This is a genomic window from Herbidospora mongoliensis, assembly GCF_001570545.1.
GTDB lineage: Bacteria > Actinomycetota > Actinomycetes > Streptosporangiales > Streptosporangiaceae > Herbidospora > Herbidospora mongoliensis.
The window spans coordinates 1-57,671 of the sequence record NZ_BBXD01000009.1; the positions used below are offsets into that span (position 1 = coordinate 1).

Annotated in this window: 40 protein-coding genes and 1 pseudogene (1 of these 41 running past the window's edge); 21 read left to right on the forward strand and 20 right to left on the reverse strand. The window is 70.0% G+C overall.

Features of this window, described 5'->3' with window-relative positions; all coding sequences use genetic code 11:
- Positions 1–476 (forward strand): annotated as a pseudogene (locus AW272_RS43985) (hypothetical protein); the annotation flags it as partial.
- Positions 477–1,117: 641 nt separating this feature from the next.
- Here the strand turns inward: AW272_RS43985 and AW272_RS04520 are convergent.
- Both AW272_RS04520 and AW272_RS04525 read right to left on the reverse strand, forming a co-directional pair.
- Positions 1,118–1,315: an MbtH family protein gene (locus AW272_RS04520; RefSeq protein WP_066361245.1), complete on the reverse strand. Its 198-nt coding sequence runs from the start codon at positions 1,313–1,315 to the stop codon at positions 1,118–1,120.
- Positions 1,312–21,561 (reverse strand): non-ribosomal peptide synthetase, encoded by a 20,250-nt coding sequence (locus AW272_RS04525; RefSeq protein ID WP_066361246.1) that lies wholly within the window; start codon positions 21,559–21,561, stop codon positions 1,312–1,314. The genes AW272_RS04520 and AW272_RS04525 overlap by 4 nt, the downstream gene beginning before the upstream one ends.
- A 123-nt stretch (positions 21,562–21,684) precedes the next feature.
- Here AW272_RS04525 and AW272_RS04530 point away from each other — a divergent pair, with 123 nt between their 5' ends.
- From AW272_RS04530 to AW272_RS04550, 5 genes are all read left to right on the forward strand, one after another.
- A complete protein-coding gene (locus AW272_RS04530; RefSeq protein ID WP_245657191.1) occupies positions 21,685–22,734 on the forward strand; it encodes a FecCD family ABC transporter permease in 1,050 nt (349 codons plus the stop codon).
- A gap of 141 nt (positions 22,735–22,875) precedes the next feature.
- Positions 22,876–23,934 (forward strand): FecCD family ABC transporter permease, encoded by a 1,059-nt coding sequence (locus tag AW272_RS04535; protein WP_174551793.1) that lies wholly within the window; start codon positions 22,876–22,878, stop codon positions 23,932–23,934.
- Between the two features lie 6 nt (positions 23,935–23,940).
- Complete coding sequence (locus AW272_RS04540; RefSeq protein WP_174551794.1) at positions 23,941–24,747, forward strand: ABC transporter ATP-binding protein; 807 nt, start codon at positions 23,941–23,943, stop codon at positions 24,745–24,747.
- Positions 24,748–24,804: 57 nt separating this feature from the next.
- A complete protein-coding gene (locus AW272_RS04545) occupies positions 24,805–25,344 on the forward strand; it encodes a hypothetical protein (RefSeq protein WP_066361248.1) in 540 nt (179 codons plus the stop codon).
- A 188-nt stretch (positions 25,345–25,532) separates the two neighbouring features.
- The gene (locus AW272_RS04550) at positions 25,533–26,096 is read left to right on the forward strand and encodes a hypothetical protein (protein ID WP_066361249.1); all 564 of its coding nucleotides are present in this window, start codon (positions 25,533–25,535) and stop codon (positions 26,094–26,096) included.
- Between the two features lie 539 nt (positions 26,097–26,635).
- Here AW272_RS04550 and AW272_RS04555 read toward each other — a convergent pair.
- Positions 26,636–27,574 carry a methionyl-tRNA formyltransferase gene (locus tag AW272_RS04555; protein ID WP_066361250.1) on the reverse strand — a complete coding sequence of 313 codons (939 nt, stop codon included), beginning with the start codon at positions 27,572–27,574 and terminating at the stop codon, positions 26,636–26,638.
- A 92-nt stretch (positions 27,575–27,666) separates the two neighbouring features.
- Here AW272_RS04555 and AW272_RS04560 point away from each other — a divergent pair, with 92 nt between their 5' ends.
- Complete coding sequence (locus AW272_RS04560; protein WP_066362465.1) at positions 27,667–28,947, forward strand: lysine N(6)-hydroxylase/L-ornithine N(5)-oxygenase family protein; 1,281 nt, start codon at positions 27,667–27,669, stop codon at positions 28,945–28,947.
- Positions 28,948–29,210: 263 nt separating this feature from the next.
- Here AW272_RS04560 and AW272_RS04565 read toward each other — a convergent pair whose 3' ends face one another.
- The gene (locus tag AW272_RS04565) at positions 29,211–30,164 is read right to left on the reverse strand and encodes an AraC-like ligand-binding domain-containing protein (protein WP_066361251.1); all 954 of its coding nucleotides are present in this window, start codon (positions 30,162–30,164) and stop codon (positions 29,211–29,213) included.
- Between the two features lie 95 nt (positions 30,165–30,259).
- Between AW272_RS04565 and AW272_RS40325 the strand changes: the two genes are divergently transcribed.
- Positions 30,260–30,892, forward strand: coding sequence for an ATP-binding cassette domain-containing protein (locus AW272_RS40325; protein ID WP_083958009.1), 633 nt, complete (start codon positions 30,260–30,262; stop codon positions 30,890–30,892).
- Positions 30,893–31,331: 439 nt separating this feature from the next.
- Here AW272_RS40325 and AW272_RS04575 read toward each other — a convergent pair whose 3' ends face one another.
- Together AW272_RS04575 and AW272_RS04580 are read right to left on the reverse strand one after the other, a co-directional pair.
- Complete coding sequence (locus AW272_RS04575; protein ID WP_066361255.1) at positions 31,332–31,730, reverse strand: type II toxin-antitoxin system VapC family toxin; 399 nt, start codon at positions 31,728–31,730, stop codon at positions 31,332–31,334.
- 3 nt (positions 31,731–31,733) lie between these two features.
- Complete coding sequence (locus tag AW272_RS04580) at positions 31,734–31,979, reverse strand: type II toxin-antitoxin system Phd/YefM family antitoxin (protein ID WP_066361257.1); 246 nt, start codon at positions 31,977–31,979, stop codon at positions 31,734–31,736.
- 308 nt (positions 31,980–32,287) lie between these two features.
- On the opposite strand from AW272_RS04580, the gene AW272_RS04585 reads away from it, so the two are divergent.
- Genes AW272_RS04585 through AW272_RS04595 form a run of 3 tightly spaced genes read left to right on the forward strand, consistent with a single transcriptional unit; the run spans position 32,288 to position 35,036 of the window.
- Positions 32,288–33,700, forward strand: coding sequence for an amidase (locus tag AW272_RS04585; RefSeq protein WP_066361258.1), 1,413 nt, complete (start codon positions 32,288–32,290; stop codon positions 33,698–33,700).
- 44 nt (positions 33,701–33,744) lie between these two features.
- Complete coding sequence (locus AW272_RS04590; RefSeq protein WP_066361259.1) at positions 33,745–34,482, forward strand: DUF427 domain-containing protein; 738 nt, start codon at positions 33,745–33,747, stop codon at positions 34,480–34,482.
- Positions 34,479–35,036, forward strand: a complete 558-nt coding sequence (locus AW272_RS04595; protein WP_066361260.1) for a formylglycine-generating enzyme family protein — start codon at positions 34,479–34,481, stop codon at positions 35,034–35,036. The genes AW272_RS04590 and AW272_RS04595 overlap by 4 nt, the downstream gene beginning before the upstream one ends.
- On the opposite strand, the gene AW272_RS04600 is transcribed toward AW272_RS04595, so the two are convergent.
- The 13 genes from AW272_RS04600 to AW272_RS40330 form a co-directional block, all read right to left on the reverse strand.
- Positions 35,014–36,297: a hypothetical protein gene (locus AW272_RS04600; RefSeq protein WP_066361261.1), complete on the reverse strand. Its 1,284-nt coding sequence runs from the start codon at positions 36,295–36,297 to the stop codon at positions 35,014–35,016. The genes AW272_RS04595 and AW272_RS04600 overlap by 23 nt on opposite strands.
- Entirely contained in the window at positions 36,297–36,641 is a 345-nt protein-coding gene (locus AW272_RS04605; protein ID WP_066361263.1) for a YajG family lipoprotein, read from the reverse strand. The genes AW272_RS04600 and AW272_RS04605 overlap by 1 nt, the downstream gene beginning before the upstream one ends.
- Positions 36,642–36,652: 11 nt before the next feature.
- Positions 36,653–37,564 carry a copper resistance CopC family protein gene (locus tag AW272_RS04610; protein ID WP_066361265.1) on the reverse strand — a complete coding sequence of 304 codons (912 nt, stop codon included), beginning with the start codon at positions 37,562–37,564 and terminating at the stop codon, positions 36,653–36,655.
- Positions 37,561–38,712, reverse strand: coding sequence for a metabolite traffic protein EboE (eboE, locus tag AW272_RS04615; RefSeq protein ID WP_066361267.1), 1,152 nt, complete (start codon positions 38,710–38,712; stop codon positions 37,561–37,563). Before eboE ends, AW272_RS04610 begins: the two co-directional genes overlap by 4 nt.
- Position 38,713: 1 nt before the next feature.
- On the reverse strand, positions 38,714–39,571 hold the full coding sequence (locus AW272_RS04620) for a TatD family hydrolase (protein WP_066361268.1): 858 nt from the start codon (positions 39,569–39,571) through the stop codon (positions 38,714–38,716).
- A gap of 3 nt (positions 39,572–39,574) precedes the next feature.
- On the reverse strand, positions 39,575–40,177 hold the full coding sequence (locus AW272_RS04625; RefSeq protein ID WP_066362466.1) for an EboA domain-containing protein: 603 nt from the start codon (positions 40,175–40,177) through the stop codon (positions 39,575–39,577).
- On the reverse strand, positions 40,174–41,322 hold the full coding sequence (locus AW272_RS04630) for an inositol-3-phosphate synthase (RefSeq protein WP_066361270.1): 1,149 nt from the start codon (positions 41,320–41,322) through the stop codon (positions 40,174–40,176). Before AW272_RS04630 ends, AW272_RS04625 begins: the two co-directional genes overlap by 4 nt.
- Positions 41,323–41,535: 213 nt before the next feature.
- On the reverse strand, positions 41,536–42,411 hold the full coding sequence (locus tag AW272_RS04635; RefSeq protein WP_066361272.1) for a hypothetical protein: 876 nt from the start codon (positions 42,409–42,411) through the stop codon (positions 41,536–41,538).
- Positions 42,408–42,956: an RNA polymerase sigma factor gene (locus AW272_RS04640; RefSeq protein ID WP_066361273.1), complete on the reverse strand. Its 549-nt coding sequence runs from the start codon at positions 42,954–42,956 to the stop codon at positions 42,408–42,410. The genes AW272_RS04635 and AW272_RS04640 overlap by 4 nt, the downstream gene beginning before the upstream one ends.
- A 30-nt stretch (positions 42,957–42,986) precedes the next feature.
- A complete protein-coding gene (locus AW272_RS04645) occupies positions 42,987–43,169 on the reverse strand; it encodes an EF-hand domain-containing protein (RefSeq protein ID WP_245657192.1) in 183 nt (60 codons plus the stop codon).
- A 9-nt stretch (positions 43,170–43,178) separates the two neighbouring features.
- Positions 43,179–43,982, reverse strand: coding sequence for a GNAT family N-acetyltransferase (locus tag AW272_RS04650; protein WP_083958010.1), 804 nt, complete (start codon positions 43,980–43,982; stop codon positions 43,179–43,181).
- A gap of 19 nt (positions 43,983–44,001) precedes the next feature.
- Complete coding sequence (locus tag AW272_RS04655; RefSeq protein ID WP_066361275.1) at positions 44,002–44,805, reverse strand: hypothetical protein; 804 nt, start codon at positions 44,803–44,805, stop codon at positions 44,002–44,004.
- Between the two features lie 141 nt (positions 44,806–44,946).
- Positions 44,947–46,260 (reverse strand): glycosyl hydrolase, encoded by a 1,314-nt coding sequence (locus tag AW272_RS40330; RefSeq protein WP_083958011.1) that lies wholly within the window; start codon positions 46,258–46,260, stop codon positions 44,947–44,949.
- Positions 46,261–46,356: 96 nt separating this feature from the next.
- On the opposite strand from AW272_RS40330, the gene AW272_RS04665 reads away from it, so the two are divergent.
- The 9 genes from AW272_RS04665 to AW272_RS04705 all read left to right on the forward strand — a co-directional run bounded on the left by AW272_RS04665 (position 46,357) and on the right by AW272_RS04705 (position 55,175).
- Positions 46,357–46,896, forward strand: a complete 540-nt coding sequence (locus AW272_RS04665) for an RNA 2'-phosphotransferase (protein ID WP_066361276.1) — start codon at positions 46,357–46,359, stop codon at positions 46,894–46,896.
- Positions 46,897–46,989: 93 nt separating this feature from the next.
- Entirely contained in the window at positions 46,990–47,565 is a 576-nt protein-coding gene (locus tag AW272_RS04670) for an LGFP repeat-containing protein (RefSeq protein WP_066361279.1), read from the forward strand.
- Between the two features lie 147 nt (positions 47,566–47,712).
- Positions 47,713–48,564 carry an NAD-dependent epimerase/dehydratase family protein gene (locus AW272_RS04675; RefSeq protein WP_066361281.1) on the forward strand — a complete coding sequence of 284 codons (852 nt, stop codon included), beginning with the start codon at positions 47,713–47,715 and terminating at the stop codon, positions 48,562–48,564.
- 82 nt (positions 48,565–48,646) lie between these two features.
- Positions 48,647–49,900 (forward strand): enolase C-terminal domain-like protein, encoded by a 1,254-nt coding sequence (locus AW272_RS04680; protein ID WP_066361283.1) that lies wholly within the window; start codon positions 48,647–48,649, stop codon positions 49,898–49,900.
- Positions 49,901–49,944: 44 nt separating this feature from the next.
- A complete protein-coding gene (locus AW272_RS40335; protein WP_169807488.1) occupies positions 49,945–51,486 on the forward strand; it encodes a substrate-binding domain-containing protein in 1,542 nt (513 codons plus the stop codon).
- A gap of 86 nt (positions 51,487–51,572) precedes the next feature.
- The gene (locus AW272_RS04690) at positions 51,573–52,949 is read left to right on the forward strand and encodes an ABC transporter substrate-binding protein (RefSeq protein WP_169807489.1); all 1,377 of its coding nucleotides are present in this window, start codon (positions 51,573–51,575) and stop codon (positions 52,947–52,949) included.
- Positions 52,950–52,951: 2 nt separating this feature from the next.
- Entirely contained in the window at positions 52,952–53,872 is a 921-nt protein-coding gene (locus tag AW272_RS04695; protein ID WP_066361285.1) for a carbohydrate ABC transporter permease, read from the forward strand.
- Positions 53,869–54,693 (forward strand): carbohydrate ABC transporter permease, encoded by an 825-nt coding sequence (locus AW272_RS04700; protein ID WP_083958014.1) that lies wholly within the window; start codon positions 53,869–53,871, stop codon positions 54,691–54,693. The genes AW272_RS04695 and AW272_RS04700 overlap by 4 nt, the downstream gene beginning before the upstream one ends.
- A gap of 2 nt (positions 54,694–54,695) precedes the next feature.
- The gene (locus tag AW272_RS04705; protein ID WP_066361286.1) at positions 54,696–55,175 is read left to right on the forward strand and encodes a nucleoside deaminase; all 480 of its coding nucleotides are present in this window, start codon (positions 54,696–54,698) and stop codon (positions 55,173–55,175) included.
- Here AW272_RS04705 and AW272_RS04710 read toward each other — a convergent pair.
- Positions 55,172–56,869, reverse strand: coding sequence for a thiamine pyrophosphate-dependent enzyme (locus tag AW272_RS04710; protein WP_066361287.1), 1,698 nt, complete (start codon positions 56,867–56,869; stop codon positions 55,172–55,174). The two genes, AW272_RS04705 and AW272_RS04710, sit on opposite strands and share 4 nt — an antisense overlap.
- Before the next feature lie 181 nt (positions 56,870–57,050).
- Here AW272_RS04710 and AW272_RS04715 point away from each other — a divergent pair, with 181 nt between their 5' ends.
- On the forward strand, positions 57,051–57,671 hold the 5' portion of the coding sequence (locus AW272_RS04715; protein ID WP_066361288.1) for a class I SAM-dependent methyltransferase. It continues 435 nt past the right edge of the window; the window shows 621 of its 1,056 coding nt (coding positions 1–621); it begins with the start codon at positions 57,051–57,053; its stop codon lies beyond the right edge, outside the window.

The window sequence follows — 57,671 nt, forward strand, 5'->3', positions numbered from 1 at the left end:
CTGGTGCTGCCCCGGCGGACGATCTGCTGCAGCTTCTGCCCTTCGGCGTCCATCAGTCTTCGTACTCTGACCGGTTCTCCCACCGCGCCTCCTCGCGCCAGCCGGACGTGTACGACACATCCAACCGACGCCAGCGGCTACACGCGAGACCGGTGAAGGTTTCCGGTCACAGCACTAGCGGCGAGACCACCAACCCACACCGCACCCAAGTCGGCGAAGCCATGGGCACCGACGGATTCGCCGCGCCCGAGTTGTACACCGACGCTCACAACGCCGGCCCTCAGGCAGACATTTATGCCGTTGGCCAAATCATCGGTTGGGCGATCACCGGATTCCGGCCTCAGCCCAATATCCCTCTGCTGCCCCCAGCGGACCCTGGCATCACGTCGTCAAAGCAGCGACTCGTCAGGAGCCGATGCGGCGACCCGCAAATGTCGATGTGTTGCTCGAGCTCATCGAGACAGAAATCCAGCTGAGCGAGCCAGAGAGCGGCGACCTCGCCCTGCGACTACGTGACGCCGCGCTCAGCGGAGATGACAGAGCGGCAGCGAGGCTCTTCGAATTCGCATCTCGCTCTTCAGGAGATCTCGATCTGTACAGGAAAGTGCTGCCCAAGCTCGGCCGAGATGCCACCCGGGCGGCGGTGTCGGCAGACCCTTCGTGCGCCGGCGAGGTGGTGCGCATCGCATCCAGTCAACTCGGCCAGGGCGACTGGCTCGATTATTCAACCGCGGAAGGCATCATCGTCTGGTTGCACTGGATCCAGAGGTGGGCAGCGGAAGCCCTCGGCTGGGACCTGCTCCAGGAAGCCTCCGTGGCCGTGTTCAAGTGGGACGCCCACTGGGATCAGTGGTCGGCGCAGGGACAGATCCGGAGATGGATGGAATCGCTGACCGGCGAAGCCGCCGCGGTCGTCGCCCGCGAGCTCCGCGCCAACCCTGGCGCCGCCCATCCCTATCGGGAACTCGCCGATAAGCGAGGCGTCGACGTGCACATCCGAAGCGCCGTCCAGACGCCCGAGACCTCGGTTCCGACATGTAGGCACGACTTCGCCACCTGTCGAGGCATGGCTGCCCGTGGCCGGGCCCGCTCAGGAGCCCGGCCTCTGTTTGATTCGTCAGCGCAGGCTGGCGGGCCGCATGTCCGTCCACGTCGTCTCGATGTGGTCGAGGCAGGACTGGCGGGCCGCCGGGCCGAAGCTCACCGTCCAGCCCGCGGGTACGTCGGCGAACTCGGGCCACAGGCTGTGCTGGCCCTCCTCGTTCACCAGGACGATGTACACGCCGTCAGGGTTCTCGAACGGGTTGCTGCTCATGCGGGGTTTCCCTTCTCGGTGAGCGCGTCGCGCCACTTGTCGGCCAGGTCGGGCGCCTCGGGGGCGCGGGTCCAGGTCGCGGTGAACACGCCGTCCATGGTGACGGCGTCGATGGTGTACGGGTGGGTCAGGGGGGCGTCCGGGTGGTCGGCCACCTCTTCTGCGGAGGCTGCGACGGTCCAGTCTCCCTCCTCGGCCGACGACCGGCCGAGGTAGTTCAGGAGGACCTCCGGTTCACCCTCGCCGTGGACGGTGATGCGGGTGAACCAGCCGACCGTGCGGGACAGGTCCCTCTCGCCGTCGCGGCCGTGGCCTTCGACCTCGATCGTGACGTCACGGCCGAAGGCCGCCCGCAGGGTCTCGACCAGCAGGGCATCGGTGACCTCGAAGGCGGGGACGGTGGTGACGGACTGAACCGCCTCGCCCACGGTGCCGTGGACACCCGTGAGCGGGAGGTCCTCCCCTGCCGAGGCCCACTGGCGGAACTGGACCGGGACCGGAGCCAGTTCCTCTCCGCGCCACAATGTGGCCAGGTCGTCGAGGATGACGCCCCAGGAGACCGCGTCGACGGCCAGGTGGTGGATGGACAACCTGAAGGTGTCGCCGAACCAGTCGACCTTCACCATGCGGCCGGAGCGCGGGTCCAGCTCGCCGACGGTGAAGTCGCCGATGTGGAGACCGTCGTCGGCCAGGTAGGAGCGGAGCATCGGGTGGTGGGCGGCCACCGCTCGCAGGAGTTCCGTCAGCCGCTCAGGCGTCAGGCCCGCCGGGGTTCTGATCACGGCCGACTGGCAGAACGACTCCATGTACGGCCGATCGACCAGGCGGCGCATGATCGGGGTCAGCGGGATGGCCTCCCGCCTGGCGACCGCCGCCAGCGCCGAGACGGTGCGGGATTCGAAGATCTGCCGGGCGGTGACCGTCCACCCCGAGAAGCGGGCCTGGGCGATGACGCGCATGGCCACCAGGCTGTCGCCGCCGAACGCGAAGAAGTCGTCCTCGACGCCGATGCCGGGGACGTTCAGCACCTCCGCGAACACCCTTAGCAGCGCGTGTTCGGCGGCGCCGACGGGCGGGCGGCTCTCCGACGGGGTCAGCGAGGGGGCTGGGAGGGCGGCCCGGTCGAGCTTGCCGTTCGCCAGGACCGGCAACCGGTCGAGCTCGACGAAGGCGCTGGGGACCATGTAGTCGGGGAGCTCACGGGAAGCCAGCTCCCGCAGGCCCTCCGCGGCGTCGACGACGTAGGCGATCAGTCTGCCGTCCCGCACCTGCACGGTCACCTGGGTGGCCCAGCGGCTCAGGACCGCCTCGATCTCGCCGGGTTCCACGCGGTGGCCGCGGACCTTGACCTGGTCGTCGGCGCGGCCCTGGTAGTCGAGTCTGCCGTCGGCGGTCCAGCGGGCCAGGTCGCCGGTACGGTACATGCGCTCCCCCGCCGTGAAGGGGTCGGCCACGAATCGTTCGGCGGTCAGGGCGGGGCGGTTGAGGTAGCCGCGTGCCAGGCCCGCGCCCGACAGGTAGAGCTCGCCCGTGACGCCGGGGGCGACGGGGCGCAGGCCCGCGTCCAGGACATACGCGCGGGTGTTGGCCACGGGGCGGCCGACCAGCGGGGTGTCGCTGTCGCCGGTGTGGGCCACCAAGGCGTCTACCGTGGCCTCGGTCGGGCCGTAGAGGTTGACGCCGTTGAGGTTGACGCCGTCGCGCATCCTCGACCACAGGCCGTCGGCCACCGCTTCGCCGCCGACGCCGACCAGTGACAGCGGGCCGTCGTCGACCAGGTCCGGCATCTGGGCCAGGAACGACGGGGTTACCTCGATGAAGTCGATCTCGTGCGTCCGGACGAAGCGCTCCAGCAGGACCGGGTCCCGGCGGGTCTCGTCGTCGGCCACGTACAAGGCGTGGCCGTCGATCAGCCACAGTTGCGGCTGCCAGGACGCGTCGAAGGAGAACGACCAGGCGTGGGCGACCCTCAGGTGACGGCGGCCCGTCGCGGCCTTCGTCCGGTCGTAGAGGTCGGCGCGGTGGCTGTGGAACAGGTTGGCGAGGCTGGCGTGGGTGACCACGACGCCCTTCGGGCGGCCGGTCGAGCCGGAGGTGTAGATGACGTAGGCGGGGTTGCGGGGGTCGTAGACGTCCGGAAGCGGGCCATCTCCGCTCAAGCCGGTCAAGCTGTCCAGGACCAGGACCGGAGACGCGTCGGCGAGCATGTCGGCGACGCGGGCCTCCGGCAGGTCGGGGTCGATCGGGAGGTAGGCCGCGCCCGATCGCAGGACGGCCAGGATGGCGATGATGTGGTCGGCCGTGCGCGGGAACGACAGGGCGACGATCTTCTCCGGGCCCGCGCCCCGCGCGACCAGCGCGGCGGCCACCGAGTCGACGGCTTCGGCGAGTTCGGCGAAGGTCCACGACCGGTCGCCCGCGACCAGCGCGAGCTCGCCCGGCGTCGCCGAGGCCTGGGCCGCGAACAGCTCGGGGATCGTGCCGCCGGTCGGCAGCTCCAGGCCCGTTCCCCGGTCGAGCAGCCAGCCGCGCTCCCCGGGGGCCAGGCCGTCGAGGGTGCCCACGATCGGGTCGTCGGCGACCCGGCTGAGGATCTCGACCAGGGCGTCGGTGACGCGTTCGGCCTCGGCCCTGTCGCCGTGGAACTCGGCGGTCAGGACCAGGCCCGCGGAGCCGGGCTCGATGGCCCAGGTCAGCGGGTAGTGCGTGGCGTCGTGGTGGGCGATCGGGGTGAAGCGGTCGTGGCCGCCGGCGTCCGGGTAGGACTCGAAGACCATCAGAGTGTCGAACAGGTCGCCCGTGCCGGCCGCCTTCTGGATCCCGGCCAGGCCCAGGTGCTGGTGCTCGATGAGCCCGGCCTGCTGGTCCTGGAGTCTCGTCAGGTACGACGTCATCCGCTCGCCCTCGCGCGGGGTGGCCCGCACGGGGACGGTCGTGATGAACAGGCCGACCATCGACTCCGAGCCCGGCATGTCGCGGCCGGAGACCGTCGCGCCGAAGACGACGTCGTCGCGGCCGGTGAGGCGGGCCAGCAGCAGGCCCCACGCGCCCTGCGCGACCGTGTTGAGCGTGAGGCCGTTGGCCCGCGCGTAAGCGGCCAGCTTGTCCGTGTCGGCAGCCGGCAGGTGTACCTCGTGGAGCTGCGGAGGTGCCGGGCGGTGCACTCCTGCTTCGAGCAGGGTCGGTTCGACGCCGTCAAGAGCCTCCGCCCATGCCGTCTGAGCAGCGGGAACGGACTGGCGGGCCAGCCACTCCAGGTGGTCGCGGAACGGGCGGGCCGCCGGCAGCGGACGGCCCTCGTAGAGGGCGGTGAACTCCGCCATCAGCGCTGGAAGCGACCAGCCGTCCAGGAGGACGTGCTGGTGGGAGAGGACCAGGCGGTTTCCGGCCAGCATCAGGCGCAGGAGAGGCGGCTCGGAGACCGGGAAGCGGCTGCGCTCGGCGGCCAGTTCGGCGTCGAGGTCCTCCGGGGCGATCTCCCGCCACGGCAACTCCACCCTTTCGGGGATCACCGCGACCGGGCGGCCCGAGGCCAGATGGGAGAAGCCCGCGCGCAGGTTCTCGTGCCGGTCGAGCAGGGCCTGACCGGCCATGCGAAGACGCGTGGCGTCGACCTCTCCTGCGATCTCGTACACGACCTGGACGGTGTAGACATCTTCGTCGTCGTAGGAGGCGTGGAAGAGCAGGCCGGCCTGCAACGGGGTCACCGGGAGGATCGGGTCGCCGAACTCGGCGCGCTCCTCCGGGGTGAAGAAGGTGACGGTCCGGTCGTCGGACTCCACCGAGGCGGCGGTGGCGGCGAGACCGCGTACCGAACGGTGTCTGAAGACGTCGCGCGGGGTCAGCGCGAGCCCTGCCTGCCGCGCCCGGCTGACCAGGCGCATCGCCACGATGCTGTCGCCGCCGAGGGCGAAGAAGTCGTCTTCCGCGCCGACCCGGTCGAGGCCGAGGACGTCGGCGAACACTCCGGCCAGGGTCTCCTCGCGCGGGGTCGCCGGGAGGGCGTCGCCCGCCTCGAAGGAGGGTTCGGGCAGGGCGGCCCGGTCGAGTTTGCCGCTCGTGGTCAGCGGCAGCGCGTCGAGGAACACGACGGCGGCCGGGACCATGTATTCGGGCAGCACCCTCGCCAGGTCCAGTTCACGGGGCTCGCCGACGACGTAGGCGACCAGGCGGTCGTCGCGGGCCACCACGACGTTGGCGCCGCCGATGGCCGCCTCGATCTCGCCGAGCTCGATGCGGAAGCCGCGGATCTTGACCTGGTGGTCGGTGCGGCCCAGGTAGGAGAGCGTGCCGTCACGGTTCCAGCGGGCCAGGTCGCCGGTACGGTACATGCGCTCCCCCGCGACGAACGGGTCGGCGGTGAACCGCTCGGCGGTCAGGCCGGGCCGGTCGAGGTAGCCGCGCGCGAGCTGCACACCTGCCAGGTAGAGATCTCCGGCGACGCCGGGCGGCACCGGCTGGAGCCAACGGTCGAGCACGTAGGTGCGGGTGTTCCAGATCGGGCGGCCGATCGTGACGTCGTCGCCTCGACGCACCTCTACCGCCGTGACGTCGACCGACGCCTCGGTGGGGCCGTAGAGGTTGTGCAGTTCGGCGTCGATCCGCTCGTGGAATCTCAACGCCAGGTCTGAGGGCAGCGCCTCGCCCGAGCAGAGCACCCGCTTCAGGCCGCGCACCTCGACATCGGGGAAGACGTCGGGGAAGACATCGAGGAACGCGCGCAGCATCGACGGCACGAAGTGGACCGTCGTCACGCCTTCCCGTTCGATGAGCTCGGCCAGGTAGGCCGGGTCGCGGTGGCCGTCAGGCCGGGCCACCACGAGCGCGGCTCCCGTGATGAGCGGCCAGAAGAACTCCCAGACCGAGACGTCGAAGCTCGCCGGGGTCTTCTGCAGGACGCGGTCCTCCGGGGTCAGGCCGTATTCGGCCTGCATCCACTGGAGGCGGTTCGCGATCCCCTCGTGCGGGACGACGACGCCCTTCGGGCGGCCGGTCGAGCCGGAGGTGTAGATCACGTAGGCCGGGCTCTGCGGAAGGTAGTTCGTCGGCAGGTCGCCATGCGGACCTGAAGGGAGCGGGCCGTCGATGACGAACACGGGGTTCGCCTCGGCCAGCATGAACCGCTTCCGCTCCTCCGGCAGGCCGGGGTCGAGCGGGAGGTAGGCGGCTCCGGCGCGCTGGATGGCGTACAGGGCCGTGACCAGCTCGATCGAGCGCGGGAGCGCCACGGCGACCGTGGTCTCCGGGCCCGCGCCCAGACCGGCCAGGACCTTGGCCGTCTCCTCGACGCGGGCGTCGAACTCGGCGTAGGTGAGGCGGGTGTCCTCGAACACCAGGGCCAACGCATCAGGCGTTTTCCGAACCTGGGAACGGAACAGTTCGGGGAGGGTGGCGGCCGGGATCTCGACGGTCGTGAAGGCCGGGGGCTCTTCGAGGTGGACGTCGAGGTGACGTACAAGAACGGAAGGGTCTTCGGCCACCTGGCGCAGGAGCCGCACGAGGCGGGCGGCGAGCAGGTCGGCGGTGGCCTGGTCGAAGAGGTCAGCGCTGTATTCGATCCAGCCCTCGATCTCACCGTCGCGCTCGATGAAGTCGACGCTCAGGTCGAACTTCGCGGTGTCCTGGTCCACCTCGACCTCGGTGACGGTGAGGCCGTCGAACGCGGGCGTTCCTGTCTGACCGGTCAGGTAGACGACCATGACCTGGAACAACGGGTGCCGGGCGAGCGACCTCGGCGGGTCGAGCACCTCGACGAGCCGCTCGAACGGCACGTCCTGGTGCTCGTAGGCGGCCAGCGCCGTGTGCCGCACCCGGCCGAGCAGCTCGGCGAAGGTCGGGTCGCCGGACAGGTCGGTGCGGAGCACCAGGGAGTTCACGAAGAATCCGACGAGGTCTTCCAGGCTCTCGTCGGTACGGCCCGAGATCGGCGTGCCGAGCGGGATGTCCTCCCCCGCTCCCATCCGGTTGAGCAGGGCCGCCACAGAGGCCTGGGCCAGCATGAACATGCTGACACCCTGCGCTCTGGCGACTTCCCGGAGACCCCCGAAGAGGTTGGTATCGAGGGTGAAGCCCGCCAGACCGCCCCGGAAGGAGCTCTCCAGCGGACGCGGCCGGTCGGCCGGCAGGGCCAGCTCGTCGGGCAGGTCTCGCAGGTTCTCCGCCCAGTAGCCGGTCTCACCTTCCGGCGCCCAGAGGGTGTAGTCGGCGTACTGGACCTTCAGCGGAGCCCAGTCCGGAGCCTCGCCGATCAACCTCGCGTTGTACGCAGTCGCCAGGTCGCGCCTGAACGGCGCGTCGGACCACTCGTCGGTGGCGATGTGGTGGATGACCAGCGTCAACACATCGTCATCGAGGTGGGCGCGGATCGGGATCTCGTGGTCGAGGGCGAACCCGGTCGTCACCGGGCCGTCGACCAGCGGGACCGTCACGTTCTGAAGGATGCGCTGGTAGGGCTCTCCGTCCTGGGTCGGGAAGACGGTTCGCAGGGCCTCATGCCGGGCGACCACGTCGTTCAGAGCGAGCCGCAACGCGTCGACGTCGAGCGAACCTTCGAGGCGCCAGGCCATCGTGATCGCATAGGCATCGCCGGAGTTGATCTGGTCCAGTAGCCACATGCGCCGCTGCGCGTAGGACAGCTTCGTGAACTCCGGCCGCTCCACCGCCTCCGGGCCCTTGCGGACCTCGGAGCCGAGCAGCCCGGCCAGCCGCGCCGGGGTCGGGGCGTCGAAGACCGCCCGCAGCGACACTTCGGCGCCCAGGACCGCGCGGATGCGGCTGACCAGGCGCATGCCCAGCAGTGAGTGGCCGCCGAAGGCGAAGAAGTCGTCGTCGGGGCCGACCTCCGTGCCGAGCACGTCGGCGAACACCGCGCACAGGACCTCCTCGCGGGCGTCCCGGGGGCGGTGCGACTCGGAGACCTTCCGCTCGGGGGCCGGGAGCGCCCGGCGGTCGAGCTTGCCGGCGACCGACTTCGGCAGGTTGTCCATCGCGACGAAGGCCGCCGGGACCATGTGCTCCGGCACCTGGGCCGCGACGTGCCGCCGCAGTTCCGTTTCCGTCGCGGTCGAGACGGTGTAGGCGACCAGCGTCTCGTCCCGGACGATCACCGCGACCTGGGTGACGGCCGGGTGCACGCGCAGGACCGCCTCGATCTCGCCGAGCTCGATCCGGAAGCCGCGCAGCTTGACCTGGTCGTCGGCCCGGCCGAGGAACTCGAGCGTGCCGTCGGGGCGCCACCGGGACAGGTCGCCCGTACGGTACATGCGCTCCCCCACTGCGAAGGGGTCGGCGGTGAAGCGTTCGGCGGTCAGGCCCGGCCGGTTGAGGTAGCCGCGCGCGAGGCCCGGCCCGGCCAGGTAGAGCTCGCCCGGCACGTTGGCGGGCTGGGGGCGGAGGCGGGCGTCCAGCACGTACACCCGGATGTTGGCGACCGGGGCCGCCCAGCCGTCGTGCCAGCCGTAGGCGTCGACCGCGCATTCGGTCGGGCCGTAGAGGTCGTGCACGACGAGGTCGGGCTGGTCGAGCAGACGCCGCCAGAGCTCCGGCGAGGTCGCCTCGCCGCCGACCGACAGGACCTTCGGCACGTACCTGTCGAGGAACCCGTGGTGCAGGAGTTCCCGCAGGTAGGTGGGGGTGAGGTCGACGTAGTCGAGTTGCTCGCGCTCGATCAGGGCGAGCAGCGCGGCCGGGTCGGTCATCGTCTGCTCGTCGACGACGTGCAGCTCGTGCCCGGCCAGCAGCCAGAGCAGCGGCTCCCACGAACCGTCGAAGCTGAACGACGCGGCGTGCAGGGCCTTGACCGGTTCACCGGAGACGAGGTCCTCACCGGCTCCGGCGACGAGGTTGGCGATGCCCCGATGGGTGCCGACGACGCCCTTGGGGGTGCCGGTCGAGCCGGAGGTGTAGATCACATAGGCCGCGCTGTCGGGGTGGACGTCGGCGAAGTCGGCGTCGCCGGTGACGTCATCGAGCGAGGCCAGGACGCAGACGGGCCCGGTGTCCGCGATCATGTACGCCAGCCGGTCGGCCGGATAGCCGCGATCGATCGGCAGGTAGGCCGCGCCCGAGGCCAGCACACCCAGGATCGCCGGCACCATCTCCGCCCGGGAGACCGCCAGGCCGACGACCTTCTCGGGTCCCGCGCCCTTGGCGATGACGTGGGCCGCCACCGCCCGGGCCGTCGCGGCCAGCTCGGCGAAGGTGTAGGTCCGGTCGGCGGTGACCAGAGCGGTGTGGTCGGGCCTGATCACCGCCAGCTCGCGGAGGATCGCCGGGATCGACGTGAAGGGGAACGGCCGGGGCTCGGTTTTGGGAGCGCCGTCACCGTCGAGCAGAACCGGCAGCTCGCTGACCTTCGTGTCGAGCTTGATGCCGTCGAGGAGCTTCAGCGCACGGGCCGCGATGTCAGTGGCGGTCCGCTCGGTGAAGCGGCCCTCGGCGTATTCGAGCAGCAGCGTCATGCGCGGGCCGTCGACAAAGGTGAAGTCGAGGTCGAACTTGGCCGTCTCGATCCGGGTGTCGATCCACTCGGTTTCGAGGCCGAGCACGTCGGGGTCGCCGCCGGGCCGGTAGTGGTAGCCCATCATGACCTGGAACAGCGGGTTGCGGCCGGGCACTCGGGGTGGGTTGAGGTCTTCGACGAGGCGCTCGAAGGGGAGGTCCTGGTGTGTGAAGGCGGCCAGGTCGGCCTCCTTCACCCGGTTCAGCAGCTCGCCGAACGTCGGGTCGCCGGACACGTCGGCCCGCAGGACGAGAGTGTTCACGAAGAACCCGACGAGGTCGTCGAGGCTCTCGTCGGTACGGCCCGCGATCGGCGCCCCGATCGGGATGTCGTCGCCCGCGCCCAGCCGGTGCAGCAGCGCCGCGACCGCCGCCTGGAGGACCATGAACACGCTGGTACCCGTGGCGGTGGCCAGGTCCCTGATGGCGTCGGCCGCCGGGATGTCCAGGCTGACGAAGCCCGAGGCGCCGTCGATGACGCGGGGGCCGTCGTGCGGGAGGGCGATCTCCTCGGGCAGGTCGTCGAGGCGGTCGCGCCAGAAGGCGAGCTGGCGGTCGCCCTCCTGGGCCAGCAGGCGGTCCTGCCAGAGGGTGTAGTCGGCGTACTGGACCTTGAGCGGCTCCCACTCCGGCTCCGTGTTGAGAAGACGGGCCCGGTAGGCCGTTTCCAGGTCGCGCAGGAACGGGCGGTCGGACCACTCGTCGGTGGCGATGTGGTGCAGGATCATCGCCACGACGTGCTCGTCGGGGCCGGTCCGCTCGACCGACACCCGGATGGGCGGCTCGTTCGCCAGGTCGAAGGGCCTGCGCGAGTCTTCGCCGAGGGTCACCCGCGGCTTCAGGTCGGTGACGACCTGGTAGGGCTCGCCGTCGATCTCCTCGATGACGGTTCGCAGCACCTCGTGGCGTCGCGCCACGTCGTTCAGGGCCTTTTCGAAGGCGGTCACGTCGAACGCGCCGCGCAGCTTCACGACCAGCGGGAAGTGGTAGGCGTCGCCGCCCGAGAGGCGTTCGGCCAGCCAGAGGCGTCGCTGGGCGGCCGAGGCGGGCACCCGCTCCGGACGAGGCCGGGCGGTCAGGGCCGGGCGGGACGGCCCGCTGCCGGCGACGCGTTCGGCGAGCAGGGCCGGGGTCGGGGCCTCGAACAGGTCCCTGATGGCGAGTTCGGCGCCGAGTTCGGCGCGGGCCCGGCTGACCACACGGGTGGCCAGCAGCGAGTGGCCGCCGAGTTCGAAGAACGCGTCCTCCGCCGTGATCTGCTCCAGGCCGAGGACCTCGGCGAAGATGCGGCAGAGCGTCTCCTCGACGGGCGTGCGCGGTGCGCGGCCTCCCCCGCTGCTGACGGGATCGGGGGAGGGGAGCGCGGTGACGTCGAGCTTGCCGTTGTCGTTCATCGGCAGCTTGGGCAGCACGACGAAGGAACTCGGCACCATGTAGTCGGGCAGTTCCCGCTTGACGTCCTCCCTGACCGCCGCGACCAGCGCGCTGGAGCGGCGGGCGTCGCCGGGGTCGTTCGCGAGGGGCACTCCCCCGGTCCTTGAGTAGACGCCCTCGATGGCGCGGGGGATCTCCGGCAGGAACACGGCTTCGAAGCGGCCCTGTTCGGCCGACCACGTGGTGATCGCCGGGCCGAAGCCGTGCAGGAATTCCACTTCGACGCCGCCCTCGACGATCCGGGCGTCGGGGATGCCGGTGACGCGGAGGGGCTCGCCGCCTTCGTAACCGGTGAAGTCGGGCCACGCGATCTCGCGAGCGTTTTCTACCGAAATTTCGGGACTTGAGGCGTGGAGCACCACGTCATAGCGGTACCGGGACAGCTCGTTGTGGAGGTGGCCCCGCTTGGTGCGCAGGTCGACCGGGTGGCCGAGACCCGCGAAGTAGTCGGGGTCGACCAGGAGTTCCTTCTCCAGCGCCAGGCTGCGGTCGACGTCGCCGCCCTTGACGGCCTGGATCGCCTCGTGGAAGTGGCGGTTCAGCCGCAGGTTCCGCACGTCGCCGACGAACAGCGCGCCACCCGGCTTGAGCAGCGCCATCGCGCCCTCGATGACCTCGGTCAGGTGGTCGAGGCTCGGGAAGTACTGGATGACGGAGTTGATGACGATCGTGTCGAAGAAGTCACGCGGCAGGCCGTCGGTGACGTTCGCGGCCTGGTGCCGGAGGGTGACCTTGGCGGCCAGCGCCGGGTCGCGCTCGAGGTCTTCGCCGATCTTGCGGATGACGGGGGCGGCGAAGTCGGTCGCCCAGTAGTTCTCGGCCTCCGGGGCGAGCTTCGAGAGCAGCAGGCCGGAGCCGACGCCGATCTCCAGGACGTTGACCGGCTGGAGCGAGCGGATGCGGTCGACGGTCGCCTCGCGCCATTCGCGCATGTGCTCCAGCGGGATCGGGGTGCCGTCGTAGGAGCTGTCCCAGCCGGCGAAGTCCTCGGTCCAGACGGCGGTGTCGATCTCCTCGTACTCGTCGGAGTAGATCTCCTGCCACTCGCCGATCTGGGCGCTCTCGCCGGCCTGCCGGTCCTCCGCCTGCTCGGGGGCCGGCACGAGGTAGGCCACGAGGCGGTCGTCGCGGACGAGAACCGCCGCCTGGGCCACCTGCGGGAGGCGCGTGAGCGCGCTCTCGACCTCGCCCGGCTCGATGCGGTAGCCGCGGATCTTCACCTGGTCGTCGGTCCGGCCGAGGAAGTCGAGGTTGCCGTCCGGCCTCTTACGGACGAGGTCACCCGTGCGGTACATGCGCTCACCCGGCAGCCCGAACGGGTCGGCGACGAAGCGCTCGGCGGTCAGGCCGCCCCGGCGCAGGTAACCACGCGCCAGACCGATGCCGGAGATGTAGAGCTCCCCCGCGACACCCTCGGGGACCGGCCGCAGCCAGCCGTCGAGGATGTGCGCCCGGGTCCCCCGGATGGGGGTGCCGACGGTCGGGGTGTCGCTGTCGTGGGTGCCGCCGCCGAGCGTGTTGATCGTGTATTCGGTCGGGCCGTAGAGGTTGTAGCCGTAGGTGCCCTCGGTGTCGCGCAGCACCGACCACACGTGGTCGGACACGGCCTCGCCGCCGAGCAGCACCAGCGGCGGCCGGTGGCCTTCGAGCAGCCCTTCCTCGATCAGGACATGCGCGTAGGTGGGAGTGACGTTGACGACGTCGATCTTGTTGGTCTCGCAGTACGCGACCAGCGCGAGGGCGTCGCGGCGCAGTTCCTCGTCGCAGACGTGCACCTCATGGCCCTCGACCAGCCACAGGAGCTCCTCCCACGACATGTCGAACGCGAACGACACCGTGTGGGCGATCCGCAGCCGCCTGCCACCCGCCGACGCCACGGCCGGGTCGAAGATCTCGCTCTGGTGGTTGAGCTGCATGTTCGTCAGACCCCGATAAGGGGTGACGACGCCCTTCGGGCGGCCGGTCGAACCGGAGGTGTAGATGACGTAGGCGGGGTGCTCCAGGCTGAAGCTGAGGTTCACCGGGTCTGCGGAGAAGTTCTGGAGATCAGCCAGGTAGACCCGGGCGGTGTCGCCGGCGATGCGCGCCGAGACCTCGGGCGTGGTCACCAGGACGACCGGTCTGGCGTCGTCGAGCATGGCGGCCAGGCGGTCGTCGGGGTGGTCGAGCTCCAGCGGCAGGTACGCGGCGCCGGTCCTGAGCACGGCGAACAGCGCGGCCACCATGTCGATCGAACGGGGCAGGCCCAGCGCCACGACGGCTTCCGGTTCGGCGCCGTGCGCGATCAGCAGGCGGGCGATCCGGTTGATCTTCGCGTCGAGTTCGGCGTAGGTGACGGTGACGTCCCCGTAGACCAGCGCGGTGGCGTCGGGAGTTCTCGCAGCCTGCGTCGCCAGCAGGTCGGCGATGGTGTCGACCGGTTCCTCGACGCGATTCTCCTGAGGGTCGACGGTCTCGCTCGGGAGCGACGGGTCGAGGCGGCCGGCCGGACTGGTGAAGTCGGCCGCCAGCCGCGTGACGATCAGGGCGAACCGGTCGAGGAGGTCGGTGGCGTCCGCCTCGGGGACGAGGTCGGGGCGGTAGGCCAGGGTGACCCTGGTCGGGTCGCCCGGGGTGACGATCAGGTTGACCGGATAGTGGGTCGCGTCGACGTTGGCGACGGCGGTCGCGCCGTAGCGGTCGCGCAGGTCGGCGAGGCGATCGCGCGTGTCGCCGTCGCGCATGACGAACAGCGTGTCGAACAGCCTGCGGTGGCCGGTCTCGGCCTGGACGACGCCCAGACCGACCCACTCGTGCGGCATCAGCGCGAGGCGTTCGTCCTGGACCCGCCGCAGCAGCGCGCCGACCGGTTCGGCCGGGTCGAAGGCGATGCGGGCCGGGACGGTGTTGAGGAACAGGCCGATGACGTTCTCGACGTCGGGGACCTCGGAGGGACGTCCGGCGACGGTAGTACCGAACACGACGTCGGTGCGGCCGGTGACGCCGGCCAGCGTGAGACCCCAGGCCGTGGTGAACAGGGTGTTCAGCGTCAGGCCCTGGTTGCGGGCGACCTCGCGCAGCGTGCCGGGGAGGTCACGGTCGAGCTGCTCGGGGATGACCGGGTCGTGGTCGCCGGGGGCGAGCAGGGTCGGCTCGTCGAGACCCTTCAGCGCCCTGCGCCACGCGGCGGTCGCGACGGCGGTGTCCTGGGCGTCGAGCCAGGTCAGGTAGTCGCGGTAGCTGCCGGTCCCGAACTCGGCGGCCGGGTTCTCGTACAGGGAGAAGAGTCTGTCGAGGAACAGCCACGCCGACCAGCCGTCCCAGAGGAGCAGGTGGCGGCCGATGACCAGGCGGTCGCGGTCGGGGAGGCGGATCAGCAGGACCCGGAACAGGATCGGCTGGTCGAGGTCGAACCGCTTGAGGCGCTCGGCCTCCATGAGGGCGTCGAGGTCCTCGGGGTCGTCGTGCACCTCCAGCGGGATCTCGTAGTCGGTCGCGATGAACTGCACCGGCTGGCGCAGGCCGTCGCTGGTGAAGCCGGCCCGCAGACCCGGGGTCGAGTCGAGCAGCGCCTTGATGGCGTCGCGGAGCTTGCCGGCGTCGAGGCGGCGGTCGAGGTCGAAGGTCTCGTGGACGGTGTAGACGTCGAGTTCGTTCGCGTCGAAGTTCGAGTGGAAGAACAGGCCTTCCTGGAGCGGGGCCAGCGGCCAGACCTCCAGGTCGCCGAGCTTCCGGCGCTCCTCCTCGGTCAGTTCCAGTTCCGAGGTGGCGAGCGTGGTGGAGACCACGGCTTCTGCGGTCGCGGCCAGCGCCGCCGGGGTGCGGTGGTCGAAGACGTCACGGGGGCTCACGGCCAGACCGGCCGCGCGGGCCCGGCTGGAGACGCCGATCGAGCTGATGCTGTCGCCGCCGAGCAGGAAGAAGTCGTCGTCGGCGCCGACCTCGCCGAGCTTCAGCACCTCGGCGAAGATCGCGGTCAGCAGCTCCTCGCGCGGGTTCTCCGCCTCACGGGACTTCGTTCTCTGGGTGGACGGTGCGGGCAGGGCGTCGCGGTCGAGCTTCCCGCTGGGGGTCAGCGGAAGAGCCTCCATGATCATGTACGCCGCCGGGACCATGGCGGCCGGGAGCCGCTCGGTGACGGCCTCCCTGATCTTGTCCTCGGTGACGTCGCCGACCACATAGGCGACGAGGGCGTTCTCCCTGATGGTGACGGCCGCCCTGGTGACTCCGCCGACGGCCGCGAGGGCAGCTTCGACCTCGCCCAGCTCGATCCGGTTGCCGCGCAGTTTGACCTGGCGGTCGGTGCGGCCCAGGTAGTCGATCGTGCCGTCGGGGCGACGGGAGACGAGGTCGCCGGTGCGGTACATGCGCTCACCGGTGCCGAACGGGTCGGCGACGAAACGGCCGGCGGTCAGGCCGGGGCGTCCGTGGTAGCCGATGGCCAGCTGCACACCGGTCAGGTAGAGCTCGCCGGGGACGCCGTCCGGGACCGGCCGCAGGCAGGTGTCCAGGACCCTCAAGCCGGTGTTCCAGACAGGCCTGCCGATGGGGACCGTGACGTCGTTCTCTTCGGTCGTGTACGGGTGGTAGGTGACGTCGACGGCTGCTTCGGTGGGGCCGTAGAGGTTGTGGAGGGGGACACCGGTCAATTCGGTCCAGCGACGGGCGGCCTGGCCGGGGAGCGCTTCACCCGACGAGAACACCCGCTTCAGTGAACCCGCCCAGGCCGGGTCGGCGGTGATCTCCGGTGCGGCGAGGAACGCCTCCAGCATCGACGGGACGAAGTGCATCGTGGTGACGCGCTCTTCGGCGATGAGTTCGGCCAGGTAGGCCGGGTCGTGGTGGCCGTCGGGCTTGGCGAACACGTTGGCCGCGCCCTCGCAGAGCGCCCAGAAGAACTCCCAGACCGAGACGTCGAAGCTGGCGGGGGTCTTCTGGAGGATGCGGTCTTCACTGGTCAGCGGGTAAGCGCCCTGCATCCAGACGAGGCGGTTGACGATGGCCTCATGAGAGACGACCGCGCCCTTGGGACGGCCGGTGGAGCCAGAGGTGTAGATCAGGTAGGCGGGGTCGCCAGGACGGGCCGGGACCGTCGCGGTGGGGGCCGCGGTCGGGCGGCTTGCGCCGCCCGAAATTTCAACATTTAACTCCCGGCCCCGGATGACCGTCGCAGCGCCGCTGTCGGCCAGCATGTATTCGATGCGGTCGGCCGGATAACCCGTGTCGATCGGCAGGTAGGCCGCGCCCGACTTCAGCACCGCCAGCAGCGCGATCATGAGCTGCTCCGAACGCGACACCGCCACGGCGACGATGTCCCCGCGCCCGGCGTTCAGCCGCCGGGCCAGCTCGGTCGCACGGGCATCGAGTTCGGCGTAGGTGAGCTTGGTGGTGTCGTACACGACAGCGAGCGCGTGTGGAGTTCGGGCGACCTGGGCCGCGATGCGTTCGGTCAGGGTCGTCGGCTCGATGGCGACGGTTTCGCCCTGCTGCGGGCACACGTTCTCGGCCAGGTCGACGCGCGCCACCCGCTGGCCGGGGTCGGCGGCGATGGCGGTGAGCAGGCGGGCCAGCCGGTCGGCGACGCCCTCGGCGTCGGTACGCGGCACCCGCTGGTCGTGGAACTTCAGCCGCAGGTCGAGGCGGCGGCCCGGCTTGACGATCAGCGCGAGCGGATAGTGCACGGTGTCGTGGAACTCCGCGCCCGCGATGCGGACCCCGCCCGCCGCGAGGCCACTGCTGGACGGGTAGTTCTCGAACACGACGAGCGTGTCGAACAGCTCCCCGCCCCCCGCGCGCCCGGCGGCCCGCTGGACGGCGGCCAGCCCGAGGTGCTGGTGGTCGAGGAGGGCGGCCTGCTCGTCCTGGAGCGTGGTCAGCAGCTCGGCGAGCGTGGCCGAAGGGCTCCACCGGAAGCGGGTCGGCAGGGTGTTGATGAACAGGCCGACCATGTCCTCGATCCCGGCGACCTCGGCGTCGCGGCCGGACACGGTGGTGCCGAAGACGACGTCGTCGCGGCCCGTCGTGCGGCCGACGAGGAGTCCCCACGCGCCCTGGACGACCGTGCTCAGCGTCACCCCGAGCTGACGGGCCCGCGCGGTGAGCCGTTCGGTGACGTCCTCGGCGAGCTCGACCCGCACATGGGCCGGGACCACCGGGGCGGGCGGCGCGGCGATCATGCGGGTCGGCTCGTCGATGCCTTGGAGGGCGTCCGCCCAGGCGGCCCGCGCGCTCTCGCGGTCGCGCCCGGCGAGACTGCGCAGGAACTCCCGGTACGGGGTGACGGCCGGCAGCGCGTCGCCCGCGTAGAGCGCCAGCAGCTCACGGTGCAGCACCGGCAGCGACCAGCCGTCGGCGACGATGTGGTGGAACGTGAGGACCAGCTTCCGGCCGTCGATCAGCGCGCAGCGCAGCAGCGGCCCATCGGCCAGGTCGAACGGGCGGGCCCGCTCCTCGGCGGTGACGTCGTGCGCGGCCTCCCGCCACGGCAGCCCGACCTCGCGCAGGATGACCTGCACGGGGCGGCCGTCGGCCCCCGGGCGGAAGATCGCCCGCAACGGCGCGTGCCGCGCGACCAGCCTCTCCGCCGCGAGGCGCAGCCTCTCGGGGTCGACGTCACCGTCGAGCTCGACGACCTGCTGGACCACGTAGGCGTCGTGGTCGTCGGCGAGCGAGTGGAAGTAGAACCCCTCCTGGAGGGGGCTGAGCGGGAGCAGCTCCTCGACGTCGAGACCGGTGGTGTCGGCTCCTTCGGGGATCTCCAGCTTCTTCGCGGTATCGGTGGACAGATCGGCCACGACGCCGACCAGCTCGGCGACGGTCCGGTGCCGGAAGACGTCCCGGGAGGTCAGCCGCAGCCCGGCGGCGCGAGCGCCCGCGAGCACCCGGATGGCGGTGATGCTGTCGCCGCCCAGGGCGAAGAAGTCGTCGTCGATCGTCACACCGGCCACGCCGAGCGCTTCGGCGAACAGGGCGCAGAGGAGTTCTTCGCGGGGGTCGCGCGGGGCGCGCCCGGAACTGAGGGCGGCGTAGTCGGGGGCGGGGAGCGCGGCGGCGTCGATCTTGCCGCTGGTGTTGACGGGGAGCTTGTCGAGCGGGGTGAAGGCGGCCGGGACCATGTAGTCGGGCAGGAACTCGGCGGCGTGCGACCGCAGGATCCGCATGAGCGCCAGCACATCCCGGAAGGGGGCGGGGCGGTTGGCGAGCGGAAACTCGCCGGTCGGGCGGTAAGCGGCGGTGCGAATACCGGCAATCACGCCAAAACCGTTGTCCGCGTCATCATCGGCAGCCGGGCGGACGCCTACCCCGATGCCAAGTCCTTGGCCGGTGCTGGTTTCCGCGCCAAGTGCTGCATTGTTCTCTGCTTCGTCACTGGTTTCCAGGCGGGTGAAGATCGCGTCGAGGGAGCCGTCGTCTGCCTGACCATCCCAGGTGACGACGACCTGGAAGCCCTGGGCTTCGGCGAGGGCGTGGAGGTCTTCGGGGTCGACGCCCTCGGCGGCGGCCGGGCGGCTGGTGTCGTCGATGGCGTACAGAGCGGTGAGGTCGTGGGTCAGGCGGGCGTTCGGGATGCCCGTCACGCGAAGATTGTCGGTGATGGTGAAGTCGGGGCCCGACCAGCGGATCACCTGTTCGGTCGCCGACTGCGGAATCCCCGGTCGCAGGACGACGTCGTAGCGGTAGCGGGACAGTTCGTTGTGCGCACGGGCGCGCTTCACCTGGATGTCGGCGGTGAAGCCGTCGAGGGTGGCGAAGAAGTCGGGGTCGAGGAGGAGTTCGCCCTCCCAGAGCACCGAGCGGTCGGTCGCCGCCTGGATCGCCTGCTTGTCGTCGGGGTGGCGGCGGGTCTCCACGGCGGCCCGCAGCGTGCGGAGGAGGCGGAGATTACGTACATCACCGATGAAGACCGCACCACCGGGGGCGAGCAACGTCCCGGCCTGGCGGATGACCCGCTCCAGGTAGTCGGCGTCGGGGAAGTACTGCGCGACCGAGTTCACCACGACGACGTCGAAGAAGCCCTCGGGCAGCCCGGTGACGTCGTCGGCGGGCTGGGCGCTGAGGCGCACCTTGTCGTGCAACGCGGGGTCGAGGCGGTCGTGAAGGGCGCGGATGGCCTCTTCGGACAGGTCCGTCGCCCAGTAGGTGTCGCAGGAGGGCGCGACGCGGGACAGGATGAGGCCGCTGCCCGCGCCGATCTCCAGGACCTTCTTCGGTGCCAGCGCTTCGATGCGCGCGACGGTGGCGTCACGCCATTCGCGCATCTCCTCCAGGGGGATCGGGAGACCGTCGTACATGCTGTTCCACCCGGCGAAGCCGTCGCCTGCCGAGGCGGAGTAGAGCAGTTCGTGCAGGTCCTTCCACTCCTCGACGCTCGCCCCCTCCTCCAGGGACGGCACGATGTAGGCGGCCAGCCGCCGGTCGCCCGGACGGTCCTCCCGCACCACGACGGCGGCCTGCTCGACGGCGGGGTGGGCCCGCAGGACCGACTCGATCTCGCCGGGCTCGATGCGGAAACCGCGGATCTTGACCTGGGAGTCGACTCGGCCGAGGAACTCCAGACGGCCGTCGGACCGCCATCTGACCAGGTCACCGGTGCGGTACAGCCGCTCCCCCGGCCCGCCGAACGGGTCGGCGACGAACCGCTCGGCGGTGAGCGACGGGCGGCCGAGGTAGCCGCGCGCCAGGCCCTCACCGGCGAGATACAGCTCACCCGGCACCCCCGCAGGAACCGGCTTCAGCCGGTCGTCGAGGACATAGGCCCTCGTGCCCGGGTCGGGGATGCCGATCGGCACGATGGAGCCAAGCGCGATGTCGGGGTCGCAGAGGCCAAGCGTGGAGTTGGTGGTCGCCTCGGTCGGGCCGTAGGCGTTGAACATCATCCGGCCGCGCGCGTAGCGGCTGACCAGCTCGGGCGAGACGCGCTCGGTGCCGGCGAGCAGCGTCGCCGGGGGCAGCGTGACCTCGGCGGGCATCGCGTCGAGCAGCGCGGGTGGCAGGATCATGAAGGTGATCCCGTTGGCGTGCGCGTAGTCGGCCAGCGGCCGTCCGGGCACCCGTCGTTCCGAGGGAACCACCACGAGGCGGCCACCGGAGAGCAGCCCGAGGCACAGGTCCCAGAAGGCCACATCGAACGACGGCGAGGCGAACTGCAGCACCCGGCTGTGCGTCCCGATCCCGAACCGCTCGACCTGGGTGGCGACCAGCTTGGCGACCCCGGCGTGGGAGAGAACGACGCCCTTGGGCTTGCCGGTGGATCCCGACGTGTAGATGACGTAGGCGGCGTTCTCCGTGCGCAGCGAGGTCACCGGATCGGTGGCCGGCCTGTTCTCCAGTTCCTGTACGACCTCAGCCGCGTCCAGCACGAAACTGCCCGGCTCTGCGGTCTCGGTGGTGGTGACCATGCAGACCGGCTTGGCGTCCTGGAGCATGTAGGCGACGCGGTCCGGCGGGTAGTCGGTGTCGACCGGCAGGTAGGCCGCGCCCGACTTGAGCACCGCGACCTCGGCGACGATCAGGTCCAGCGACCTCGGGACGGCGAGCGCGACGACCTTCTCCGGGCCGGCGCCCCGCGCGATGAGGGCGTGCGCGATGCGGTTGGCGCGCTCGTCGAGCTGGGCGTAGGTGAGGGACTCGTCCTCGAAGACCAGCGCGGTCTCATTCGGGCGCGCGGCGACCTGGTCGGCGAACATGGCAGGCCACGTACGCAGTGGCACGGCGTGCGTGGTCTGGTTCCAGCCGTCGAGGATGTGCGTCCTCTCGGCGGCGGGGAGGAGCTCGAGGTCGGCGATGGGCGTGCCGGGGTGGGCCAGCGCGTCGGAGAGCAGGGCGGTGAGGTGCGCGACATCACCGGGGCCGTCGAAGACGACGTCACCGTCGTCGAAGGTCACCCTGAGCGTGGCCTGGCCGGCGTCAGCCGCACTCCCCGCGGTGTCGGACACCGGATTCACCTCGGGCAGCCTGGTCGCGGAAGCCTCGCGGGTCGGCCACGGGGCCACCGTGACGGCCACCTCGGGAAGCTCCTCCGGACACCCGTGGGCCCGAGCCTCTTCCAGGGTGGCGGTCACGCTGCGTACAAGATCTTCGAAAGAGGCCGACGGGGTGACCGCCAGGCGGAGCGGGAGGGTGTCGTACCCGATCAGTAAGTCGGTCGTGCCGCTGTAGCGATGCAGCAGGGCCGCGACGGCGGCCAGCCCCGTCGCCTCCGGCACGGCCGGGATCGGCCGTCGCCCGCGCCGGGATCCGGGCGGGAAGGCGGTGTCCACCGGGAGAGTGAGCCGCTGAGGAAGAGGGGTCAGGCGCTGGCGCCAGAAAGCCGCCGACTGATCGATAGCGGACACGAAAGACCGAGCCTCCCAAACCGTAAACACCACTACTAAGGTAAGCATTACCTAAGTTCTCGGGAAAGGATACCTAAACCCGGACGCTAGAGTTAAGGGCTGCCTAACCTAAGATGAGGATTCGTGGCGATCGGTTCAGTTACTCCCAGTAAGTCACCCCCCGGGGTCCGGCCGGCGCTGCTGCTGACCCTGCTGGTCGCCCTGCTCGTCCTCGTCTGCCTGCTGTCCCTCGCGCTCGGCGCCCTGGCGGTCCCGCTCGATCAGGTCGTCGCCGCCCTCACGGGAGGCGACGTCTCGTCGAACGTCGAGAACGTCGTCTGGTCGGTCCGCGGCCCCCGCACCGCCATCGGCCTGACCACCGGCGTCGCCATCGGCCTCGGCGGCACCCTGATGCAGGCCCTCACCCGCAACCCGCTCGCCGACCCGGGCCTGCTCGGCGTCAGCGCCGGCGCGTCGTTCGGCATCGTCGTCTCGATCGTGGCCTTCGGCATCTCGACCCTGTACGGCTTCATCTGGTTCGCCCTGCTGGGCGCGGCGGCGGCCAGCGTCATCGTGTTCGTGCTGGGCCGGATGGGCCGCTCGGGCCTGACCCCGGTGAAACTCGCGCTGGCCGGCATCGCCGTGACCTCGTTCCTGGGCTCGGTCACCAGCGCGATGGTCCTCATGGACGTCGAGGCGCTCGACCGCTACCGCTTCTGGTCGGCGGGCTCACTGGCCGGTCTGAACGGCGACGTGGCCGTCCAGATCCTCCCGTTCGTGGTGATCGGCGCCGCCCTCGCCTTCGCGTCGGCGCCCGCCCTGAACAGCCTCGCCCTCGGCGACGACGTGGCCACCTCACTGGGCCGCAACCTGGCCCTGGTGAGAACCCAGGGCGTGATCGCCATCATGCTGCTGACCGGCGCCGCCGTCGCCGCGATCGGCCCGGTCGTCTTCATCGGCCTGATCGTGCCGCACGTGGCCCGCGCCCTGGCCCAGTCGGCCGGCCTCGGCCCCGACCACCGCTGGCTGCTCCCGCTGTCGGCGCTGATCGCCCCGACGCTGCTAATCCTGGCCGACATCCTCGGCCGGCTGATCGCCAAACCGACCGAGGTGCAGGCGGGCGTGCTGATCGCCTTCCTGGGCGGACCGTTCTTCATCATGCTGGTCCGCCGCCGCAAACTGGCGGAGGTCTGACGTGAACGCTCTCCAGCGGCTGCGGCCTCACGAGGCAACAGGCGCCTTCCCACACCGCCGGACATTCGGAAAAGGAACCGCCACCCCTCTCACCGATCTAGTGGAGACCGCCGGTTCCCGGCGCAGCGGAGGTCTGACGTGGTGACGAAAACCGTCGAGCCGAAGAGCGGGGCGCACTTCCGGCTTGGTGTGGTGCCCCTCTCCGGACGCCTGCGCCCCCGCCTCATCACCGTCTGTGCCGCTCTGGCCGTCGCCACGTTCCTCGTGGTCGCCTGGTCGGTGTCGCTCGGGGACTTCCCGATCACCTTCACCGAGGCCATGCGCGCCGTCGTCGGCATCGGCGACCCCGGCACGCTGCTGATCGTGCAGGAGCTCCGGCTCCCCCGTGCCGTCGTCGGCGTCCTGGTCGGGTTCTCGTTCGGCCTGTCCGGGGCGATCTTCCAGACCATGACGCGCAACCCGCTGGCCAGCCCCGACATGATCGGCTTCACCCAGGGCGCCGGCCTGGCCGTCGTCGCCGGGATCGTCCTCGGCTGGACCGGTTCGGTCAGCACGCAGATCCTCGGCCTGGCCGGCACGTTCGTCATGGCCGTTCTCGTCTACCTGCTGGCCTGGCGGCGCGGCACCACCGGCTACCGCATCATCCTGGTCGGCATCGGCCTCCAGTGGATGGCCCTGTCCGCCACCGACTATCTGATCGCCCGCGGCATGCAGTTCCAGGCGCACGCCGCCCTCGGCTGGCTCACCGGCAACCTCAACGGCCGCGACTGGTCCCAGGCGCTCCCGCTGGCGATCACGATGGCTGTCCTGGTCCCCGCCGCCCTCACACTCGGCCGCCTGACCCGCACCCTCCAGCTCGGCGACGACGTCGCCATCGGCCTCGGCACGCGGGTCCAGTCGGTCCGGCTCGCCCTGCTCGTCACCGGCGTCGGTCTGGTCGCCTTCGGCACGGCCGCCGGCGGCCCCATCGCCTTCGTCGCCCTGGCCGGTCCCCAGATCGCCCAGCGCCTGGCCGGCACCGCCTGGCCTCCCCCGCTGGCGGCGGGCCTGACCGGCGCGCTGTTCGTGGTCGGCTCGGACTTCGCCGCCGCCAGGCTGTTCCCGATGGAACTGCCGGTCGGCATCGTCACCGGCGTACTCGGCGCCCCGATTCTGCTCTGGCTGCTCATCCGCGCCAACCGCGCCGGCTCAGGAGGATGACCCCCCGTGACCCTTCACCCGATCCCCGAACTCCAGGCCGGCGGCCTTCAACTCGCGTACGACCAGCGGATCGTCGTCGACGACCTCGACGTCAAGGTGCCCCCGGGCCGCATCACGGCCATCGTCGGCGCGAACGCGTGCGGGAAGTCGACCCTGCTGCGAGCGCTGGCGCGGCTGCTCGCCCCCCGCAAGGGAGCGGTGCAGCTCGACGGACGGGCGCTGCACTCCATCCCTTCGCGCGAACTGGCCCGACAGCTGGGAATCCTGCCGCAGGGGCCGGTGGCGCCCGAGGGACTGACCGTGCTCGACCTCGTCACGCGCGGGCGCTCCCCGCACCAGACGTGGTGGCGGCAGTGGTCGAAGGCGGATGAGGTGGCCGTACACGACGCTCTCGCGGCGACGGGGATCGCCGACCTGGCGGGACGGGCCGTGGACGAGCTGTCAGGCGGCCAGCGCCAGCGGGCGTGGATCGCGATGGCGGTCGCGCAGGGGACGCCGGTCCTGCTGCTGGACGAGCCCACGACCTACCTGGACCTGGCTCACCAGATCGACGTGTTGGACCTGATCCATGACCTCAACCGCAACGAGGGCCGCACGATCGTCATGGTCCTGCACGATCTGAACCAGGCCTGCCGGTACGCCGACCACGTGATCGCCATGAAGAACGGGCGCATCGTGGCCGAAGGAGACCCCGCCGACGTGATCACGGCGGCGAACGTCGAGGAGGTCTTCGACCTCCGATGCCAGGTGACGACCGACCCGGTGAGCGGGACGCCCCTGGTCATCCCGATGGGCCGCCACCACACGGCGTAACCGCTCTCCACCGTGGGTATAGCTACCCAAATGCCTCCAAAGCGGCGGGTGGGTTGGATGAGCGACAAGAGCGGCTTAGAGGAGTACCAGGAGGCTCTCGCACGGGCGAACGCCGACCGGAGGGACGCGTCCACATCGACGCCTCACCGCCCGCGCGGCATCGCCCTCGGGCTCCTGGGTCTGGTCGTGCTGGCACTGAGCCTGGGCGTCGTCTTCTACGACTGGTACAGACAGGCCAACGACATTCCCGCGTCGGGGACGATCGTCGCGATCCAGAACCGGGATCTCGACGTGACCTTCATGGACGCGTCAGGCGTGCGCCTGACCGCCCATGTCTTCAAGTACGCGCGGGAGCCGCTCCCGCAGGTCGGGGAGCAGCGGGACATTCTCTACCTTGAGGGCCTGAACAGCGACGGGACCGTCTCCGCATGGGACCCGAAGGCTCCCCCGATGTCACCGATCGTCTGGTTCATCGCCGTCGCCGGCCTCGGCGTTCTCGCCGCGGGGGTGCTCGAATTCTCCGGCCGCGCTCCTTGGCGGTATGCCGTGTGGCTGGACGAACGATCGGTCGGAACATCTCCAGGCGGAGACCAGTAATATTTCATTCTTAAAATGTCGGATTTGATGGCGATAGGCTGAAAATGTTCGATCGCCAGTTCGATTGGCATGCGCTAATTTCCTTGCCATGCCCTCACTTGAGCACGAGGCTCCCCTAGAGCTCATTCGGGATTCTCCCTCCATCGTCACCCGATTCCTGGACGAATTGGGGGTCCCGCCCCCGCGACGTGGTCTTCGCCCCCGACCGGAACACGGCCCGGCGCTATTCGGCGCCCATTCCCGTCGGCCATCCCGGCTTCATCCTGAAACCCTTGGTGATCGGCCCCGACGCCGTCCCTGTGATCACCGACATCGAGGCCGCCCGCGCCTCACCCGAGCTGGCCATGCTCTCCGCGGCCATCCACGGGAAAGAGAACGTGGCCGTACTGGAAGCGGCGGTCCACGCCGCGAACCTGATCGATCCCCAGAAGAGCGTCGTGTATTTTGAATACCTGGCCGAGCGCCTGCCCGAGGCCATGAAGAGGGAGCTGGAGACTCTCATGACGATGATCACACCGGAGCGCCACACCATCGTCGCGACCGAGAACTTCGCCGCCGGCGAGAAGAAGGGCCGCACGGAAAGTCGCATCGAGGTGTCGAAAAGGTACCTTCTCCTCGCAATCGAGCAGCGTGATCTCACCTGCGATGAAGATCTCCGTGCACGGATAACGAGCTGCGAAGATGCCGACCTTCTCGATCGGTGGATGCAGCGCGCCCTTCTCGCCAAGAGCGTAGCCGAGATCCTCGCTTAGACGTCGGCAGCCCTTCCCGGGAACGGATGATCACGCAATCAAACAGCTCACCGTTTCCCGGGCGTAGTGCCCGAGCTGGATTCGCGCTCGACGAAACCTTTGGGATCGATCAATCCCACATCTTCCCCCAAGAGAATTACCGACTAAGAGCCCCTAACAAAAGAGCTTCGCTGAACTCGGCGCTGGTACGGCGCAGGACGACGGAGCCTTGCCAGGCGCTGGGGCATTCCGTTACGCCTTCTAAGACGCAGAACCAACGAAAACGCGAAAGCTTAGGCGAAAATCCCTTCCGCCGTCTCAGCGGAAAGTGCGTACATCACCCACTAGCAGCGCAATTCGGCGTCAGTGCAGTCGCTGAACCACGCACGTAGCCCCGCATCAAGCGATGGGCCCCGCTGCTCAAGCGTTTTAAGGTCATACCTTCAGACATCACCACGCAACATCCGTCCGCAGCCGGAAGTGGTGGGGCTGATGGCACTGTCCGCCGTCGGCTTCGCCGTCTCTCGGCGTCCCCCTCCACATATCCCTCGGGCAGCGCGTCAGCCGAGATAGCCGCCCATCGCGCGGAAGTAGTCTGTCGCCGCGAGTTCGGTGCCGTCGTCCAGGCGCACCTTTTTGATCACGAGCCCGTGCCGCCGCCCCGACCGCGCATCAGCCCCCGCCACGATCACGATCCCGTCGCCCTCACGGATGAACACCCGTCCTGGAGTCCCCCCGTAGAACCCTTCCGAGACACCGGCTTCCAGCACCCGCACCCGCTCGCCCTTGTAGGAGGTGAAGGCGTTCGGATAGGGGTCCGACTGCGCCCGTACAAGGCGCTCCAGCTCCTCCGCCGACCACGTCCAGTCGATGCGGCTGTCCTCGATGGCGCGCTTGTGGAAGAAATTCGCCTGCGACCGATCCTGGGGCGTCCAGACCGCCTGGCCTGACTCGATCAGGTCCAGTCCTTCGTGGACGATCGGAGTGATCAGGTCCACGGTCGCGAAGAAGAGGTCCGTCGCGGTGTGGGTGGGCAACACTGGCACCGAGCGCTGGATCAGGATGTCGCCCGCGTCCAGGTCCTCCGTCATGCGGTGCGCGGTCACGCCCACCTCGGGCTCACCGTTGATCAGCGCCCAAATAATGGGTGAAAATCCGGCGTATTTCGGCAGCAGTGAATCGTGAACGTTGAGGGTCCCGTGCGGTGGGAGGTCGTAGATCTCCGGGGGGAGCCAGGTCCGCCAGTTGTTGGCCACGATGATGTCCGCCTGCGCGTCCTTCACCGCCTGAAGTAACTCCGGGTCCGTCGGGCGGTTGCGCAGCAGCACCGGCACGTCGTGCTCGGCGGCCAGTTCGGCCACGCTGTCGTCCCAGATCTTCTCGTACGCGTGGTCGCTCTTCGGATGGGTCACCGCCAGGACGACCTCGTGCGATGACTCCAGCAGCGCCTGGAGGGTGCGGTGCCCCCAGGTCTGGTGTCCGAACATGACGACCCGCATGGTTGGGGCTCCCTCTCTGTCGGCCAATATTGCAAGGTAAGGCTAACCTTATTTACCATACGAGCGACAAGGGAGGCGATCGCGTGACCACGATGGTCTACGACGTTCTGGGGATCGGTTTCGGGCCATCGAACCTGGCACTGGCCATAGCCATCGAGGAGCACAACGCGCAGGCCGCGCCATCGGACCGGATGGCCGCCGCCTTCCTGGAGAAACAGCCGCGCTTCGGCTGGCACCGGGGGATGCTCATCGATGACGCCACGATGCAGGTCTCGTTTCCGAAAGACCTGGTCACGATGCGGAATCCGGCCAGCGAGTTCAGCTTCCTCTGCTACCTGCAGGACAAGGGCCGCCTGGTCGACTTCCTGAACCAGAAGACCCTGTTCCCCCTCCGCGCGGAGTTCCACGACTACTTCGAGTGGGCCGCCGCGCGGATGGCCCACGTGGTGACCTACTCCGCCGAGGTGACCGCGGTGAAGGCGGTCAAGGAGAACGGCGAGATCCGCTACTTCGACGTCATCACCGCCGACGGCCAGGTCCACCGGGCCAGGAACCTCTCGGTCGCGGTGGGCCTGGAGCCTCATCTGCCGCCCGGCACCGTCCTTTCTGACCGGGTATGGCACACCAGCGGGCTGGTCCCGAAGGTGGCCGAGAAGGTGGCCGGTGGCGCCGGGATCACCCGCGCGTTGGTACTCGGCGCCGGTCAGAGCGCCGCCGAGGCGGTCGACTACCTGCACCGCACGTTCACCGACGCCGAGGTCTGCGCGGTGTTCGCCAAATACGGCTACACGCCCGCCGACGACAGCCCGTTCGCGAACCGCATCTTCGACCCGGAGGCGGTCGACGTCTATTTCACCGCCCCCGCCGAGGTGAAGCAGTCGCTCGTCGACTACCACCGCAGCACGAACTACTCCGTGGTCGACATGGAACTCATCCAGGCCCTGTACGCCACCATGTATCGCGAGAAGGTGCACGGCCGCCAAAGGCTGCAGATGCTCAACGTCTCCCGCATCCGCGACGTCGAGGAGGGTCCGGATGGCCTGACGGTCACAGTCCAGTACCTCCCGACCGGCGAGCAGGTCACCATCGAGGCCGACGTCCTCGTCCACGCCACGGGCTACCGCCCCCACGACGTCGCCGCGTTACTCGGCGAGGCGGGCAAACTCTGCCTCCGCGACGACGAGGACGCGCTCAAGGTGAGCCGCGACCACCGCGTCCAGTTCGCCTCCACTGTGACCGCCGGCGTCTACCTCCAGGGCGGCACCGAACACTCCCACGGCCTCACCTCCACCCTCCTGTCGACGACGGCGATCCGAGCGGGCGAGATCCGCGACTCCGTCCTCGCCCACCGCACAGCAGTGGCGACGTACTGAAGACCGACACGCACGCCGTGCGGCGAGACGCAGCCCGGGGCTCCCCGCTGCGCTGCGAAAGCCGCCAAATGAGATGGGCCAGGTCGCGACCTCCGCGCTGGCCCACAGCGGCGAGGAACCGACATGCGATCCAGGTCGCGGAGGCGGCGGGAGGTGCCGCCTCGCCATCGCGCCGAGCATCATCGAGAACTCGCCGGTTGTCTTCCACGGCGAGCGCTCGACCCCAGCGCACGCGATCCCGGTCGGGCAGGGAGGTCCGTGTCTCAGTGTTCGGCTGAGGCGTTTCGGTAGTCGCGGGGGGAGAGGCCGTAGGCCGCTTTGAAGAGGCGGCTGAAGTGGGAGGCGTCCGGGAAGCCCCACTGCGCGCCGATGGCGCTGACCGGGCGGCCCGGCTGGTGCGGGTCGCGCAGGTCGCGGACACAGCGCTCGAGGCGGCGTTCGCGGATCCAGGCCGCCACCGTCGTGCCCTCGGCGTTGAAGAGCTTGTGGAGGTAGCGGGTGGAGATGTGGTGGGCGGCCGCGACTTGGGCCGGGTCGAGGCCGGGGTCGCCCAGGTGACCTTCTATGTACGTCGTGATGCGCAGCAGCATCGCCCGGCGGGCGGCGTCGGGGTCGGCAGGGGTCGCGTCCAGGCGGGCGGCGAGCATGGTCGCGATGAGGTCGACGACGTTGGCGGCCAGGCGGGCGCCGCCGCGGACCTCCACCTCGTCGAGTTGGGCCGCCAGGCGGAGCAGGAAGGGGGCGACCAGGGCGCCGATGCCGGTGTCGCTCGGGATCGAGGTGCAGGAGAGCAGATCGACACGGTCCTGCGACAGGCCGAGCATCGTGCGGGGGAACATCAAGACGACCAGGCGCGTGGGTTGGTCGAAGTCGAGCGAATAGGGGCGGTCGGTGTCGTAGATGGCCATCTCGCCGGCGCCGATCATGACCTGGCGGCCCGACTGCTCCAGCCGGGCTCGGCCCTTCACGAACAGGCCCAGCTTCAGGCTGTCCGAAGGGGCGGAGGAGACCAGCTTGGGGGTGCGGCGGGCGGCGTGGGCGGTGGTGTCGACGTCGATGACGTCGAGTGCGCCCAACGTGGTGGCGCGGAGTTTTCCCTCGAAGCGCTTATCCGGGAAAACCGCCTCAAGCGGTACAAATGCCGTGGAAACTACGTCCTGCCAGAAATCCTGGCGCTCCTTGGCCGGGACGCCCGCGGTGTGGGCCGTATAGGGCATGGGAGAAACCTTGGGATCCCGGTGCGCTGTGCGTCAAGTCGTGTGCCGTTAGGTACAAGACTTAATCATCGGGAAAAATCCAGAATTGGCGGCAAATGAACGCCGTACTGGAAGTCACCGCCCTGTCCGCCGGATATGGCGAGACGCGCGCGATCCGCGCTGTCACGATAAGGGCTGAGCAGGGCGAACACCACGCGATCGTCGGAACGCCCGGCTCGGGGAAGTCCACTCTGCTGCGCACAATCGCCGGGCTTCACCCGGCGTCCAATGGGACGATCCGCCTCAATGACATCGACATCACCCGAGAACGGCCAGAATGGCGGAAAGCTCGGGGATTATGTCTCATGCCGCAGGATCATCGATTGTTCACCTCACTGACCGTGGAGGAAAATCTCCAGGTCGGCACGCATTGGGCGGCCTCGGGTCCGTGGACGCTCGGCCGGGTCTATGAGCTCTATCCCTCCCTGAAAGAGAAACGACGCGCCCTCCCCGGAGAACTGACCCCCGGAGAACACCAGGCCACCGCCATCGGCCGGGCGCTCATGGCCAACCCGCGCATCCTGCTCCTCGACGAGCCCTCCGACGTGGAGTCCCTCGACGGCCTCACCGAGGAGGGACTCGCGATCGTGGTGACGACCGAGGAGGCGCCAGACGGGGCCGGCTGGGTCCACCGACTGGTCGACGGCGCGGCCACGACCACACGCACAGCGGCCAGGTGCCGCCGTTGACGGCAGGACTCCCCCGATCGACATGTCCGCGAGTCCCACGTGCTGCGGCGCGGGGTCGTCTACAGCGCCTGGTCGGCCCTTGAACCCCACATCCCGAAGCGGCCCCCCACTGCGGCCAGGGCAGCAGGCTGTCGCCTACAGCGCCGGCAATCGACCCTTGAACCGCAGGGCTCGAAGCCGGTCCCCGCGAGGTCGCCCGCCGCGCCTGTCGTCGGCCCTTGAACCGCGGGGCTCGAAGTCGGCCCCACACGCGAGGTCGTCCGCGCCTGTCGGCGGCCCTGGAGCCGCATATCCCGAAGTGGTCCCACATGCGGCGGGGCTCAGGAGGTCGGCCGCTGCGCCCGTCGTCGGCCGTTGAGCCGCCGCAGGCCCGCTCACGTCTGGCCCGGGGTTGCCCACCCGGGCCAGACAGGACTGCAAGACCCCCGACGAGGCGCCGTCAGTCCTTGAAGGGATCGACGACCGAGACTCCTGTGCCGAGGAAATCCCGGACGTTTCGAGTGGCCAGGGTCCAGCCGTGTACGCGTGCGGTGGCCGCGAGCAGCCCGTCGGCGAAGGGCAACGGCCTGATGGCGCTCAGGCGGCCCCACTCCTCCGCGACCGCGTCGGAGACCGGTGCGATACGGTCACCGAACTGTCGGCGGAGGCCGTGGAGCCGGCGTTCCATGCTCGCCGCCTTGACGGGGTCACGCTCTCGGCATCGCTCGATTCCGGCCCGGATCTCCCCCAGGGTCAGCACACTTATGTGCAGGTCGGGGCCGTGCACCGTGTCGAACCACAGAATGCCGTTGCGCTTACGGGCCTCGGAGACGACGTCGGTGCCGAGGAGACACCCCATCGGTCAGAAGTCGATCTCACGCGGCAGGGAGCGATCCCGGGGGAACTCGATGTCGTCGTCCCAGGCGGGGTCCTCGAGCAGGTAACTCTTGAGATCCGGGGCCGCGCCCTTGAGCCGGTGGTATTCCTGGATGCCGACCACCACTGCCACCTCTTCCCCGTTCCGGGTGACCACCAGCGGACCCTCGAGGTGGGCGCGGCGGACGACCTCGCTGAACTGCTGCTCGGCCTCCTGCAACTGCCAGGTCATGATCGCCTTTCTGTCCAGACTGTCCAGACACAAGTCTGACCCGAAAACCCGGTCGACAACGGAGAACGGCCGCTGCCAGCATGGCCCCATGTCGCGAGCGTAAGTACACCTCGATCACCTGACAGGGGCGGTCCCCCGGAGCCCTCGGCCCGGTGTGTGGATCATCGCCTCTGTTCCGGCTGTCTCAGTTTCGGCGGCGCGCCGGCTTGGCCGTGCGCCGCTCACCCGTTCGGGCCGTGATGGCCGGCGGAAGAAGCCAATGTGATCGTTGTGACGGCGTCCAGGACGCCGAAAAGAGGACTCTTCACGTGGAGATCCACGAATACGCAAGCTACGACGCCATCGGGCTCCGGACGCTGATCAGCGCCGGTGAGGTCACCAGGGAAGACGTCGAGGACGCGGCCCGGCGCGCCCTCGACAAGGCCGACGACGACCTCAACGCCCTGGCCCTGCCGATGTTCACGCCGGCGCTAGACCACGCCGAAGACGGACCGCTCTCCGGGGTGCCGTTTCTGATCAAGGATCACGGCCCCGTGGCCGAGGGGGTTCCGTTCTCGCTCGGGAGCCGGGCCCTCAACGGTGTCACCGCTCGGCACGACAGCGACCTGATGGCCCGCTTCCGGGCCGCGGGGCTGGTCACTCTGGGCCTCACCACGGTCCCGGAGATGGCCATCAGCTTCTCCACCGAGTCGGTCAAGCACGGGCCGACCCGCAACCCCTGGGATCCCGAGCGCGGGGTGGGCGGATCCAGCGGGGGCGCGGCCGCCCTGGTCGCCGCCGGTGCGGTGCCCATGGCCCACGGCGGCGACGGGGCCGGGTCCATTCGGATTCCGGCCTCCTGCTGCGGGCTGGTCGGGCTCAAGCCGAGCCGGGGACGTGTCCCGTGCGGGCCCGACATGGGGGAACCGATGCTCGGGATGGCCTACGAGTTCGGCCTGACGCGCACCGTCCGTGACGCCGCCCATCTCCTGGACGCCGTCCACGGCCCGGGTGTGGGCGACAAGTACACCGCGCCACCGCCGCACGGCCGGTACGCCGAGGAGATCGGACACCTCCTCGGGCGGCTGCGCGTCGCGGTGACCACCGAGGCCTGGTCGGGCGCGGTGGTCGACGGGGAAGTGGCCGGCGCTGCGCTCGCGGTCGGGCGGGTGCTGGAGGAGATGGGGCACGTCGTCGCCGACGCGAGCCCGGTGGTCGACCCGGACGCCGTCATGCGGAGCATGGTCGCCGAGGCGGTGGCGATCGCGTCGGCGCTGCTGCTGGCGCCCAGGCAGCCCGATCCGGGCCGGATGGAGGCCGTCTCCCGGCGGCTGCTGGAGGTCGCGAGGGAGTACAGCGCGCTGGACATGATGGCCGCGTTCGGGGCGCAGAACCAGGTGACGCGGTCGGTGGCCGGGTTCTTCACCGGGTACGACCTGCTCGTCACGCCGACGCTGGCCCGGCTGCCGGCGCCGCACGGCACGCTGCGCTACGACGACCCCGATCACACCCTGACGAGCTGGCTCACGTCGATCTTCGACTACGGCCCGTTCACCATGGTGTTCAACGTCTCGGGCCAGCCCGCGATCAGCCTCCCGCTGGGTCACAGCGCCAGGGGGCTGCCGATCGGGGTGCAGATCGCGGCCGCCTACGGGCGGGAGGATCTGCTGTTCCGGATCGCCGCCCAGCTGGAACAGGCGATGCCCTGGAAGGACCGGACTCCCCGGCTCTTCGTCGGATGACAAAAGGGTGGAATATCGATTCCGCCGGGGAGGTTGCCGCCGGTATGACGACAACCAGAGGCCGCGTCCGGGTCGAGCCGACGGCCAAGCGAGTGCGTGTGTATCTCGGGGGCCTGCCGGTGGTCGACACGACGTCGGCGCTGCTCGTGTGGGAGAACCCGTCCTACCCCGCCTACTATTTCCCGCTGAACGACGTCGTGTCCGGGACGCTGAAGGAGGCGGGGAAGGGGCCGCACTCGCCCTCCCGGGGGGACGCCAGTCTCTACACCGTCACGTCCGGCGGCAAAGAGGCGACCGCGCTGGCCTACACCGACTCGCCGATCGAGGAGATCCGCGAGTACGTCCGGTTCGACTGGGACGCCATGGACGCCTGGTTCGAGGAGGACGAAGAGGTGTTCTTCCACCCGCGCGACCCGTACACGCGGATCGACATCCTGCCGTCGTCGCGGCACATCCGGGTCGAGGTCAACGGGGAGACCGTGGCCGACTCCAAGAACGGGCGGATCCTGTTCGAAACGGGGCTTCCGGCGCGCTACTACCTGCCGAAGACCGACGTCCGGTTCGATCTGCTGGAGGCCACCGACACGGTCACGCACTGCCCCTACAAGGGGTCGGCGGAGTACTGGACGGTGAACGGGGTCAAGGATCTCGCGTGGTCGTACCGGACGCCGCTGCCCGAGAGTCAGAAGATCGCCGGGCTGGTCGCGTTCTACAACGAGAAGCTGGACATCTACGTCGACGGTGAGCTGGAGCCCCGGCCGAAGACCAAGTTCTCCAAGTGATCGAGATTCCCGGCGGGGTGATCCTGCTCCGTGACGAGGCCACCAACACCGGGTGGACGGTCGAGATCGAGCCGTTCCTGCTCGCCGCCCACCCGGTGACCCGGGAGGAGTTCCACGGCGCCCCCGGTGACCGCCGCCCGGTCACCGACGTCTCGTGGCACGACGCGCACGACTACTGCGAGCGCCACGGCTTCCGGCTGCCGACCGAGGCCGAGTGGGAGTACGCCTGCCGGGCGGGCTCCCGCGACGACCGCTACGGCGACCTCGACGCCATCGCCTGGCACGGCGGTGAGGTCCGGGAGGTCGGCCTGAAGGAGCCCAATTCCTGGGGTCTCTACGACATGATCGGCAACGTCTGGGAATGGACGTCCGACCTCTACGACCCGGAGGTCTACGGCGAATACCGGGTGTTCCGGGGAGGCGGCGCGCACGACGGGCCGAAGGCGCTGCGGGCGTCGTGCCGCCGCAAGAGCCACCCCACGTTCAAGATCGACGATCTCGGTTTCCGGGTGGCCCGGTCAGTGAACCCGCCTATGCCGCGAACAGGAGCATGAGCCCCGTCACCGTGTAGACGACCATCAGGACCAGCAGCGGCACCTGGCCCGCCACCGCCGTCCGCCGGGGGAACAGCACCAGGGCCCGGTCATGGGCCAGAGCGGTGCCCAGGATGTGGCCGATGACGATCAGGGTGACCTGGAGCATGGCGATGGCCGCCGGGGTCAGGAAGGCCGACTGGAGGGTCCATCCGGCCGTGCCGAGCCAGTTGGCGCCGGTCACCAGCGGGTCGGAGAGCAGGGCGAGGGTGCGCTGGCCCTCGTACAGGAAGAGCGTGAAGTAGTGGGCCAGGATGTAGCCGATCGCGATGGGCACGATCGAATGGGCGATCTCGCCCGCCGTCTGCCCCTGTTCGCCCATGCCGCGCCGTCCGGCCAGCCTGGTCGCCAGCACGTACGCGCCCAGCACGAGCAGGATCACGGCCAGCAGGCCGAGGGTGCCCAGGACGGGTGAAGGAAGGTCGTTCTCCTGGACGAATCTGACCCAGACCGGCGCGTTGGAGAAGCTGTCGTACATGGTCGAGCCGAGCAGCACGATGACCAGCGAGGTCAGCCCGGGGGCCGGGCGCAGGGTCGCCATGCCGTCGAGGGGGTTGCGCCAGACCAGCACGCCGTCGTCGCGCCGCGTGATGGGTGAGAGCCGACCGGCCAGGTCGCTGTAGACCTCGAACGTGTCGCCCTTGTCGAACCACTGCACGCCGTAGACGAAACCACCGGCGAGCATCGCGAGGGCGTACAGACAAAGCCACGCCCCGATGACGGGCAGCGTCACGCGCCCGGGGGCGACCAGCTCCAGCCAGACGAAGGCGAGCAGTCCGGCGGCGGCGGGCCAGTAGCCGAGCTTCTCCGGCAACGGACGGAGCGAGCGCTCGCCCCGGACCAGGAGCACGACGGTCCGCAGCGGGTTGAACAGGCGCCACACACCGCCGAAGATCAGCGACAGCGGCACCAGACCGACCCAGAACAGGACGTAGACGACGCCGGCCGTGGGGTTGTCGGGGTCGTCGGGGCCGAAGAAGCCGATCAGGAAGTAGGCCGTCGCGACCAGGCCGACCGCCCGCCACACCCACTCCGGGACCCGCCACTGCAGGAACCTCGGCAGCGGGCGCGCGTCGTCGAGGCCGACGCCGAGCCGGGGCTCCCGCCAGAGGAACCCCAGCGCGGCGAACGACACCACGAGGCAGATGACCGCGCCGATCAGGGCGGCGGAGAAGGGGATGGGCAGGTCCTGGCGACCGCCCACGCCGTGAGCCAGCAGCATCAGCTCACCACGAGCTGGAAGAGCTGGAGGTTCTGGTCGTGCGTCTCCACCTCGAACAGGCCGGTCGTGTCGGCCAGGAACGAGATCACCGAGGGGTGGTTCGGCAGCAGGGTGGCGGCCTTGTCGTATCCGTGGACGTGCGCCTCGTCGGCGACGTCACTGGTCACGGTGATCTTGATGCCCTGGTTGAGGCCGACCTCGATCCGGCCGGGGGGCGGGGTGACCTTCTTGCCGGAGATCGTGATGGTGATCTCCTTGATCGGGCCGACCGCCGCGGCGGGCCCGCCGGTGGCGCAGCCCGTCAGGGCCAGGACCGCCACGATCAGCGCGGCAACGTATTTCATCGGTTCTCCAACTAACGTTTCTTCGCGCTGACCTTGCGCGCGGCGGATTGCCCGGCGTTTCCGGATTTATCCGCCTTCGCGGAGGCCGTGGATTGACCGGCCTTGCCGGGCTTGCCCGACCCACCAGGCCTGCCCGACTTGCCGGGTCCTCCGGGCCTGCCGGACTTACCCGGCTTCTTCGTGTTCTTGGCCGGTGGACGTCGCATCGCCCGCGCCAGCAGGAAGACCACGCCGATGCCCAGAACGACCGGGATCAGCCACACCAGCGGGCTGTCGTCCCCCGTGGCGGGCGCCGCCACCGGGGTGGCGGCCACGCTGGGCGCCGTCGACGGGAGGGTCTGGGTGGACGTGGTGGTGTCCGTGCTCGGCACAGCCGCCGGCGCCTTGTCCGCCTCGTGCGCCGCCTCGATCGCCGCGAGCAGCCCCGGGTCGGGGCCGTGGGTCGGCGCCTTCCAGCCCGAGGGGGCCTTGGTCGGCTTGCCGGCGTAGGTGAACTTCACCTGGCCCTTGACCTGCTCGCCGTCGCTGGCGATGGACAGGTAGTCGACCGTGTACTCGCCGACCTTGGGCCAGTAGGCCACCGGGACCTCGGCCGAGTAGCCCTCGTGGTAGAGCCGGGGCTCCCACTTCCCGTCCACCAGGAACAGCTCCGTGACCGGCTCGTCGAGGCGTTTGGTCGCCCCGACCAGCCACGGCTCCTCGACGCGCTTCCCGTCGGGGCCGGTCACGGTGAAGTGGGCGTTGCGGGGAGGGGCCTCGGTGAACCACAGCGTCAGCGTCTGGACCGGGTCGGCGAGGGTCCCGCCCTTCTCCGGGGTCGACTCGACGAGCTGGCCGTGGGCGGACGCCGGGCCCTCCAGGAGGACGGTCGTCGCGCCCAGGCAGAGCACCGCGATCAGCAACCGGGCCAGCCATCTCGTCATCGGGACACGTCCTCCAGTCCGAGCGCGACCAGGCGGTCGCGCGTCCAGGCGAGCTCGGCGGCGAGGCCGGCCACCAGGCCCGCGTCTCCCTGCGGGCGGCGGTCCTCGGGGAGCACCTGCCAGGTGTAGGTCTCGACCTCCACGTGGTCGGTGATCGCCCTGGGCCCGCCGAAGAGAGCCTCCAGCGTGCTGTTCAGCACGCCGCTCGTGCTCGACAGCGGCGGCTCGGGGTCGGCGTGCAGGGGCAGGTGGAAGTGCACCCGCCACGCGTCGTCCCCGGGCAGACCGGCGAGCGCCTCGTCGAGGTCGTCGACCGAACCGCCGCCGCGCTCCCGCGTCTGGTGCAGGAACCGCTCCTCGTGGAAGGCGGCCAACTCTTCGAAAGCGTCGGCAGGCTTCTCGACGTGCAGAGCGCAGGACGCCTGGGTCTTCACCACCGGCAGCCCGGCGGCCTCCAAGCGGGCCAGCGACTCCACGGGGTCCTCGAACTGGACGGCCAGGTGACAGACGTCCAGGCAGACGCCGAGCCAGTCGTGGTCGAGCGCGGCGAACTCCTCGCACGCCTGCTCGATGGTCTCCACGACACAGCCGGGCTCGGGTTCGAGGGCGACCCGGATGGTCCGGCCGGTGGAGGCGGCCAGCTTGGACAGCCCCTCGGCCAGTTCGGTCAGCCTCGTCCGAGCCTGGGCCGCTCGTGAGACATCCCAATCGGTACGCCACGCCAGCGGCAGCGTCGAGACGCTCCCCCGCGCGGCGTCCTCCGGCAGCAGCCCCGCCAGCACCGACGCGCAGTCGAGCGTGTAGCGCAGCCGATCCTGCGTGGTCCAGTCGGGGACGTACACCTTCCGCTTCACCACCGGGTCGTGGAACCCGCGGTAGGGGAAGGCGTTGAGCGTCACGACCTCGAGACCCCGGTCCGCGAGCTCGCGGCGGAGCCGGGCCACCTGGGCCGGATCCTCGACCAGGGCCGTCGCGACGTCGCGGGCCAGCCACAGGCCGAGGCCCAGGCGGTCGACCCCGAGGGCCTCCCTGACCGGCTCGCCGAAGCGGGCGAGCTGGCCCAGGACACCCTCCAGGCTCTCGGCGGGGTGGACGTTGGTGCAGTAGGCCACGTGCACCGTCGACCCGTCGGGATGGCGGAGCCGCATGTCAGGCGTCCTTGCGCACGCCGCGCAGCACCGAGTTGCCCTCGAAGGTCTCGTCGGTCTTCAGGTCCGAGAGGTCGAGGCGGCCCGACTGGGCGTAGAACTCGACCGGGTTGCGCCACAGGACCTTGTCGACGTCGTCGGGGCTGAATCCGGCGGCCAGCATCGCGTCGCCGGTCTTGCGGGTCTTCAGCGGGTCGCTGCGGCCCCAGTCGGCGGCCGAGTTGACCAGGATCTTGTCGGTGCCGAACTCCTGGAGGATGCGGACCATGCGGTCCTCGTCCATCTTGGTGTCGGGGTAGATCGAGAACGCGGCCCAGCTGCCCGACTCGACGACCAGCTTCACGGTCATCTCGTTGAGGTGGTCGACCACGACCATGCCGGGCGCGATGCCCGACTCGCGCACGACGTCGAGGGTCCGCTTGGTGCCTTCGAACTTGTCGCGGTGCGGGGTGTGGACCATGATCGGCAGCTCGTGCTCCTTCGCCAAGTCGAGCTGACGGGTGAAGGCCTCGTCCTCCTCCTTGGTCATGGAGTCGTAGCCGACCTCGCCGACCGCGACGACGCCGTCCTTGGCGAGGTAGCGGGGCAGCTCGTCGAGCACGTCCATGCAGCGAGGGTCGTTGGCCTCTTTGGGGTTCAGCGCGATCGTGCAGTGGTGGCGGATGCCGAACTGCGCGGCCCTGAAGGGCTCCCAGCCCACGAGGCTGTCGAAGTAGTCGAGGAAGGAACGCACCCCGGTGCGCGGCTGGCCCAGCCAGAAGGCGGGCTCGACCAGGGCGCGCACGCCGGCCTCGTACATGGCCTCGTAGTCGTCCGTCGTCCGCGACGTCATGTGGATGTGCGGGTCGAAGATACGCACGGGCTAGGCCTCCTGGTCTACGAGGTTGAGCACGAGGTGCACGTCGTCGGGCACCACGCGGCCGGCCGCCTCGCGTTCCTTGGCGAAGTCGGTCAGCATGCGGGCGAGCTCGGCGTCCGCGCGGTCGGCGAGATTCGCGACCGCGGCCAGGGGGACGCCGACGAACACGCACTTGAGCACGCCGTGCCGCCAGCCCTCGTCGTCGAGGTGGGCGGCGGCGTAGGGGCCCATGGCGGCGGCCACGAGCCGGGTGTCGTTGGTGCGCAGAGCGTCGCGGATCAGCGGCAGCCCCTCGTCACCGAGGCCGAGGAGCGGCAGCGCGCGCAGCACGGCCCGCTTCTCGGCGTTGTCTCCTTCTGTGTACGCCCTGGACGCCGCCGCCGCCTTGGGTCGCGGCAGCGCGTCCAGCAGCAGGGCGCGGGCGGCGTCGTCGGCCGTCCAGCCGGTCAGACCCGGCAGGTCCCCCCGGCCGACCTTGCGTCCGGCGGCCGGGAACAGCACAGCCAGCTTGTTCGGGTCGTCGGCTATGCGGGACCGGGATTCGGAGAGCCACGCCTCGGCCTCGGGGGTGAGGTCGAGGGCGGCCCGCAGATCGTCGGGCGTCATCGCGTGGCCCACTCTCGCAAGGTGTCGTACTGGGCGAGCAACCGGTGCTCGTCGGTGCCGACGGGGTCCTTGAAGAAGAAGCCGAGCGGGGTCAGCGCGCCCGACTCGCCCTGCGCGTGGGCCCACGCGGTGAACCTGGCCAGGTCGAGCACGAGCGGGGCGGCCAGCGCCGAGTCGCAGCCCTGCCAGGTGAACTGCATCGTCATCCGGACGCCGAGGAAACCCTCGAACAGGATGTGGTCCCAAGCGGTCTTCCAATCGCCCAGGTCAGGAACGTAGTCAATGTGGACGTCGCCCCCGGCGGAGTACCCGAGCATCTTCGCCATGCCCCGCTGCTTGGAGGCCGTCTTGCTGGCCGCGGCGGCCGGGTCGGCCAGGGTGGCGCCGTCGCCGCCGCCCAGCAGGTTGGTGCCCGACCACGACAGGACGCGCAGCGCCCGCGTGGTGAACATCGGCGCGAGCGCCGAGCGCATGAGCGTCTCGCCGGTCTTGCCGTCGCTGCCCGCGTACGGGACGCCCCGCGACTTCGCCAGCTCGTCGAGCGCGGACAGACGTGCGCCCGTCGACGGGGTGAAGTCGATGAAGGCGCATCCGGCCTCGAAGGCCGCGTACGCGTACACGGAACTGGGCGGCAGCACGTAGGCGTCGGTCTTCATCGCCTTCGAGAGCGCCGTGAGATCGTCGTGCTCCGGACGATAGGCACTCGGGGGTTCGGTCGACGACACGTTGATCACGACCACCCGGTCGAGCCCGTTGCGTTCGCGGAAGCTCACGATGTCGGCGGCCAGCCGCTCGACGACCTGGGCCTGCGGCACCGCGTCCTCGACGTGGACGCCGTCGCGGATCTCCGCCTCGACGGCCGTCACCTCGGACAGCACCGCCGACGCGATGTTCCCCGGGACCACTCCCGAACTGGTCAACTGCTCCACGCGCTTGGCGAGGGGCGTGGCCACGACGTCGTGACCGCCGAACACAAGCTCCCCGAACGCGGGTAGCGGAAGCTGTGCGAAGTCCGGCAGTTCCGAGACCAGGCCTACCGGGGCGGTAAGCCCTAGACGCACCGCGGCGGCACCCGCCATCGCGGTGGTCGCCACCGAGCCCCTGACCCCAACGAACCAGACGCCTGTCCGACTCTGCTTCACCATCACCGGCTTCCCTTTCGATATATCTCCGGAAGGGACGGCTTGAGGAGGTCGGATGATTGCCGGCCTACGGCACGCTGGGTCCCCAGACGGAGGACGCGCACGCCGAACGCGTCTACGGTTCACAAGAACTCTGCTTGACTCATGACGTGCCACCGTCGCCAAGCCCGAGACGTCCATATTGTTACGGTGCAGTACAGGTTGGGTCAATGCCACCTAAAGGTTCGGCGGCGGGGCGGACCCGTTGTAAAAGGGGTTCTGACTGAGCCGTTGTTCAGTCACCAGCAGCCGCACCTCCCCCTCGCGGACCTGCCAGGCGTTCCACACGGTCCACTTCCCGGTGGGCGTTCTGCCGGGTTCCACGAAGGAGAGCGCGCCGTCGGGCGCGATCTGGATCTCCTTGTACGTCACCCGCAGCCCCCGCCGCCCGGCCTCCGCCCTGATCTCCTTGACCGACGCGCCGTGCCGCAACTTGACTCCGTGCAACGGGCCGCCGGGCTCCACGGCACGGTCGAAATCGGCGTACTCCTCCCCCGGCCGGGCGGGCCGCCCCAGCCGGACACTGACCGACCCGGGGAACCCGGCCGGCACCCGGACGATCATCGAGCAGCCGGGGTCGGAACCGGGATCGCAGCCCTTCGGCTCGGGGGCGGCGCTCAGCACGACCCCGCCGTAGGCGAATTCCCCACCGATCTCCTCAGGGCGGTCCCACGTGCCGCCGATCATCATGCCCATCGACTTCCCGGCCGACAGCGGCGAGGCCGGCAGCGGCTCGATCCGCACATCGAGCCCGACGGCCCGGAACGCCTCCGTGAAGCGCGCGTGGTCGGCGAAGGGGTCGAGAATGCGCGCGACGTACTGATCGCCCTCACGGTGGATCTCAACGGCGGCATTGGCGTAGGAGGTCACGATCTGGGGCGGCGTCATCGTCACGACGACCGCGGCGGCGACGGCCACGAGCACGGGACGCAGGAACCGGCGTCGCGAAGGCGTGGGCCCGGTCATCACCCGGGCCAGCAGCGCGCGGGCGCCCGGCGCGTCCGGGTCACCCCCCTTGCGGCTCGGATCGAGGGTCGTAAGAAGGTCAGTCATCCGATCTCTCCCAAGCAAGACGATGGACCCGCCTCGAAGACGGGCGCCACGGCGAACGAGGTGGGCACGCCGTTGGCGGCCAGCGCCGCCGCGAACCGGCGGCGGGCACGGTGCAGGCGGACGCGGACGTTGTTGCGCGTGATGCCGAGCGTCACGGCGATCTCGTCGTGGCCGAGCCCTTCCCAGGCGACCAGGGCGAGCAGTTCGCGATCGCCGTCGGGGAGCGCGCGGAAGGTCTGCCCGATCACGCTCATCTCGACGCCCGGGGTCTCGGCGTAGAGGTCGGCCATCTCGGCGACGAGCCGGTCGTCGCGGTGGCGGCGGCCCTTCTTCCGGTGCTCGGAGAGCACCCGGCGGGCCACGGCGTACAGCCAGAGAACCGCCTCGGCGCCGGATGGGATCTTCTCCCGTTTTCGCCAGGCCACGGCGTAGGTGTCGGCGACCACGTCGGCGGCGTCCTGCGCGGACGCGCAGCGACGGACCGCGTAGCGGGTCAGCCGTTCGTAGGTGCCGCGGTAGACGGCCTCGAAGTCATCGGGGGTCACGTCCCTCTTATGGCGACATGCGCCCCGGCATTACCCGAGAAGACGGGAGAATTCCTCGAAGGAGTAGCGGCCGTCGCCGTCGGCGTCGAGCCCGGTCGCGTAGGCGCCCAGGGCCTCGGCGGGCAGGTGGGGGAAGTGGGCGACGATCTCCGCCTCGGTGACGTATCCGTCGTGGTCGGCGTCGATGGCGTCGAACGTAGCCTTCAGGTCCACCAGGTCTCCTTATCCTCGGCCCACACGATAGTGCACCGTTCGGGCAACTTGGGTGAACCCTAACGAACGGTACAGACGAGCCGGAATCGGCCAGGCGTCGTCGCCTCGGGGGCTGACGGTGGCGATCTCGGCGCCGAGATCTCTGGCGGTGTGCAGGGCGGCCAGGCAGACATCTCTGGCCAGGCCCCTGCCCCGGTGATCGGGGACGGTGCCGACGGGTTCGATCAGGGCGGCCTTACGGGCTTCGTCGAGCCAGGCCAGGCAGTAGGCGGCTGTTTCGCCGTCTTTTTCGGCGACGACGTCGAGTTCTCTCCTGTACGGCCAGGTCCCCTGGACGCCCCGATAGCTCTCCTCGGTGACCCTCGACGGGTAGAAGGCCTCCCGATGGGCTCTGACCCGGCCGGCGACGTCTGTGACGGGATGGCAGGGGGTCTCCGGGTCGGGGAGGGCTTCGAGGTCACGTACAAGATGCAGGAAAAAGGGCCCATCTTCCTGGACGAACCCGCGCGCCTCGACGGCACGGATCAGGTGCGGCTCGGCGCTGGAGACCACGACGCCCTCCGGCTCGGTCACGGAGGCGAACCAGTCGAGCACCTCGCCCGCCCACTGCTCGTCGACGGCCTGGAGGTTGAGGTGGCCGGGCAGCTCGGCCCACCCCCACGCGACGACCTCGCCACCCGAACGCCACACCTTCGTGGGCCATTCGTGCTCGCGGCCGGTGTGCTGACGCAGGCCCCAGGCCAGGTCACCGATGTGCCAGCGGGCACCGGGAAACCAGAGACGGGAGGTGAGTTCCTGCATGGCCTCGATCACAGCCCGATCCTCTCTCAGCTCAGGTCTCCTGGAAGTGGGCGACCCTGTGGACGCCCGGCATCCCGATCAGCCGGTCGAGGAGCGCCGCGCCGGGGGTGCCTGGCAGGTCGGCGACGAAGCTGTCGGAGTAGTAGTCGGTCTCGACGACGTCCCACTCGCCGCGCGGGCCGTCCGCGTCGTCGCGGCGGGCGTCGAGCTCGACCTCGGTCCAGAGCGTGAAAGCCGGGCTCTGGCGGTACACGACCGCGCCGTCGATGTCCTCGAGCGCGTCCTCGACGGCCTGCCGCTCGGCTTCGGTGGCCGCGCCACGGCCTGCGCAGGCGGAGGATGCGAACTCGCCCTGATTCCCGCACATCGTGACGAACGTGTCGCCCTTATCGTCCCAGTAGGCCCTGGGGGTGAGCGAGACGAGCCAGGCGCCGGGGAAACGGGCGTGGTCGGCTTCGACGGCGGCGAGGTCCGCCGCACGGAGGACCCGGGCGTTGACGCTGCCCGACATTTCGGACAGGCGTAGTTCGGGCGATTCCTCGGAGGGGTCCTTGGAGCGGGTCGCCGCCGCTCGTGTCTCCCAGTAGGTCAGGGTCTGCTCCGGGCTGGAATACCTCACGGCGGCGAGCCGGGGATCGCCTTCCAGCGTGGCCTGGATCGCCCGCCTCTGGTCCGGGGTCGCCGGCCCCGCTTCGCAGGCGCCGTTCAGGGAGCCCTCTTCGCACAGGAAGATCGCCAGGTCGCCTCCGCCTGGCCAGGGGTCTTTCGTGGCCGCACCGCCGGCGGCCGAGGCGCCCGCGAGGACGAGAGCCACGGAGATCGATAGCCGGAGCATCGTTGGAGTATCACGTACAGAAAAGCCCGTTCGGTCACCTTCGCCTCGGCCGAACGGGCTTGTCTCGCGGGCCATCCCGGGACCCGGGCGGCTAGGCCGAGGGGTGCGGGTCCCGGGATGGCGGTCATGCCGCGGCGGTGACTAGCGCGGCAGAGCCTGGAAGGCGCGTCCCGCCTGGGTGGGCGTGCCGTTGTCGCGGAACAGGCCGCTGTTGACGCCGCTGGCGCCCGCGCCGATGCCGAACCACGCGTAGCGCTCGACGAAGGGGAGCGACTGGAGCATCTTGGCCGACTCGGTCACGAACGCGGCCTGCTGGGCCTCGGTCGGGAAACGGGTGCCGTTGCTGAAGTCGATCAGGGCGAACTCGGTCAGCCAGATGGGCTTCTTGTAGCGGTCGTACACGGCCTGGAGGTAGCCCTTGAGCTGACCGACCGCGCGCTCGGTGACGAAGTCGCCGCCGTACCAGTGCAGCGGGATGAAGTCGACGCGGTAGCCGCGCTGCTTGACCCCGGTCATGAAGCGGTCGAGCCAGCCGCCGGCACGGTCGCCGCCCCACGCGACGGCGGGGGCGCCGAGGATCTTGCCGGCGTCCTGGAGCCTGGGCCACAGGTCGAGGGCCTTCTCGACGGTGATGTTCGACTGGTCGGCGAAGTCGGGCTCGTTGAAGCCGAGGAGGTAGGGCCCGGCGGCCTTGGCCTTGGCCAGGTTGGCGTCGGTGACGCTGTTGACGCCCCAGATCATCGGGACGAACTGGCTGTTCGCCGGGGTGGTGATGTTCTGGTGGTCGACGGCCCAGGTGTAGTACCAGCTCGCCTGGGAGTTGGCCACGGCGGCGTTGACGCCGGGGATCTGCCAGACCGCGACACCCTTCTTACCGACGGTCGCCGGGGGCTGCGTCGACGGCTGGGTCGAGGGGGTCGGCTTGGGGGTCGTCGTCGGCGTGCTCGTCGGCTGAGTCGTGGTGCCGCCGCTGCCGAAGACCTGGAACTCCCAGAGCGAGGTCCCGTAGACGGTCTTGCGCTTCGTCGAGTAGAGACGCACGTAGCGGGCGCTCGCGGACGCGTTGACCGTCTGCACGCCGCCCTTGCCGGCCGTCGTGGTGTGGATGGTCTTCCACGTGGCGGCGTCGTTCGAGGTCTGGAGCTGGAAGGCGGTCGCGTAGGCGGCCTCCCAGTTGAGCACGATCCGGGTGATCGGCGTGACCTTGCCCAGGTCGAGGCGGATCCACTGCGGGTCGGCGAACTTGCTGGACCAGCGGGTGTTCGTCTTGCCGTCGAAGGCCGCGGCCGCCGACAGGTCGCCCCGCTCGACCGACGAGGCCACCGCGGGCCGCCCCTGTGAGACCAGCGTGTCGGCGGCCTCCGCGGGCCCGACGCCGGTGAACAGGGACGCGCCCAGGGCTGCCACGAGGGCGCCCACGAGCGCGATGCGCCGGCGGGGAACTGTCTGAGTCATGGTTGTCCTTCGTAGGGGATGTCTGAACCGGAGACCCCCGCACGACCTGCGGATAACACTTTTTCTCCCGGCGGCGTTTTCGGGAGACTCCTTTCCATGGACGACAAACGCATGGTGCGCATCTCCAAATACCTGGCCAAGCACCTGCGGCACGAGCCGGAACGCATCGGACTGGTCCTCGACGAGAACGGCTGGACCCCCGTCGACGACCTGATCACGGCCGCCGCCGCACACGGTTTCTCCTTCGACCGGGCCGAACTCGACCACGTGGTCGAGGCCAACGACAAGAAGCGGTACGTCATCCACGACGGCCGCATCCGGGCCAGCCAGGGCCACTCAATCGAGGTCGACCTGGACCTGCCCGTGGTCGAGCCGCCGGACCTGCTGTTCCACGGCACCGTGGCCTCGGCGCTCGACGCGATCCGCGTGGACGGACTCCAGAAGATGGCCCGTCACCATGTGCACCTGTCGGTCGACGTCGAGACCGCCTCGCGGGTGGGGGCACGGCGGGGCCGGCCGGTGATCCTGACGATCGAAGCCGGGTCGATGCACGCGACCGGGCACGAGTTCCGGGTCAGCGCCAACGGGGTCTGGCTGGTCCCCTCCGTCCCCCCGGGTTTCATCCGGTTTCCCTAGGGTTGCCCCTCGCCGGGATAGGGCTGGCCCCGATGTGGGGTAACGGTCACTGGTCGCATCGTTGGAGGCGTCTTCAGTGAAAAGGAGCCTTCGATGCGACCCTCGTCCCGCGCCCTGCTCGCCCTCGCCGCCGTCGTGGCCGGCGTCCTGCCCACCACCGCCGCGACCGCGGCGTGCCCCATTCAGCCCTACGGCCTGATCGGCGACTACTGGCACTCCCTCGGCGGTCAGGGCGGGCCGCTCGGCTGCCCGACCAATGAGGAACACGGCGTGCCCAACCAGAACGGACGCAAGCAGTCGTTCCAGTGGGGGCAGGTGGCCTGGTCGCCCGACCAGGGGCAGCGCATGATCGTGGCGGCGTATCGGGAGAACGGCAAGGCCGTGTTCCGGTGGGGGCCGACCAACCCGTTCAACTATGACTACTGGCGGATCTACTGGACCGCGAATCCGCCCGGCGACCTGGGCGGGATGGTGATGCAGTATCCGACGTACCGCACGAAAGCCGGTTCCCGGACGGCCGGCAAGGTCGTGCACCCGGTTCCGAGCGGGCAGATCACCAGCGGCGGCTACGCGGCCCGGTTCACGTTCTGGGTGAAGGGCTGCGACAGCAGGACCTTCGGCGACACCTGCCGTCAGGGCTACACCCTCCCGGTCTCGGTGAACGCCTGAAGGCCAGGCGCGCGGCACCGCGCCACTCCTGTCGCCCAACCGGGTGTCCCGTATAGCGGCTATAAGATCACCCCGCGAAGTACGTTGACAAACCCCTGCAAGTCGAGTTTTGCTCGTAAGCAAAACGTTTTGCAGGAGGGTGATCGAATGGCCGACACACCCCGCCGGGTGCTGGTCACGGGGGCCGCGGGCAGGCTGGGACGGGCCACGCTCGCGCTGCTGGCGGAGCTGGGAGTCGAGGCGACGGCGCTCGATCGGGCGCCGTCGGAGGCGCCGGAAGTCGTGGTGGGTGACGCGGGCGATCCCGCGACGGTCCGGCGGGCGCTCGCCGGGGTCGACGCGGTGCTGCACTTCGCGGCGATCCCGGCGCCGACGCTCGGCACGCCGGAGGAGGTGTTCTGCGGCAACACCCGGTCGACCTTCGTGGTGCTGGAGGAGGCCGGGCAGGCGGGGGTGTCCCGGGTGGCGCTGGCCAGCAGCCTGTCGGTGACCGGGATGCCGTGGGCGGCCAAGCCGCTGCACCCCGCCTATCTGCCGATCGACGAGAGGCTGCCGCTCCAGAACGAGGACCCCTACGGGCTGTCCAAACAGGCCGACGAGGCGACCGGGGAGATGATGGCGCGGCGGTTCGGGATGGGCGTGGTGGCGCTGCGCTATCCACTGCTCGGCGGGCCCGGCGACAAGTTCGACACGACCACGGCCCGTTACGCCGAGGATCCGGGCTCAGGGGCGTCGGAACTATGGACGTATCTGGACGATCGGGACGCCGCCCGCGCGGCGTGGCTCGCCCTGACGGCGCCGCTCACCGGCTACCACGCCGTTTTCGTCACCGCCCCGACCACACTGGCGCCGCAGCCCACCGAGGAACTGCTCGACCGGTTCCACCCCGACGTCGAGCGGCGGCGAAGCTTCGAGGGACGCGAGACGCCGATCGATCTGACGGCCGCCGAGACCCTGCTCGGCTTCCGGGCCGAGCACATCTTTCCCCTGGAGGCCTGATGGACCGCCCTTTCCGCTCGCACCCGCGTCGACACCCGGCGAACACACAGGCCGGGCACCGTCACGACCCCGGAGCCGCCGCATGATCGATGAGACGCAGGCCCCCTGGCCGTCCCGTGACAACCTCCGGATCACCGGGGTGCGGTCGATCGTGACCGCGCCAGGAGGGCCGCCGCTCGTGGTGGTCCGGGTCGACACCTCCGATCCCGGCCTGTACGGCCTCGGCTGCGCCACCTTCACCCAGCGCTTCCACGCCGTGGCCGCGGCCGTCGACGAGCACGTCGGGCCCCTGCTGATCGGCCGTCACCCTGCCGACATCGAGGACATCATCCGGATGGTCCACTACTCGTCCTACTGGCGGGGCGGACCGGTGCTGAACAGCGCGCTCTCCGGCGTCGACCAGGCCCTCTGGGACATCATGGGCAAACGCGCCGGCATGCCCGTCTACGAGCTCCTCGGCGGCCGGGTCAGAGCCGCCGCCGACACCTACCTGCACGCCGAGGGCGCCACCGTCGACGCGACCCTCGACCACGCGCGCCGGCTGCTGGAGGCGGGCTACCGCAACGTCAGGCTCCAGACCGGCGCACCCGGATTGGGGAATTACGGCGCTCCCGGCTCCCCGAACGGTTACCCGCAATCCCCTTACCCCGACGGCTGGGACGTGCAGCGCTACCTCTGGGAGACCCCGCACCTGTTCGAGAAGGCCCGCCAGGAGCTGGGCGAGGGCCCGGGGCTGCTGCACGACGTCCACTCCCGGCTCACGGTCAAGCAGGCGATTCAGCTGGCGCGGGCGCTGGAGCCGTACCGGCTGTTCTTCCTCGAAGACCCGATCGCGCCCGAGTACTACGACCGGCTGCCCGAGGTCAGGGCGGCGGCCCCGATGCCCATCGCGGCGGGGGAACAGCTCGGGTCGGTCGCCGACGCGGCGCGGCTCGTCATGAACGGCGGGGTCGACCTGCTGCGACTGCACGTCTCGGCCATCGGCGGCCTGACTCCGGCGCGGAAACTGGTCGCCCTGTGCGAGCTGAACGGGGTCGGCACCGCCTGGCACTCCCCCGCCGACGTCTCCCCCGTCGGGGCGGCGGCCAACATCGCGCTGGACGTCACCACGCACGCCTTCCAGATCCAGGAGGGCCACGTCTACCCCGACCCGGTCGTCGAGGTCTTCCCCGGGACGATCAACCCGGTCAACGGCTATCTGTTCCCCCACGACGCCCCGGGCTGGGGCGTCGACATCGACGAGAGCGCCGCCGCGAAGTTCCCGCCGGCGAAACACCTCCACGAGCGATGGGCGGGCCGCGTGCGCCGCCCGGACGGCGGCATCGAGCCTCCTTAGAAGTTACACCCGGTGCAAGGTGCGAGTGGATATACGATCCCTCCATGGATCGGCGGGAGCGGAAGAAGGCCGAGACGCGCCGGATGATCACCGGGGCCGCGCTTCGGCTGTTCACCGAACGTGGCTTCGCCGCCGTCACGGTCGCCGACGTCGCCGCCGAGGCCGACGTCGCGGTCAAGACGGTGTTCAACTACTTCCCGGCCAAGGAGCACCTCTACTTCGACGCCGATCCACCGCTGCTGCCGCGCGGGCCGCTCCCCGAGGAGCCGGTGCCGCAGGTCGTGGCGGGGTGGGTGGCGGCGACCGGCGTGCTCGATCAGGGGAGAGCGGCCGTCTACCGCGACAACGCCGACCTGCGCGCGCACGCGCGGGAGGCGTTCGCGGCGCGCGAGGAGGAGCTCGGCACCGGCGTGACCGGGGCGCTGATCGCGGCGGCGGCCCGGCGGGCGTGGGAGTCGGCGATCCTGCGGGTGGCCGACGGCGTGCCCGCGCCCACGGCGGCCGAGGAGGCCCGCGAGGAGCTGGCCGCGACGCTGGCCTCGTTCGCCGCGCCGCCGGTCAGGCGTGCGCCCGCCCCCAGAACAGATCCCCGGCGGCCGAGCATCCTGCTGGTCGCGCAGGCCGCCGGGGTCAGCGCGACCACGGTGTCCCACACGCTGAACGGGCGGCGGCCGGTCGCGACCGAGACGCGGCGGCGGGTGCTGGAGGCGATCGACCGGCTCGGCTACCGGCCCAACGTGCTGGCGCGCGGGCTGCGCACCAACCGGAGCCAGACGATCGGGCTGGTCATCCCCGACATCACCAACCCGTTCTATCCGGCGCTGGCCCGGGGGCTGCAGGACGTGCTCCGGCCGGCGGGTTACGACGAGATCATCAGCAACACCGACGGCGACCGCGACATGGAACGTGCCGCGATCGACCAGATGATCGCCCGGCAGGTCGACGGGCTGGCGTTCGCCGTCTTCCACACCCACGCCGAAGACCTACTGCCCGTCATCGAGGCGGGGCTGCCGGTGGTCCGGCTGGGCGGCGTGCAGGTGCAGGACGGCGTCGACCTGGTGCACAGCGACGACGAGGGCGGCGCGGCCGAGGCGACCCGCTACCTGCTCGAAACGGGTTACCGGCGGATCGGCTTCGTCTGCGGGCCGCGCGCCGAGGGGCCGGCGGCCGAGCGGGTGTCCGGCTACCGATTGGCCCTCGCGTCCGCGGGGATCGAGGCCGATCCCCGGCTCGTGGTGCACACCAGCTTCAGCCGCTCGGGCGGCGCGGGCGGCACGTCATGGCTGCTCGGCATGCCCGATCCGCCCGACGCGGTGCTCTGCGCCAACGACCTGATGGCCCTGGGGGCACTGGATGCCGCCATGGCCCGTGGCCTGCGGATTCCCGACGACCTGGCGGTGATGGGCTTCGACGACATCGAGGCCGCGAGCCTGGTCTCGCCGCGCCTGACCACCATGGCCAACCCGGCCCGCGAGATCGGCCGGGCGTGCGGCGAACGCCTGCTCGCGCGCCTCACCGGCACCCTCACGGAGAGCTCGACCGAGACGATCATTCCGGCTCGGCTCGTCCGCCGCCAGTCGGCATGACCCTTGACAGAGGATTTCCCGCGTGTAAATTCACGGTTCAGTCTTAACGATTTGCGTCCCACCCCCAGGGGGCCGATATGGCATCAATGAAAGCGCGAATCCTGTCCCTCGCCGCAGCCGCCACGTTGGCGGTCGCCGGCTGTTCGTCCGGCGGCGGTGGTCCGCAGGGCGAGCCCGCCGCGTCAGGGCAGGCGATAACGATGTGGACCTTCAAGCAGTCGCACGCGACCGCGCTCCAGAAGGCCGCGGAGAAGTTCACCGCCGACACCGGGATCTCGGTCAAGATCGAGGCCGTCACGCCCGACGACGTCTTCAAGAGCAAGATCCAGAGCGCCGCGCAGACGGGCGACCTGCCCGACGTGCTCGAGGCCCACGCCGCGGGCGAGGACCTGGAACTCGGCGCCTCCGGCCTGCTCGCCGACATCAGCGGCGACGTCAACGACGCCTGGCGGGCGCGGTTCCTGCCGTCCACGACGAACGCGGGCGTGCTCGACCAGGGCCGGATCGACCGGGCGGCGTCCGACTCGCCGTTCAAGACCGCCAAGGCCGGGTCGATGTACGCCGTCCCGTTCACAGCGGGCGCGTTCGGCATCGTCTACGCCAACAAGGAGAAGCTCACCGCCGCCGGGCTCGACCCGGACACTCCCCCGGCCAGCTGGGAGGAGTTCGTGGCGGCGCTCAAGACGTCCACGGAGAAGGACCCGCAGGGCGGTGGCCTCTCGCTCGGCCTGAAGGTCAGTCAGGTCGGGTTCAACTGGATCTACCAGCCGCTCGCCCACGCCTACCTGGGCAAGGAGAAGTTCCAGGGACTGTTCGGCAAGGACACCACGGCCGGGTTCGGGTCCCCCGACGGGGTCAAGACCCTCGACGTGTACTCGCAGATCACGCCCTACTGGATGCCCGGCGCGACGACCCTCGGGATCGACGAGGCCGACATCGCGTTCGCCCAGGGCAAGTCGGCCTACAACGTCGGCGGCACGTTCACCCTGGCGTTCCTGGCCCAGAACGGCATGTCACCCGACAAGGTCCTCACCTTCCCGATCCCGCCTTCGGCCGCCGGAGCGCACAAGGACATCGTGATGGCCCCGTTGGCTCTGACCTCCCTCGGTGTCACCGCGACGTCCAAGAACAAGGCCGCCGCGCTGAAGTGGCTCGACTACGTCACCTCGCCGGCCGGGGCCGGTCTGGTCGCCAAGGAGTCGCTCGACCTTCCGGCCACCGACCTGGGCGCCGAGGCGGCCACGCTGATGGGCCCGGAACTGGCCGCGCTGCAGAAATACTTCACCGGAGCCCCCGAGAGCACCTACGACGCGGGCGACACGACGTTCTTCCCGGGAGGATACGACCAGGTCAAGCCGGGTGACGCGTTCGTGCGGCTGTCACCGCTGAAGGAACTCGACCCGGCGCAGGCCGGCAAGGAGCTCGACGCCATCTTCGGCGCGATGTGGAAGTCGGCCGAGTAACCATGGCATCGATCACACGTTCGCCCCGCCGGTGGAAGGAATGGCTCACCGGCTGGGCGTTCGTGTTCCCCGCTGTGGCTCTCTTCGCGGTGATGGGCGTCTACACGATCGGCAGCGGCCTCGCGCTCAGCTTCGCGTCGTGGAACGGGTTCACCCCCGAGTGGATCTGGGTGGGCCTGGAGAACTACGCCGACCTGCTGTGGGCCGACCCGTCGCTGGCCCCGGGGGTGCGCCGGGCGGCCTGGAACACCCTCCAGGTCTGCGTGGCCGTGCCGCTGCTGACGGTGCTCATCTCGCTGCCGCTGGCGATGACGCTCAACTCCGTGCGCCGCCTGCGGGGGCTGTTGCGCTCGGTGTACTTCCTCCCGTACGTCACCACCGGCATCGCCACCTACTACGCCTGGCGTTATCTGCTCGAACCCGAAGGGTCGATCAACCTGATGCTGCGCTCGGTGGGCCTCGGCTCGCTGGCGCAGCCGCAGGGCTGGCTGGCCAACCCGTCGACGGCGCTTTGGACGCTGATCTTCATCCTGGTCTGGTCGGCGGTGCCGACCGCGACGCTGCTCTACCTGACCGGGCTCCAGGCGATCGACCCGAGCATGGTCGAGGCGGCCCGCATCGACGGCGCGGGGCCGCGGCAGGTGCTGTGGCGGATCATCGTGCCGCTGCTGACGCCGATGACGACCGGGATCGTGCTGCTGGGCGTCCGCGACTCGCTGCACGGGTTCCAGATCTTCCAGATCATGACGCTCGGCGGGCCCGGTGGGCACACCAACGTGCTCGCCCTGGAGACCTACGAACTGGCCTTCTTCAAGGGGCTGGCGCCGACGCTCGGGCTGTCGAGCGCGCTGGGCTGGCTGCTGTTCGTGGCGGCCGTGCTGCTGACGCTGGCCAACGCCCGGCTGCTGAGGAGGGTGCGATGACCGCCGCCCGCATCGCGAAGACGGCCGCGTACGTCGCGTTGACGATCTACGCCGCGCTGAGTCTCTATCCGTTCCTGTGGATGGTGTCGGGGGCGTTCAAGACCCGGGAGGAGATCCTCGACGGCGGTCACCTGATCCCCCGCGAGCCCACGTTCGACACGATCGTCACCACGTGGAACCAGCTCGCGTTCGTCGACTACTTCCGCAACAGCCTGGTCGTGACCGGGCTGACGGTGCTGGGCGTGCTGGTGGTCTACAGCCTGGCGTCGTACGCGTTCGCGGTGCTCAGGTTCCCCGGCGCGAAGACGCTCTACTGGCTGTTCGTGGCGCTGCTGTTCGTCCCGGGGATCACGATGCTGCTGCCGGTGGTCATCCTGGAGAACCGGCTGGGCCTGCTCGGCACCCACATGGGCCTGGTGCTGCCGTTCATCAACGGCACGGCTCCCTTGACGGTGCTGCTGCTGACGGCGGCGTACCGATCGATTCCCAAAGAGCTGCGCGAGGCCGCGCGGGCCGACGGCGCGAGCGAGGCGCGGATCTTCCTGCGCGTCTACCTGCCGCTGACCAAGCCCGCGCACGTCACGATCGCGGTGCTGACGGCGGTCCCGACGTGGAACGAGTACGTGCTCAGCCGGGTCTCCCTCAACGACGAATCGCTCTACACGCTGCCTCTCGGGCTCGAATCCCTTATTTCCGGTACGGTCGTCCGCTACAACGAGGTGCTCGCGGCATCATTGATCATGGTGTTGCCGGTGGTCGCGCTGTTCGCGTTCCTCCAGCGCTACTTCGTCAACGGACTGGTCGGTGCGGTAAAAGGATGACCATGGTTACCGAAGCAGACATGCGCCACCTGCGGCGCTGCGTGGAACTGGCCCACGAGGCGTTCGACAAGGGCGAGGAGCCGTTCGGCTCGGTCCTGGCCACGGCCGACGGGACCAAGCTCGCCGAAGACCACAACCGCACGTCCGGCGGCGACCAGACCCTCCACCCGGAGTTCGAGCTGGCCCGCTGGGCCGCCAACAACATGACGCCGCAGGACAGGGCGGGAGCGACCGTCTACACCTCCGGCGAACACTGCCCGATGTGCTCGGCCGCCCACGCCTGGGTCGGCCTGGGTCGCATCGTGTACGTCGTCTCGGCCGCTCAGCTGACCGGGTGGCGCGACGGGTGGGGCGCGCCGTCGGCGCCGGTGCGCCCCTACCCGATCCAGGAGGTGGCCCCCGGCGTGATCGTCGGAGGCCCGGTCCCGCAGTTCGAGGACGAGATGAAGGCCCTGCACCGGCGCACGTTCGAGCGCGGTTAACGGAGATTGACGCGGGCCATCCGCAGCGCCTCGCCGAATCCGCCGTCCAAGACCACCTTGCCCATCGACAGCGCGAAGCCCTTCGCCTGCTCGGCGGTGACGTGGGGCGGGATCGACAGGGCGTCCGGCGTGGTGACGACGTCCAGCACCGCCGGGCCCCGGTGCGCGAACACCTCGCGCACCGCGTCCGGCAGGTCGTCGGGGTCGGTCACCCGGCGGGTGGCGAACCCCATCGCGGCGGCGATGGCCGCGTAGTCGACCATGTCGTGGTCGGTGCCGAACGGCGGATCCCCCGCCACCAGCATCTCCAGCCGGACCATGCCGAGGCTGGAGTTGTTGTAGACGACCACCTTCACCGGCAGCTTGTGGGTCTTCAGCGTGAGCAGCTCACCCAGCAGCATCGCCAGCCCGCCGTCGCCCGACAACGAGACGACCTGCCGCCCCGGCTCGGCGAACTGGGCGCCGATCGCCATCGGCAGCGCGTTGGCCATCGACCCGTGCTTGAACGACCCGAGCAGGCGGCGCCTGCCGTTCGGGGTGAGGTGACGGGCCGCCCACGTGCAGCACATTCCGGTGTCGACGGTGAAGATCGCGTCCTCGGCGGCGATCTCGTCGACGACGGTGGTGACGTAGTCGGGATGGATCGGGCTGCCGGTGTCGATGCCCGTGGCGATGGCCGAGTCGTGCACCTTGAGCATCGACTTCAGGAACGACCGGTCCTCCCGGGGTTCCAGCTTGTCGAGCAGCGCCCGCAGCGTCAGCCCGACGTCGGCCGCGATGCCCTGCACGAGCGGGGTGCGCCGCCCCAGCCTGGCCGGGTCGAGGTCGACCTGCACCGTGTCCCGCCCCGGCAGGAAGTCCCGGTACGGGAAGTCGGTGCCCAGCATCAGGATCAGGTCGGCCTCGTCGAGCGCCTTGGTGCAGGCGCCGTAGCCGAGCAGCCCGGTCATGCCGACGTCGTAGGGGTTGTCCCACTGGAGCAACTCCTTGCCGCGCATCGTGTGCCCGATCGGGGCGTTGACGCGTCCGGCGAGCTCCAGCACCTCCTTGCGGGCGCCGGTGCAGCCGATCCCCGCGAAGATCATGATCTTCTTCGCCGACCTGATCCGCCCGGCCAGCTGCTCGACCGCCTCTTCCGAGGGCGCGGCCTTCGGCCGCGCGGCGGCCGGCGCCGACGTCGGCGGCCCTCCTGACGACGCGTCGGCCAGCACGTCGCCCGGCACGACCAGCACCGCCGCCCCCCGGTGCCCGACGGCCGCCGCGATCGCCCCCATGGCCATCGGCGCGAGCTGCTCGGGCTGGGCGACCTCCTCGCAGTAGTGGGCGGTCTGGCGGAACAGCGCCTTCGGGTCGGTCTCCTGGAAGAACCCGGTGCCGATCTCCCGGGACACGATGTGGGAGGCGATCGCCAGCACCGGCGCCTCGGACCGGTGGGCGTCCATGATCCCCTGGATGAGGTGGGTGTTGCCGGGCCCGCACGACCCCGCGCAGACGGCCAGGCGGCCGGTGAGCTGCGCCTCGGCCGAGGCGGCGAACGCGGCGGCCTCCTCGTTGTGGACGTGCACCCATTCGAGCGTGCCGGACCGGCGTACGGCGTCGGTGAAGGCGTTCAGGCTGTCCCCCACCAGGCCGTAGACGCGGGTGACCCCGGCGTCGACGAGCACCTGAACCAGATCGTCGGCGACATTCCGCATTTCCAGCTCCCCCATTCTGAAATATGCGCTGAATTCGCAGAATACCTAATGAAATGGCATCAAGACTAATGGCGAAATCATTGTCGAGATTTCACGGAAGCGCGCTGACAGGTGCGTGAAAGGTCGCCGAAATGGGCCGGGAGCAGGGTGATGACGTACCGGAAAGAACAAAGGAGACGTCATGGACACCGCCAAGATCGAAGAATTCGCGATGAAGATCGCCATGGAGGGCCTGGGCTCCAGCCTGACCCTGCAGACCCACCTGGGCGACCGCCTCGGCCTGTTCCGCGCCATGGCCGGCGCGGGCCCAGTGACCAGCCACGAGCTCGCGGACAGAACCGGGCTCTCCGAACGCTACGTACGCGAATGGCTCCAGACCCAGGCCATCGCCGAGCACATCGGCTACGACCCGGCCACGCGCTCGTTCGAGCTCCCCGACGAGCACGCCCTCGTCCTGGCCGACGACACGACGATCGCGGCCCGCGCCTCGGAGTCGCAGGTCCAGGCCGCCTCCTGGAAGTCGGCCGACCAACTGGCCGAGGCGTTCCGCAGCGGTGACGGCGTCGCCTGGCACCGCCACGACGACAACCTCTTCGGCGGCGTGTCCCGGTTCTTCGGGCCGCTCTACAGGTTCAGCCTGGTCGACCACTGGCTGCCCGCGCTGGAGGGCGTCACCGAGCGGCTGACCGCCGGGGCGCGGGTGCTCGACGTCGGCTGCGGCCTGGGCACCTCGACGATCCTGATGGCCGAGGCCTTCCCGGCGTCCCGGTTCGAGGGCGTCGACTACCACGAGGCGTCGATC

What these genes read in the sequence shown, in the direction of transcription:
- AW272_RS04520 (WP_066361245.1), bottom strand. Translation starts at nt 1,315, where the DNA reads ATGAGCAGCAACCCGTTCGAGAACCCTGACGGCGTGTACATCGTCCTG.
- AW272_RS04545 (WP_066361248.1), top strand. Translation starts at nt 24,805, where the DNA reads ATGAGCGACAAGAGCGGCTTAGAGGAGTACCAGGAGGCTCTCGCACGG.
- AW272_RS04555 (WP_066361250.1), bottom strand. Translation starts at nt 27,574, where the DNA reads ATGCGGGTCGTCATGTTCGGACACCAGACCTGGGGGCACCGCACCCTC.
- AW272_RS04560 (WP_066362465.1), top strand. Translation starts at nt 27,667, where the DNA reads ATGGTCTACGACGTTCTGGGGATCGGTTTCGGGCCATCGAACCTGGCA.
- AW272_RS04565 (WP_066361251.1), bottom strand. Translation starts at nt 30,164, where the DNA reads ATGCCCTATACGGCCCACACCGCGGGCGTCCCGGCCAAGGAGCGCCAG.
- AW272_RS40325 (WP_083958009.1), top strand. Translation starts at nt 30,260, where the DNA reads ATGAACGCCGTACTGGAAGTCACCGCCCTGTCCGCCGGATATGGCGAG.
- AW272_RS04575 (WP_066361255.1), bottom strand. Translation starts at nt 31,730, where the DNA reads ATGGGGTGTCTCCTCGGCACCGACGTCGTCTCCGAGGCCCGTAAGCGC.
- AW272_RS04580 (WP_066361257.1), bottom strand. Translation starts at nt 31,979, where the DNA reads ATGACCTGGCAGTTGCAGGAGGCCGAGCAGCAGTTCAGCGAGGTCGTC.
- AW272_RS04590 (WP_066361259.1), top strand. Translation starts at nt 33,745, where the DNA reads ATGACGACAACCAGAGGCCGCGTCCGGGTCGAGCCGACGGCCAAGCGA.
- AW272_RS04600 (WP_066361261.1), bottom strand. Translation starts at nt 36,297, where the DNA reads ATGCTGCTGGCTCACGGCGTGGGCGGTCGCCAGGACCTGCCCATCCCC.
- AW272_RS04605 (WP_066361263.1), bottom strand. Translation starts at nt 36,641, where the DNA reads ATGAAATACGTTGCCGCGCTGATCGTGGCGGTCCTGGCCCTGACGGGC.
- AW272_RS04610 (WP_066361265.1), bottom strand. Translation starts at nt 37,564, where the DNA reads ATGACGAGATGGCTGGCCCGGTTGCTGATCGCGGTGCTCTGCCTGGGC.
- eboE (WP_066361267.1), bottom strand. Translation starts at nt 38,712, where the DNA reads ATGCGGCTCCGCCATCCCGACGGGTCGACGGTGCACGTGGCCTACTGC.
- AW272_RS04625 (WP_066362466.1), bottom strand. Translation starts at nt 40,177, where the DNA reads ATGACGCCCGACGATCTGCGGGCCGCCCTCGACCTCACCCCCGAGGCC.
- AW272_RS04630 (WP_066361270.1), bottom strand. Translation starts at nt 41,322, where the DNA reads ATGGTGAAGCAGAGTCGGACAGGCGTCTGGTTCGTTGGGGTCAGGGGC.
- AW272_RS04635 (WP_066361272.1), bottom strand. Translation starts at nt 42,411, where the DNA reads ATGACTGACCTTCTTACGACCCTCGATCCGAGCCGCAAGGGGGGTGAC.
- AW272_RS04655 (WP_066361275.1), bottom strand. Translation starts at nt 44,805, where the DNA reads ATGCTCCGGCTATCGATCTCCGTGGCTCTCGTCCTCGCGGGCGCCTCG.
- AW272_RS40330 (WP_083958011.1), bottom strand. Translation starts at nt 46,260, where the DNA reads ATGACTCAGACAGTTCCCCGCCGGCGCATCGCGCTCGTGGGCGCCCTC.
- AW272_RS04665 (WP_066361276.1), top strand. Translation starts at nt 46,357, where the DNA reads ATGGACGACAAACGCATGGTGCGCATCTCCAAATACCTGGCCAAGCAC.
- AW272_RS04670 (WP_066361279.1), top strand. Translation starts at nt 46,990, where the DNA reads ATGCGACCCTCGTCCCGCGCCCTGCTCGCCCTCGCCGCCGTCGTGGCC.
- AW272_RS04675 (WP_066361281.1), top strand. Translation starts at nt 47,713, where the DNA reads ATGGCCGACACACCCCGCCGGGTGCTGGTCACGGGGGCCGCGGGCAGG.
- AW272_RS04680 (WP_066361283.1), top strand. Translation starts at nt 48,647, where the DNA reads ATGATCGATGAGACGCAGGCCCCCTGGCCGTCCCGTGACAACCTCCGG.
- AW272_RS40335 (WP_169807488.1), top strand. Translation starts at nt 49,945, where the DNA reads ATGGATCGGCGGGAGCGGAAGAAGGCCGAGACGCGCCGGATGATCACC.
- AW272_RS04690 (WP_169807489.1), top strand. Translation starts at nt 51,573, where the DNA reads ATGAAAGCGCGAATCCTGTCCCTCGCCGCAGCCGCCACGTTGGCGGTC.
- AW272_RS04695 (WP_066361285.1), top strand. Translation starts at nt 52,952, where the DNA reads ATGGCATCGATCACACGTTCGCCCCGCCGGTGGAAGGAATGGCTCACC.
- AW272_RS04700 (WP_083958014.1), top strand. Translation starts at nt 53,869, where the DNA reads ATGACCGCCGCCCGCATCGCGAAGACGGCCGCGTACGTCGCGTTGACG.
- AW272_RS04705 (WP_066361286.1), top strand. Translation starts at nt 54,696, where the DNA reads ATGGTTACCGAAGCAGACATGCGCCACCTGCGGCGCTGCGTGGAACTG.
- AW272_RS04710 (WP_066361287.1), bottom strand. Translation starts at nt 56,869, where the DNA reads ATGCGGAATGTCGCCGACGATCTGGTTCAGGTGCTCGTCGACGCCGGG.